Origin of the sequence: Phenylobacterium sp., from assembly GCF_036495085.1 — a bacterium.
GTDB lineage: Bacteria > Pseudomonadota > Alphaproteobacteria > Caulobacterales > Caulobacteraceae > Phenylobacterium.
Window position 1 is genome coordinate 1 of the sequence record NZ_DASXNL010000075.1, and the last position, 41815, is coordinate 41815.

Here is a 41815-nt window from a genome sequence, read left to right on the forward strand (position 1 = left end):
GCGCTCGGCGGCGAATATGGCGGAGCTGCGATCTATGTCGCCGAGCACGCCCCGCCCGGCGCGCGCGGACGCTCGACCGGCTGGATCCAGACTTCCGCGGCCTTCGGGCTCTTCGCCGCCCTGCTGGTGATCCTCGCCACGCGCGTCACCCTAGGCAAGGCGTTCGGCCCGACGGCCTTCGACGCCTGGGGCTGGCGCATCCCGTTCCTGGTCTCCGCGGGTCTGCTCGCGGTCTCAATCTACATGCGTCTGAAGCTCTCCGAGAGCCCGGCCTTCGCGGCCATGAAGGCCGAGGGAAAGGGATCGACCGCCCCCTACGCCGAGGCGTTCGGACAGTGGAAGAACCTGAAGATCGTGCTGATCGCCCTCGTGGCCATCATGTGCGCCCAGGGCGCGGTCTGGTACACCGCCTTCTTCTACGTCCAGACCTTCATGGAGAAATTCCTGAGGGTGGATCCGGCGATCATCAACGGCTTGATGATGGGAGCGACGGCCGTCAGCGCCGTGGGTTACGTCTTCTTCGGCTGGCTCTCCGATAAGGTCGGCCGCAAGCCGGTGATGCTCTTCGGCATGACGCTGATGCTGGTCGCCTACTTCCCCGGTTTCCACATGCTGACCAGGACCCTGAACCCGGCCCTGGCCGAGGCTACGGCCGGCAATCCCGCGACCGTCATCGCCGACCCGGCGGACTGCGCCCTGCAGTTCGACCCCGTGGGCAAGGCCTCGTTCGCCTCCTCCTGCGACATCGCCAAGAGCGTGCTCGCCAACGCCGGCGTTTCCTACATCAACGAGGCCGCCGCGCCTGGCCAGTCGGCCATGGTGCGGGTGGGGATGGCGACTATCGAGTCCCTTGACGCGCGCGACCTGCCAAAGGACGCGGCCAAGGCGGTCAAGGCCAGCGTCGAGGCAAGGATCAAGGAGGGACTGGCGCGGGCCGGCTACCCCACAAAGGCCGACCCCGCGCGAATGAACCTGGCCGGCGCCTTTGGTGTCCTTCTCATCTTCGTGGTCGCCGCCACCGCACTCTTTGGGCCGATCGCGGCCTGCCTGGTGGAGCTTTTCCCGACCCGGATCCGCTACACGGCTATGTCGTTGCCCTATCACATCGGGACAGGCTGGATCGGCGGCTTCGTCCCCTTCACGGCTTTCGCCATCGTCGCTGCGGTCGGCAACATCTACTCGGGACTTTGGTACCCCTTCGCCTTCACGGCGATTTCGGTGGTGACCTGCCTGTTTCTGGTCCCGGAGACCAAGGACCGTCCGCTGAACCGGTAGACCGGGCGATTCCCTTTCACCGCCTGCGAGGCCCTACACAGCGATGGGGAGGACCTCGGTCTCCACCCCAGCCTCGGCGAGCCGCACGAGCTCGGTGCGCCAGGCCGCGCCGGTGACGAGCCGCGCCACCCGGAGGCCGCGAGCCGCAAGCTCGGCCAGGCGCTCCGGCGCCTGCGGACCTGTGCGCTCGGCATCGCGGCGGGCGAGCGCCAGCACCTCGGCGTGAGCCTCCGCGTCGCAGGCCAGCACATCGGCCGAGGCCAGAGCGCGGGCCGCGCGCAGGGTCAGGAGATCAGCCGGTCCACGGGCGTCTATGAACTGCACCATGCCCGCGCCCGGTTCGTCGCGCTCCAGAGCCGCGCGAAGCAGCTGCGATGCCCTCGCCTGGTCACCACGCATGGCCGCCTCGGCCGCCGGGCTGGTCAGCGCCGCCCGAAGGAAGGCGCGCCGGCGATGCGGTTCCGGCAGCGCCTTGCGCACCTCGTCCTGCAGGCTTGCAAACAGCGCCGCAACACGTCCGGCGCCCTCGGGCACCCGCGTCTCGATGTCATGACGCAGCAGGGTCGCCAACATCGGCGAGGCGCCCCCCGTGCCGATCGCGGCGACCACCTCACCGCGGTCGATGACGGCTGGCGTGGTGAAGTCGCAGAGCCCTGGGCGGTCGACCACGTTCACCGGCACGTTCGCTGCCCGGGCCGCGCCCGCGGCGGTCTCGGCGAACGCGTCATCCGGCGAGGCGATGAAGGCGAGGATCGCACCGGCGTAAGACTCAGGCTTCAGCGCCGCCTCGCCCTCAAGTCGCCGGATTGTGGCCGGCGAGCCGGCAAACAGCCGCGCCTTGGCCTCGGCCGCCTCTCCCGAGCCCGCGATCGCGACGGTGGCGCCCGACAGAGGATAGAAGGCGGGAAAGGCGTCCATCGCGCCTCAATAGCCGAGCCGTCCGCGGCACGCCACGGCGTGCATTTACGGCAGAGTCTGAACAGCGTTAGGATAATAGGAGGATTTGCGGAGCCTCTCCATGGCGACCACCCTCAATATCAATGGCAAGGCGCTGCAGGTTACGGCCGCGCCGGACACGCCGCTTCTGTGGGTGCTGCGCGACGAGTTGGGACTGACTGGAACCAAGTATGGCTGCGGCATCGCCCAGTGCGGCGCCTGCACGGTGCTGGCTGACGGGCAACCGATTCGCTCCTGCTCCACGCCGATCTTGGCCGTGGCCGCGTCGAAGATCTCCACTGTCGAGAGCCTCGGCGGCGACCACCCGCTGCAGATCGCCTGGGTGAAGAACGACGTGCCGCAGTGCGGCTACTGCCAATCCGGCCAGCTGATGAGCGCCGCCGCCCTACTCGCCCGGATCCCCAGGCCTTCCGATGCCGACATCGATGGAGCCATGAGCGGAAACATCTGCCGCTGCGGCGCCTACCAGCGCATCCATGCGGCCATCAAGGACGCCTCCAGCCAGGCCGTGTCCAAGCCTGCAACCGCGAAAACCTGAGGGGGAGCGCCATGAACAGGTTCGTCATGGACATGCGCAAGACCGGTAATCCCGTCGCGGTAACCCGTCGCCACGCGCTTGGGATCGGCGCGGCGCTCTCCGGCGGGGCGCTCCTTATCGGCTGTTCGCCCAGCAGTTTGGGCAAGGTGATGGCTTTCGGCGCCAAAAACGACTTCGGCGCCTTCGGCCCGTTCATCAAGGTCGGTCCCGACGGGACAGTCACCGTCGTCTCCAAGCACATCGAGTTTGGCCAGGGGAGCCACGCCGGCCTGGCCGCGATCGCCGCCGAAGAGATGGACGCCGACTGGGACAAGGTGCGCGTCGAGCAGTCGCCGGCCAACGCCTCGGCCTATGCCAACACCGGATTTGGGATGCAGGGCACAGGTGGGTCCTCGGCGATCTCCAATTCCTGGATGCAGCTTCGCAACGCCGGCTCGGCGGCCCGCGCCATGTTTGTGCAGGCCGCCGCGACCACTTGGGGCGTACCGGCGAAGGACATCACCGTGCGCAACGGGGTCGTGAGCCACGTGGCCAGCGGCAAGCAGGCGCATTTTGGCGAGCTTTTGACTGCGGCCGCAAAGGTTCCCCCGCCGCAGAAGCCGGCCCTGAAGGACGCCAAGGCCTTCACCCTGGTTGGGACCGACCGAGTTCGCCGCAAGGACAGCCAGGCCAAGTCCACCGGGACCGCCCGGTTCACTCAGGATGTCCAACTGCCGAACATGCTGACCGCCATGGTGGCCCACGCGCCGAAGTTCGGCGCCACGGTGGCCTCTTTCGACGCCACGGCCGCCAGACAGACGCCGGGCGTCGTCGATGTCGTTCAGATTCCGAGCGGCGTTGCGGTGATCGCCCAGAACACCTGGGCCGCCCGCAAGGGGCGCGATGCTCTGGCGGTGAAGTGGGACGACTCGAAAGCCGAGAAACGTGGCACTGACCAACTCCGCGCCGAGTGGACCGCGCTCGCCGCCGACAAGGCGCCTGCCGACAGCAAACTGAAATGGCTGGCGGTCGAGAGCCGCGGCGATGCGGCCAAGACCGCCTCCGACCCTGCGGTCGTTGAGACCACCTACGACTTTCCGTTCCTGGCCCACGCCACCATGGAGCCGATGAACTGCGTGGCCATCGTCAACGGCCATTCGGTCAAGCTGCTCAGCGGCTCGCAGATCCCGACGCTCGATCAGCTCAACACCGCCAAGATCGTAGGCAATCTGCCCGGCGCGATCGAGATCGAGACCCTGTTCGCCGGCGGCAGTTTTGGCCGCCGCGCCAACTTCCAGTCGGACTACGTCGCCGAGTGCGTCCACATCGCCAAGCACGTGGGAGGGGGCCGGCCGGTGAAGCTGGTCTGGACGCGCGAAGACGACATGCACGCCGGCTACTATCGCCCCCTGGTCCATCACGCCGTTCGGGTGACAGTAGACAAGGACGGCTATCCGGCAGCCTGGCGACACCGCATTGTGGGACCGTCCCTGCAGAAGGGCTCACCGATGGGCGGCGGCGGCCTCGACGCCTCACTGGTGGAGGGCTGCAAGGATTCACCCTACCTGAAGGCGACGCCGGTGGTCGACGTACAGGCGATGCAACCCGACATCGGCATCCCGGTGCTCTGGTGGCGCTCCGTGGGCGCGACGCACAACGCTTTCGTCATGGAGCACACGATCGAACAACTGGCGAAAAAGGCGGGGAAGGACCCCGTCGACTATCGCCGCGCGCTCTACACCAAGGCCGGCGCCGACCAGCACCTGGCGGTGTTGAATCTCGCTGCAGAGAAGGCCGGCTGGGGCACGCCCGCACCGGCCGGCTGGACCCGCGGCGTCGCCGTCCACGAGAGCTTCGGCTCTGTGGTGGCCCAGGTGGCCGAAGTGAAGATGGTCAATGGCGAGCCCCGCGTCGGTCGCGTGGTCACCGCCATCGATTGCGGTACAGCCGTCTCCCCCGACCAGATCGCCGCCCAGATGGAGGGCGGCACCTGCTATGGCCTCTCCGCGGCCCTGTTCGGCAAGATCACCCTCAAGGACGGACAGGTGGAGCAGAACAACTTCGACGGCTACCGCGTGCTCCGCCACAACGAGGCGCCGACGGTCGAGACCTATATCCTTCCCTCTTCGGACCCGCCGAGCGGCGTCGGCGAGCCCGGCACACCGGTGATCGCGCCCGCCGTCGCCAACGCCCTCCTGGCCATGGGCCAGCCCGCCACCACCAGCCTGCCGTTTGTGAAGACCTAGGCGCCGACGGCCTCGGGGCGGCGGGAGCCGCCTGGGCAGAGCGCTTTCGCCGACTCCGAGGAGGGGGCGTGCTTCTTGCGTCTCCTGCGGTCGGGGGGCGAGTCGGGCGAGATCGGCGTCCCATTTTATCGACGGCGCCGCCCCAAGACGCGATCGCTCGCCTCATGAAAACGTGTTCGGGACCGGCTGAGACCTCTGGCCTGGGTTCCGGGTTGACCAAACAGGGGACGTAGATGCCGCTCGGAGGCGAGCATGAAACATCAGCCGATTGAACATGTGGGCGCGGAGGCCGCCCTCACGCTGGTCGAAACTCCGGTCATGTCGCGACGCAAGCGTCTCGAGCGATGGGCCGAGTTGCTGGAGCGGGATCCTCACCGGAGATTGAGGGCCCTTTCGAGGGTCGAGTTCATCCGGGAGCGGGACCGCGCTCAGATTCGTGACGACGACACGCCGATCTCCGTGGCTTTCGCCGACCCCGTCCTCAAGGCCGCCGGACTTGGCGGGGACACGTTCGGCGACGCCCGGCAGTTCTTCGAGATGTCCCAGGAGGAGGCGCACTACCTGCTCTGTGACTGCCACTACCTCGGCACAATGGATGGCGCGACCGTGGCCCGGAGGGTGCGCGCAACAGCGCATCCGAACCTGGCTCACCGACTTTTCGTCGGCTCGCGCAACTGACCTAACTTCGTGACAGGCCGGGCGGGCGGGCGAGTGATGCGGCCGTCCGCCCGAGCTTGACGGTCGAAGAGGCCTTGGTCCCCGCGCAGGCTCGGCGGGGCCTCGCGCCTTGCCTAGCCTGTGCGGGCGAAGCCGTCAGGGCTCCAGGTTTCGCTCCCGACGCTATGATGGACGAAGAACAGGCCATCGGGATCATAGCGGCGCTTGATCTCTTTCAGGCGAGGGTAGTGATCGCCCCAGAACGCCGCCTGCCAGTCGGCCTCGAAGTAGTCGGTCTCGGAGAGGTAGGAGGCGGGCTTCGCAGGAAGCGCCGACAACGGGGCCCACGCTGCGCGGACCACCTTGGCCGCGATCCGGCCGCCACCGTCGTTGGGCTCGTGACCTTTGATTCCCGGGTAGGCTGGCGGTTCTTCACCACCGGTGATCGCCAGGGCGAAGGCGTCGAGGACCGCAGGATTCATGGCTGTTTCACGGGTCCGGGCGAGCGCCTCGGCAGGGGCGCCGGCCAGACCCTTGTTGCAGTGCAAGGATACGCTCCAGCCGTCGCCCGCGTGGATGAGGGCATCCACCAGCGCCGGCTGCCTCGCCGGTTCGAGCAACTGCTGCGACAGCCAGGTCGATTGATAGGTGTGCACGACCTGGCCCACCTGGCCGGCATCGCCTTCCCAGAAGAAATTCTCATTGCGGCCGCCTGGCCGGTTGTCGCTCCGAACAACGCCCGGGACCGCCTTCAGCAGTGCGCCGTTCCAGAACAGCTTGGCGGGAATGGCCAGGACCTGGGGCTTGGAGAGCGTGTAGTCGGCCGCTCGCGCCGACACCCAGTCGAAGAACGGCCGCCACGTCGCCTGCGCGCCGGCCTGGTCCAGCCCCTGGAAGACCATACTGATGGATAACCGGCGCTTCGGGCTGAAGCGGATCTGCTCTCCCCAGTGCGGGTTCATCAGGCTGGTCCGATAAAAGGTCAGCAGTTGCTCGACCAGGGCCCGGTAGGCCGCGTCCGAAGAGGCGGTGATATCGGCGTTCACCGCACCGAAGAAAGGCGGCAGGTCATGGGTGAGCAGGGTCAGGCGCGTGACGACTCCAAAAGTCCCGCCGCCCCCACCCTTGAGCGCCCAGAAGAGGTCGGGATTTGTGCAGGCGTTGGCCACGCGCACGACCCCATCGGCGGTGACGATCTCCGCTTCCAGCAGACCTGCCGCGCCGGTGCCGAACCCCTTGGAAAAGCTTCCGAAGCCGCCGCCCTGGACCAGGCCTGCCACGCCTACGGTGGTGCACCCGCCGCCCTGCACGTAGCGACCGGCCTTCGTTGTCACCGCCTCGTAGGCGTCAAGCCAGATCGCCCCGGCCCCCACGCTGACCGCGGGTTGCGGGGCGACCCGGCCGGCGCAGCCTTGCGGAGTGAAGGCCTGGTGCACTTCGACAGCCCGCATCGGCTTGGTCCAGATGAGCAGCGAGTCCGGTGCGTTGGAGCCACCGAGATAGCTGTGGCCGCCGCCTTTCACGACCAGCCTGAGATTGTGCTTGGACGCAAACTTCACCGCGGCGGCGACGTCGGCGCTGGTCTCCGCGGCGACGGCGTATTCACTAGGCTTGGAGGTCCAGGCGTCCGTCCAGCCAAGGGTCTGGGTCAGAGCGACGCTCTCGCCGATGAAGAATGGGTTGCGCAGGTTCTTGAAGAGTTCCGCGCAGGCGGCCCCATCAGGGTCTTTTGCGCAGACGGCGAACGGCGGCTCGACCTTGGTCAGACGCCCCCCGACGGCTTTGCTCAATGCCGCCCATTGCGCCGTGTCGGGCCAGCCGGGTTCCCCGGGCCGGACGCGTCGGCGCGGCGAGGCGGCGAGAGCGGGTAACCCACGCGCGAGACCCGCCGACAAGGGCAGAACCGCGGCGCCCTTCAAAAGATCGCGTCTCAGCATGGCGAATTCCCCGAAAAGGAAGCGATGCGGGCGTCGATGCGAAGAGCCTGCCTGCCGACTTAACGACCGGAAGACCATGGCCAGCAACCTTGACGAAGGGAGGCCTCGGCGATGGCTGATGCGCAATCGCTCAGGGACGAGCGGTTGTATGCGGGGTGCGGAATTGTCCGCGTCGTGGCCAAAGGCGGGGCTTCGGTGACGACCGGGGCGGAAAGGTGTGACGGCCGCCGGGCCGCGTCGGCTCGACGTCTAAGGCTCGCCGCCGGTGGCGCCCAGTCGATCCGTCATGGTTCGCTAGACGAGGACGACGATCGCGACCCGCCGATTGCGCGCCCGTCCGTCAGGGGTGTCGTTGGGCGCGACCGGATCTTCTTCGCCGTACGAGATGGTCGCCATGCGATTGAGCGCAATGCCGCCCTGGTGGAGATAGCGCCGGACGGCTTCGGCGCGAGCCTCGCCAAGCTTGTGGTTATACTTGGAGTCCCCGCTGGAGTCGGTGAAGCCCTGGATTTCCAGATAGACGTTTTTGTTCTCCGCCTTCAGCTTTTGCACGATCTCGTCGAGACGGCTGCGGGCCTCCGGCGAGAGATCGTTGCCGTTCAACGGGAACTTCACCGAGTCATCTGACAAGACCTCCTCAAAGAGGAACTTACCTTCCGCCAGCTTGTGCGCGGAGTTGGCCCGACCCAGCGCCTCCGCCGCCGTGCCTTGCGCCTCTGTAGCCTGGGCGTGCGCCTCGGAGGCTTGAGCCTGCACCGGCGCGACCTGCTTGTTCACGTAGTCCTCAGTCGCGCACCCGCCCGTCAACAGCACCAATATGACACCCCCGACCCATGGTCCTACTTGCGTCACAGGCGCCTCCTACTGCTCTAGGTTTCCCCGGCGAGACAGGACTGTAGGAGGGTGGAGTTCCGGGCCATATCGGGGAAAGTCCCGATCCAGAGGACTTTATAGCCCTGGGTAGCCCCTCAGACTCCAAGGCCCCGCGGTTGGATGCGACTGGGTGGCGGAAGGCCTAGCCCATGCCGTGACAAAACGGCTAGGTAGGGCTTGGTCTGAGCATTTGGGACGCCGATGGACGACGGGGGCGCGAGCTTGCAGGCGCAGATGAGGGCGATAGGACGTGCGGCCCACGTGGCCGCGGCGACCCTGCGTCTGGCCGACGCCGCCAGCCGCACGCGCGCCATTGTAGCCATGGCCGAGGCGGTGCGCGCTGATGCCGCCGAAATCCTGGCCGCCAACGCCCGGGACGTCGCCGACGCCGAGGCCTCCGGCATGGCGCCGGCCATGATCGACCGCCTGCTGCTGGACGCGGCTCGCGTCGAGGCCATGGCCAAGGGCCTCGAGACCGTCGCCGCCATTCCCGATCCGCTGGGCGGCGAGCTTGATCGCTGGGACCGTCCCAACGGCCTCGACATCGCCCGGGTGCGCACCCCGATTGGTGTGATCGCCATCATCTACGAGAGCCGGCCCAACGTGACCGCCGATGCCGCCGCACTCTGCATTCGCTCCGGCAATGCAGCGATCCTGCGCGGCGGCTCGGAGTGCCTAGCCTCGAACCTTGCAATACATGCCGCGGTGGCCAAGGGCCTCGCCGCCGCCGGGTTGCCGCAGACCGCAGTGCAGATCGTGCGAACCGCCGATCGCGCCGCCGTCGGCCTGATCCTCGGCGGCCTCGAAGGCGCGGTCGACCTTATCATCCCCAGGGGTGGCAAGAGCCTTGTCGCCCGTGTGAAGGCCGAGGCCCGCGCTCCCGTCCTCGGCCATCTGGAGGGGATCAACCACGTCTTCCTCCACGCCAGCGCCGACCTCGAGAAAGCCATCGCCATCACGGTCAACGCCAAGCTGCGCCGCGTTTCGGTCTGCGGGGCGGCAGAGACCCTCTTGGTCGATTCCGCTGACGCGCAGCGCCTGCTGCCGCCGGTCGCCGAGGCCCTCGGCGAGGCCGGCTGCGAGCTCCGCGGCGACGCGCGCGCCCGCTCCCTGGTTCCCGGCATGGCCGAGGCGACGCAGGAGGACTGGGGACGCGAGTACCTGGCTCCGATCATGAGCGTCGCCGTCGTCGACGGCGTCGACGGCGCTGCGGCCCACATCGCCGCCCACGGCTCGGCTCATACCGACGCCATCGTCGCAGAGGACGCGATCGCCGCGGAGCGCTTCGCCGTTCTGGTCGACAGCGCCATCGTCCTGATCAACGCTTCAACGCAGTTCGCCGACGGCGGTGAGTTCGGGTTCGGGGCGGAAATCGGCATCGCCACAGACCGCCTGCACGCCCGCGGCCCGGTCGGCGCGGAACAGCTGACAACTTACAAATATGTGGTCCGCGGGACCGGCCAGACGCGTCCCTGACGGGGGACGCCCAGCCGCGCTCAGGCCCGGATTCCATCTTGGGCCGGGCATGCGCGTGGGCCTCTATGGCGGCTCGTTCAACCCGGCTCACGAGGGGCACGCCCATGTCGCCGAAACGGCGCGGCGTCGGCTCAACCTCGATCGGGTGATCTGGCTTGTCTCGCCGCAGAACCCCCTGAAATCCGGCCACGAGACCGCCGGTCTGACCGCGCGTATGTGCGGTGTTCGCGCGCTGGCCAAGGGCCCCGGCATGGTGGTCGCCGATCTCGAAACCCGGCTGGGCAGCGCCTACACCATCGACACCGTCCGCGCTCTGAAGGCCCGCTATCCCGGCGTGAAGTTCGTCTGGATCATGGGCGCCGACAGTTTGGCGAGTTTTCACCGCTGGCGGGGATGGACCCAGATCATGCGCGAAGTCCCGGTCGCTGTGATCTCCCGGCCATGGATCTCGCTGAAGAGCCGCTTCTCGCCCGCCGCCCTCCGGTTCGCCCGCTTTCGCCGTCCGTCCTCCCAGGCGATCCGGCTCGCCGACATGGCGCCGCCGGCCTGGGTCTTCCTGTTCGGCCGCTTCAATTTCCAAAGCTCGACCGCACTTCGCGAGCGGATGAAGCGCCGCGGCGCCGTGAACGGCTGACCCGCGCCCTTCCGCGTGCTAGGGTTGCTCTCGCGAGGATTCAAAGGAGCAACCCGCTGAACCGTGAAGCTGCGCCCCGTGCGCAGGAAGGCGCCTCGCCTTCCAGTGACGTCCAGGCCCGCGTCAGCGCCCTGGAGGACATGATCCTGGCCCGTCTCGACGACGACAAGGCGCAGGACGTCGTATTCATCGATCTTAAGGGCAAGTCCGCCGTCGCCGACGCTCTGGTGGTCGCCTCCGGGCGTTCGCACCGCCATGTCGGCGCCATGGCCGACCACCTGCTGCGCGCCCTGAAGGACGAGGGCTACGGCCGCGCCCGCGTGGAAGGGCTGCCCCACTGCGACTGGGTGTTGATCGACACCGGGGACGTGATCATCCACCTGTTCCGCCCGGAGGTCCGCGGCTTCTACAACATCGAGAAGATCTGGGCGGTCGACAGTGCGCACCGCACTCAGGCGGTCTGAAGCTCGCCGCTGAGCCGGCGAGCAATCGCGGTCATGGACTCGCGCGACATCGGATGATCCCATCGGGGTCGAAGGGAGATTCGTCATGTCCGAAACCCTGAGCCGCGACACCCTGGACGCCTCGGCGACAGATATCGTCGAAGCCTTGGCCGCCCGTCGCGTCAGCGCCCTGGAACTGGCCGACGAGGCCATCGCCCGGATCGAGGCGCGGGACGGACCCATCAACGCCGTGGTCGTGCGCGACTTCGACCGCGCGCGCGACGCGGCCCGGGCCGCCGACGCCGCCCTGGCCCGTGGCGAGCGTCGCCCTCTCCTGGGGCTGCCGATGACGGTCAAGGAATCCCACAACGTCGCCGGGCTGAAGACCACCTGGGGCTTCGACTTCGCCAAGGACTTTGTCGCAGCCGGCGACTCGGTCGGCGTCAGCCGCCTGAAAGCCGCAGGCGCTGTGATTCTGGGCAAGACAAACATTCCCGTCTCTCTAGCCGACTGGCAGAGCGTCAATCCGATCTACGGCCGCACGAAGAATCCGTTCGACCTGGAGCGCACGCCCGGCGGTTCGTCCGGGGGCAGCGCAGCGGCCCTGGCGGCGGGTATGGTCCCGCTGGAGTTCGGCTCCGATATCGGAGGCTCGATCCGGGTTCCCGCGGCCTTCTGCGGCGTTTTTGGCCACAAGCCCTCGTTCGAACTGATTCCGGTTCGCGGCCACGCTCCTATGGGAGCCGACGGTGTGCCGCCGCCGCTGTCCGTGGTCGGACCGCTCGCCCGGAGCGCCGCCGACCTCTCGCTCGCCCTTGGCGTTCTGGCCGGGCCAAGCTCCGAGCAGGCGCGCGGCTACCGGCTCGCCTTGCCCCCCGCCCGCCATGCCGGACTGGCCGATTTCCGGATAATGGTGCTCACAGCGCACCCCTCCGCGCAGGTCGATAGCGAGGTCCGGTCGGCCATCGAGGCGATCGCGGTCCGGCTCGAAGGCCTGGGCTCTCGCGTCTCGCGTGGGAGCGCCCTCCTCCCCGACCTCGCCAAGGCGCATGGCGCATATATGGATCTCCTGAACACCGCCATGGCGATGCGTGGGCCGGAGCCGCCCAAGACCACCGCGGCCGAGTGGATGGCCATGCTCGACCGCCAGGTGGAGATACGCCGCCAATGGGCGAACCTATTTGAGGATATCGATGTGGTGCTGACGCCGGCCTTCGGAACGGCGGCTTATCCGCACGACAGCCGCGACCCCGGCGAGCGGACCCTGACCCTTGATGGCGCTCAGACACCCTACTTCGCCCAGCTCGCCTGGCCTGGCCTGGCGTCGCTGGGAAACCTGCCTGCGACCGCGGTCCCAATCGGCCAGACCCTGGCGGGCCTGCCGATCGGCATGCAGGTGATCGGGCCCTACCTTGAGGATCACACAACCATCGGATTCGCCCGCCTTCTGGAAAGGGAGTTCGGCGGCTTCAGGCGGCCCCCCGGCCTTTGAGGAAGCGCAACCTTCCCGGTCCGCACCCGTTTCGGCTGCATGCCGAGGATCATCATAAGTTGCCCGACCACCGGGACGGACGTCCCGACCGGCCACCGTACCCAGGACTTCGATCTTTCCACGGTCATTGCGCCGCGATCATTCCGCTGCCCGGCCTGCCAGCAGATTCATAGCTGGCGTGGAGATGAGGCGTGGATCGAAGGCTCGCTGACCGGTGAGCCCGCGCGGATGGCGGAGCTTCGCAGCTAGCGCCGCCGACGTTGATGCGAGCTAAGGCTACGTTCCGGCCGCTCGCGCGTTAGGCTTGGCATGACTGGAGCCCGCCTTCTGATCCCAGCCCTCGCGGTCCTGACGCTCGCGGCCAGTGCGCGGGCGCAGCCCACCTCCAGCGTGGCCGCCGCCTTTGGCAATACCGTGATGTCTATCTATCCGGATGGCCGGTCCCAGAAGATCTGGCTGCAGCCCGACGGCTCGTGGACCGGCCTCAGTCGCCGCGGTAATGCGCTTGCCGGCCGTTGGACGGCGAAGGGCGATAGGGTTTGCCTGCGCCAGAGCAAGCCGCCCACGCTGCCCATCAGCTTCTGCGAGAACTTTCCGCAGGATCCCGAGAAAGGCGTCGACTCCAAGGACATTACCGGAACCCCCATCCACCTGAAGCTGGTCAAGGGCCACGTGACGTCGAGCACCGGCTGACCTGGCGCCCTGCTGGACTTAGCCGCCCGCCATCACAGACGGACTGCCGAGCGTCGGCAGCGGCGACCTCGAATGGTCGCCGGCCTGCCATTGCGCTTCCACGGCCCGGGCGACGTGCTGCATGAGCTGATGCCTCGCCGTCGGTCCCTGGCGCGTCTGACGCACCATCACTGCGACTGCGTAGGTGCGTCCGTCCGGGGCGGTGAGCAGGCCCACGTCATTGATGCCAACGGACGCGCCTCTCCAATCCGGGCCGGTGCCTGTCTTATGGGCAAGGCTCCAGCCGGGCGCGAGGCCTGCCTTGAGCCGAAGCTGGCCCGTCACCGCCTCCCCCATCAGGCCGAGCATGAAGTCGGTCGAGGACGGGCTGAGCAGCTCCCCGCGCTTCAGCGCCGCAAGCGCCGAGACGATTCCATCAGGCGTCGCTCCATCCGGCGGATCTGCGAGATATTCGGCCAGCGCCTGATCGCGGACCTCGTCCGGCAGCTTGGCGCGCGCCTGTTTGAATATCCAGGTAGCTCCATATTCCGGTCGCCACGTGAGCCCGGCGGTCCTCGTCTGCACGTCGCGCTCGGTGCCCCCGACGGCCACGCCGTGAAGCCCCTTCTCGGCGATCACCCGGGTCACGACTTCCGGGCCGCCGACTTCGCGGATCAAGCGGTCGTTCGCGGCGTTGTCGCTTTCGACCAAGGCATGACGCAGGAGCTCGTCGAGCTGAAGAGAGAGGCCGCTCGGTCCGCGAATTCGCCGGGTGAGGGGCTGATAGAAAACGCTCTTGTCCTGCGGCAGCATCACCACGGTCTGGTCGAGCTTGAGGCGGCCCTGATCGACAGCCTGCAGGACTGCGAGCGCCACCCAAAGCTTCGAGACGCTCTGTTGGGGGAACCGTTCGTCGCCGGCCACCGAGGCGGTCCAGCCGTCAGTCACGTCGCTCACCGCAACGCCCACAGGCTCGCGATAGGCCGCCGCCAGCCGGTTGAGGTCGCTCTGGAATTCAGCCGGGGCGGCTGGAACCGGCCTGGTGTGGACCAGCGGCGTGGAAGCGCCCTTGGTGTAGGCGATCTTCGACGAGCCGACGTGGTGCGTAACACCCACCCAGCCCCCGACCAGGGCCAGGACGAGCAGCAAGCCCCCGGCGCCCAGCAGTTTCGCAGGCAGCAGCCGGCGCCGGCGCCGCAGCGGCCGAGCCACAGGTTTCATGGCGCCCCATTTGGCCATCAGGCGTGGCCATGAGCCAAGTCGTCACCCCTACGGCGCACCTCCACGGTCACGTGGCTCAGTCCCTCCAAGCCCTTCAGGCGGTGGTGATAGGCTTCGACGGGTAGGGGGTCGGCGGTGGTGATGACCGCCACCGCGGCGTTGTGCCCTGGCCCGAGGCGCCACAGATGCAGGTCGGCCACCCGCTCGCCTTCGGCCTCAAGCCGCGCGCGAATCTCGGCGGTGAGCTCGGCGGAAGGGTTCATATCAAGCAACGTTGCAGCGGTCCGACGGATCAAACTCACCGCAAATTGCGCCACGAGGAAGGCGCCGACCAGCCCCGCGGCCGGATCGGCCCATGCCCAGCCCAGGGCCCGCCCTGCGCCGAGACCGAAGATCGCCAGCAAGCTCACCGCTGCATCGGCGGTCAGGTGCAGATGGACCGCGGCGATATTGAGATCATGCGCCTTGCCGTGAGGCCGCAGCAACCACACGCAGACCAGGGTCACCGCCAGACCGGCCACCGCCAGAATCAGCGCCGAGCCATATTCGACCGTCTCCGGCGAGATCAGGCGCTGGGCGCTTTCCACCGCGATCGTGATGGCGGTGATCGCCAGCACGATGGCGTTGGCGAAGCCGGCCAGGTCGCCAAGCTTGCCGGTGCCAAACGCAAACCTCGGGCTGCCAGCCTGACGCCTGGCGACGGCATAGGCGCCCGAGGCCACCAACATGGCCGCGACGTGGGCGGCCGCGTGCAGCGCGCTTGCCGTGAGCGCCATCGAATGGAAGACGATGCCGCCCGCCAGCTGCGCCGCAAGCGTCACCGCGCAGATCGCCGCCACTGTCCAGGTGCGCCGCTCGTTGCGCATATGATCAACGCCGAGATAGGCCCGGTCACGCCGATACGCGTCCCGCGTCGGCACGGGCTCCTCCAGGCTCGGGGCGGAAACGGTCTGGGTCAGGGGATGCTCGTCGGACGGCGGGACATGAAAGTGTTATTCTATAACACTGGTCCTCGATCAAGGCGAGGTTGCCGGCTGGCGCGCCTCGCGATGTAGTCGGGCGCAGTTGCGGAGATGCTCGTGCGCCGGACCATCCACCTCATCGTGAACGATCGCCCCACCAGCGTCGAGGCCGAGGAAACCGCGGTCCTGCTGGACGTGCTGCGGAGCGACCTTGGCCTCCATGGCGCGCGCTTCGGTTGCGGCCTGGGCCAATGCGGCGCTTGTGCGGTGCTGGTGGACGGCGCGGTCTCGGCGGCCTGCGCCGTGGAGATCGGTGCTGTCGAGGGCAAGACGGTGCTGACCGCCGAGGGTCTCGGGACAGAAGAAAGCCCGCACCCGTTGCAAACCGCCTTCCTCGAACTGCAAGCCGGCCAGTGCGGATATTGCCTGACCGGCATCCTGATCGGCGCGAAGGCGTTGCTTGACGTAAATCCCGACCCCAGTCGGGCTGAGATCGCTCAGGCGCTGGCGTGGCACCTTTGCCGCTGCGGCGTCCACAACCGCATCCTCGAGGCCGTGGCGCTGGCCGCGCGGCGAATGCGTGAAAGCGCGCGCCAGGAAGGCGTGGCGGCATGATCCCGCCGATGCTTGCCGCCAACCCCCGCCTCGATCGCTGGGTGCGGTTCGAGGCCGACGGGCGCGCCCGCGTCGCCTTCGGCCGCATGGAGTATGGCCAAGGCATCGGCACTTCGCTCGCCCAGATGGCCGCCGACGAACTCGACGTTTCGATGGCGCAACTTCACGTCGTCGCGGCCGCCACCAGCGAGATCCCCGACGAGGGGCTGACCGTCGGTTCGATGTCGACCGAGATGTCAGGACCGGCCATCCGGACGGCCTGCGCCGAGGTCCGCGCGTTGTTCATTGCCGCCGCCGCAGGGAAACTGGGCTGCGCGCCCGACGAACTTGAGGTGCGGGACGGCGCTTTCCTGAAGTCGGGAAAGCCGACAGGGCTCGACTACTGGGCGCTTGCGGACGAGGTCGACCTGGCCCGCGAGGCCACTGGCGAAGCCGCCATGAAGTCGGTCGACCAGATGACGTTGGTTGGACAGAGCGAACCTCGGTTGGACCTGCCGCCGAAGCTCTTCGGCGCGGCCTTCCTCCACGACATCGTTCTGCCCGGCATGCGCCATGCCCGTGTGCTGCGTCAGCCCGGCCCCACGGCCAGGCTTGCCGGATTGGACGAGGCGGCCATCCGCCGCGCGGCCCCCGATGTGGACATCCTGATCGACCACGCTTTCGTAGCCTTAATCTGCGACACCGAGGCCGCCGCGGCTCGGGCGCATGCCGCCGCCGAGGGCGCAGCTCGCTGGGAAGGCGCACGCGAGCTCGACCCAGCGCTCGCCGAGCCCGCATCACTGAAGGACTTGCCACACGAGACGTTCGAGGCGGGAGCGCCCGCGCCGGAGGCGTCCAACCGCCGGCGCGTCACCGCAACCTACGGCAAGCCCTATCTGGCGCATGGCTCAATGGGCCCTTCGGCCGGCATCGCCCGGTTCGAGAACGGCGGCCTGACGATCTGGACCCATAACCAGGGCGTCTATCCGATGCGCGCCCTGGCGGCCCGGATCACCGGGCTCGACGCGGCGGCGATCGAGGTGATCCACGCCCAGGGGCCCGGCTGCTATGGACACAACGGCGCCGACGATCCGCCGATCGATGCCGCGCTGATCGCGATCCGGCGACCCGGCGCGCCGATCCGCGTGCAGTGGCGCCGCGAGGACGAGTTCGGCTGGGCGCCGGTCGGCACGGCGATGGCGATGGAGCTAACCGCCGAACTCGACGCCTCCGGCCGCCTGGTCGACTATACCGCCGAGATCTGGAACACCGCCCATACCGGAGCTCGCGGCACGGCGGTCGTCGAGAGCGCGCTCGACGGCTACGTGTCCCCGCGCGCCGCACCCCAACGACTGATGCCGGACGGCGCGCGTTTTTCCGGCGGCCTGCTCAACGCAATCCCATCCTACGAGATAGACGCGACCCGCACAGTCGAACACGTGATATTTCCACCGCCCGTGCGCACATCCTCCCTCCGCAGCCTGGGCGGCGCCCCCAACACCTTCGCCGGCGAAAGCTTCATCGACGAGCTGGCGCAGGCGTCGGGCCAGGACCCGCTGGCCTACAGGCTGGCGATGACCTCGGAGCCGCGCGGCCGAGCTGTGCTGGAAGAGGTTGCGCAGATGTGCGGCTGGGCGCGACGCGGGACAGGAGGGGACGGCCGCGGCCTTGGTCTCGCCTATGACCGCCACCGCAACCGCGGCGGCTTCGTCGCCTGCGCCGCCGAGGTCGAGGTCGACGCCGAGGTGCGCCTGGTCAGACTATGGTGCGCCGCCGACGCCGGCCTGATCATCAACCCCGATGGCGCTCGGAACCAGATCGAGGGCGGCATGATCATGGCTGCCAGCTGGACTCTCAAGGAGCAGGTCAAGCTCGGCGGCGCGGGCATCACGTCGACGACCTGGGACGACTATCCGATCCTGCGCTTCGACGAAGTCCCACCGGTTGAGATCAGGCTCCTCAACACGCGCGCCCACCGACCCCAGGGTATCGGTGAGATCAGCCAGGGCCCGACCATGGGGGCGATCGCCAACGCCGTTGCCCACGCCCTCGGCGCACGCATCCGCGACCTGCCCCTGACCCGCGACCGTATCGCCGCCGCCCTCTTGGCTGGGTGAGACAAGGCGCTCGCGGCGGTTCCCTCAGCCGCGATCAATCACTAGATGTGCGCGTATGACCGACAAGACTCCCGTCACCGTACTCACCGGCTACCTCGGCGCCGGCAAGACGACCCTGCTCAACCGCATCCTCTCGGAGGACCACGGCAAGCGCTACGCCGTCATCGTCAACGAGTTCGGCGAGGTCGGGATCGACAACGACCTGATCGTCGGCGCCGACGAAGAGGTCTTCGAGATGAACAACGGTTGCGTCTGCTGCACGGTGCGCGGCGACCTGATCCGCGTGGTCTCGGGCCTGATGAAGCGCCAGTCCGCGAGCGGAAAGGGCGGCTTCGACGCGATCATCGTCGAGACGACCGGCCTGGCCGATCCCGGTCCGGTCGCCCAGACGTTCTTCGTGGACGACGACGTACGGGCCAAGACCCAACTCGATAGCGTGACCACTGTGGTAGACGCCAAGCACCTGCCCCTGCGCCTGGCTGACTCCAAGGAAGCCGCCGAGCAGATCGCTTTCGCTGACCAGATCATTCTCAACAAGACTGACCTCGTCACCGAGGCCGAACTCGCCGACGTCGAGCGGATGATCCGCCGGCTTAACCCACTGGCTCCGATTCACCGCGCCCAGCGATCCAACGTCCCTCTGAACGACGTCCTGGGCCGCGGCTCCTTTGATCTGGCGCGCATCGAGGAGATCGAGCCTGATTTCCTCAACCCCCCTCATGGCGAAGCGGGCCACGTCCACGACGAAGATTGCGACCACGACCACGATCACCACCATGGTCACGACCACGGCCATGACATCGAAGCCAGCGGTATCCGCGGCGTCTCGCTGACGGCGACCAAGCCGCTCAACGCAAATCGCGTCACAGCCTGGTTGAACGAGGTCCTGCAAGTCCAGGGCCCCGACATCCTGCGCGCCAAAGGCATTCTGGACGTTGCCGGCGAGGACCGCCGCCTGGTCTTCCAGGCGGTGCACATGATCCTCGAAGGGGACTTCCAAGGTCCCTGGCGGGACGGGGCGGAGCGCTATTCACGCCTGGTTTTCATCGGCCGCAACCTGGACGAGGCGAAGCTGCGCGAAGGCTTCGAGGCGTGCGCGGCCTAGGCTTTCCCGCTAGGCCAGGGGGCGTCGCTTCGCGCCTGCGCCTTGCTCGGGCGTCTTGGACTGCTCCGGGATCGAGATTCCCTCGGCAAGCAGGCGCAGCCGGTATGCCGCCAGAACGTCAGGCCTGACCAGGCCGCAAGGCTCGCTCACCCGGCCGTCGCGCCACTCGAGTACGACTTTCTGGTCTTCCAGTCGGTAGCGGCCCCGATGCGTGTCGGAGCCCACGGATACCTCCACCGGTGCCCACTTCGGCAAGGCGCGGCGCTTTTTGCGAGGTTTCCAAACCATCCTCGCAGGCTACGAGCACACAGTTATCGGACGATTAAGCGCCTTCGCCATTGGGAGAAGCGCGAGTACGACAAGAAAGCCCGCCGGGTCTTCCCGACGGGCTTTTGTCTTGCGAAGCCGCTTGTCCGGCTCAGATCTCTTCGTTGATCAGGGCGACCTGATAGAAGCCGTTGCCCTGCAGGGTATTCATCACCGACATGAAGTCGCCGTAGCGTACTTGCTTGTCAGCGCGGATGTAGACGCGCTGCTGGGTCGGCGGCAGGCTGGGATCGTCAGCGCTGAGCGTGCGCGACAGATCCGCAGGCAGGGTGTCGAGGCTGGTCGGCTTCTCGCCGATGAACACGCCACCGCCCGCTTGGATGTTGATCAGGATCGGTTCCTTCACCTTCGTGCCGGGGGGCGGCGGAATGGCCGGCGGCAGGTCGAGCTTGATCGACACCGTCGCGGCGGGGATCGCCACCATGAAGATGATGAGGAGCACCAGCATCACGTCCACGAAGGGCGTGACGTTGATGTCGCTGTTCTGGCCGAGGTCGAAGCGTCCGCCCCCCTGGCCGCCCAGCTTTGCACCCATGCGTAAATTCCTTCCCTGGGGCGGCTCTGTTCCGCCCGGTCGTTTACGAGTCCGCTGACCATTGGCAAGCCGCCACGGCGTTGTAAAGCCCGAAGCGGCGATCTAGGGGGAGGCATGATCTATGCCTTTGACGCCTACGTAACAGCGGTCTCTTTCGACGCGGCGGGCCGCGCGGTCTTTGCGCTCGGTGACGGGACCGTTCGCTTCGAGGCGGGCGAGCGCGCGCAGGCCCATGAGGGCGCTGTGTTATCGGCGGCGGCGCACCCCTCGGGCGAGGGGGTGGTTACAGGCGGCGACGACGGTCGGCTGGTATGGTCCAGAGCCTCAGGCCCACAGGAGATCGCCAGCCTGCCGGGGAGCTGGATCGATGCGGTGGCGTCGAGCCCGGCCTCAGGCCTGATCGCCTTCGCCGCGGGACGCCACGTCCATGTCCGCGACATCGCAGACGCGACGTTTACCCGCACCTTTGCGCACGAGAAATCGGTGGCCGACCTGGCGTTCGAGCCGAAGGGCCGCAGGCTGGCCGCCGCGACCTATGGCGGTATCTGGCTCTGGTACGCTCGAATTGACGCCCAGAAGCCCGGCAAGTTGGCCTGGGCCGGCAGCCACGTGGCCTGCGCCTGGAGCCCGGACGGCAAGTTCCTGATCAGCGCAATGCAGGAAAACCAGCTGCATGGCTGGCGGGTGGCCGACGAGAAAAACATGCGCATGGGCGGCTACCCGGCCAAACCGAAGAGTCTCGCTTTCCTCAGCAAGGGGAATCTGATGGCCACATCAGGGGCGAACGGGGTGGTCGTGTGGCCCTTCGCCGGCGCCACCGGCCCGATGGGCAAGCAGGCCGCCGAAGTGGGGTATGACGAGGCCGCCATGGTGGTCCGTGTGGCCGGCGCTCCCGCGCTGAGCTGGGTGGCTGCCGGTCTCGACGATGGGCGGGTCTGGGCCTGCGACCTCACGGGCCAGAAGATCGTCCCGCTGCAGGCCGAGAAAGCCGCCCCGGTCACCGCGCTCGCCATCTCCCCCGACGCCAGGCGCGTGGCCTGGGGCTGCGAAGACGGCGCGGCGGGCGTGGCGGACGTCGGCGGCTAGTTCTTTCTCTTGCCTGCCGCTAGGCCAGGGGTCTTAGGCTGGTCCTCCGACAACCTGCGCAGCGGATGGACCCCATGAGCGAGACCCTTGCGAAGCCGGCCGTCAATCAGACGGCCGAGGTGCTCTACGAGGTCGTGGACGCGATCGCGACCATCACGCTCAATCGCCCGGAGCGGATGAACACCATTTCGGGGCCGATGCTGGCCGGACTGACGGAGCTTCTGCTGAAGGCCAACGCCGACCCCGCTGTCCGCGTGGTGATCCTGACCGGCGCGGGTCGGGCCTTCTGCGCCGGTCTCGACCTGGTGGACGCAACTCAGGGCTCCGGCATTGGCTCCGATAAGCAGGCGCAGGCGGTCTCCGTGAACCTTGACCTGCGCAACACCCCGCCGACGGTTCTCTTCGCCATGGACAAACCGACCATCTGCGCGCTGAACGGGGCGGCCGCCGGCTACGGCATGGACACCGCGCTGGGCTGCGACATCCGGATCATGGGCGAGAGCGCCAAGCTCGCCGCCGCCTTCGTCAAGCGCGGCGTGGTGCCGGAGAGCGGCGGCACCTGGATCCTGCCGCGGCTGCTGGGCTGGTCGAAGGCCGCGGAAATCATCTTTACGGGCCGCACTCTATCGGCCGCTGACAGCCTGGCTCTCGGCCTGGCCAACGAGGTCGTCCCCGATAGCGAGCTGATGTCGCGAACCTATGCCATCGCCGCAGAGATCGCCGGAAACGCCCCTCTGGCCGTGCAGTCGGCCAAGCGGCTGATGCGCATGGGGATGGAGGAAACGTTCAACGACCATGTCCACCACGTCTTCCTGCAGTTTCTGCAGCTGGCTCGCACCCAGGACTTCCGCGAAGGGATGACCTCCTTCCTCGAAAAGCGGCCGGCGGACTTCACGGGCCGGTAGGAGCCTGCGGCTGATCCCGATAGGGCGGCGGGTTAGCGAGCGCCCTCGTGCGCCGCCGCGCACAAGGTGGTCCATGAGCGACCGCCAGTCGGCTGTGCGGCATAGCCGAAGTCGCAGCGCAAGTGCTGCGCCAGGCGGCGTTCGAGCAGCGCAGCCTCGCTTTGGCCAAGTTGCACCGCAAGCCGCGCCTGTCGCTCGGGCGCGGCGTCCTCGCCGTAGCCGGGATCGAGGTGCGCCGCGATCGCCGAACGCGAACGCACCGCCATCGCCGCGGCGACGGCGCCCTCCCGAAGGTCGACACCCCAGTGCGCCCAGATCCGCCGCACCCACGTCTCAGGGTCGTGCTCGACGTCCTCGTAGCGGACCACCATCACCCGGTCGGGGAAGATGCGCTGCAGCAGGCCCCACCGGTTGAAGAAGCGAATGAACCACCACAGGTCCACGCCTTGCCGCCGGGGCTTGCGCGCAACGTATTCGTGCAAAGCCCCCAGGCCCTTTGCCTCGCGCCACTTGAAAAAGTAGGAGAGCAGTGAATCCGGTATGTTCCTTACAAGGAGCACGACCGGGGCCAGGCGAACGATACCCAGCGCACCGAGCACCGCGACCAGGCGCGAGGGCATGTGGTGCGAGCTGCCGATCTTCGGCGCTTGCGGGAACATCCGCGGGTGACGGGCGTGGCCGATGAAGACGTCGCTTTGCGGGCCGCTCGAGCGGGCCGGCCGCGGAAGAGCCAGGTGGTGGGCGATAGCCGAGCTCAGCATGAACCGGAGCCAGTGGGTTCCGGAATTGTGGCCGCTGATCAGAAAGCCGTCGACCTTGTCGCCATAGTGCAGCAGGTGGAAACGCGAGAGGTCATCGCGCAGGTCGGCGGCGAACAGCGAAAGTCCAACTCCAGCCGCTTCGTCTGGCATGTCCACGCCCCCTCGAACCGAGGACGTCACCAGAACAGATTTTTATAGGTTTATTATAACGTGCCCATCTGGATTCCTCTCCAGGTTGCAACAGATGCGGCAAGCGTCAGCAACAAATCGCATGAGGAGCGAATTGCCCTAATCGAAACCCCGAAGCTCGCCCCAGAGGTTGAAAGCGTCACGGCGCGCCTTGAGTGTGTTTATCGGATGGTCCGGGTCGCGATACCCCAGCGCCATTCCGGAGAACACCATGTGGTCGTCCGGAAGCCCCAGGAATCGCGCCACCGTCTTCGGATAGCGGGCCCAATACTCCTGCGGGCAGGTGTCGAGCCCGCGCTCCACCGCAAGAAGCATGACGTTTTCCATATACATCCCGAGGTCCGCCCACTGCGGCGGCCCAAGTTTGCGGTCGATACAGAAGAACAGCCCGACGGGCGCCCCGAAGAACTCAGCGTTCTTGGCAAGCTGCCGCAGCCGCGCGGGCTTGTCCTCGCGCGGAATGCCGATCGTCGCATAAAGGTCCTCCCCGTTCTGGAATCGCCGCGTGCGGAACGGCTCCCACAGGTTCGGGGGATAGACATCGTACTCGGGCTCCTCGCCGAACGGATTAGCGGCCGCCAGGACCTTGAACTCCGCCAGCTGCGCGCCGGCGAGCGCATAGACCCGCCAGGGCTGCAGATTCCCGCCGGACGGCGCCTGGGCCGCGCGCAGCAGGATGTCGGCCACCGTCTCGCCGGGCACCGGCCTGGACAGAAAGGCGCGGACTGAGACACGCCGGGCCACGGCTTCGCTGACATTCATCTATTCGCGGCTCCAACTTGACGCATTCCGGCGGCGCACTGCAGTTCTCCACCACGCCCCAACGTCAAGGCAAGAACCGCCGCGTGGCCCGACGCCCTCAATCCTCCCGCGCCATCCAGCCACGCCGAGGCTTCCTCGGCGGCCTGTTCCGCGGGGCGGTGATCCTTGCCTTGGTGTTTGGCCTGATCGGGCCCATCGCCGTAGTCGTGGTCTACCGCTTCGCGCCGCCGCCGATGACCTACCTGATGGTCGAGCGGATGTTCCAGGGCCACGGCTTCGACCGCCGCTGGGTCCCGCTGTCGCGGATCTCTCCAACGTTGGTGCGCAGCGTCATCGGAGCCGAGGACGCCCGCTTTTGCGAACACCACGGCTTCGATTGGAACGCCATCCAGAAGGCCATGGATCACAATGAGGCCGGCAAGAGGCTGCGCGGCGGCTCGACCATCAGCCAGCAGACCGCCAAGAACATCTTCCTCTGGCCGCATCGTGACTGGGTCAGGAAGGGGCTGGAGACCTGGTTCACCGTGCTTATCGAGGTGATCTGGGGCAAGGAACGGATCATGGAAGTCTATCTGAACTCCATCGAATGGGGCCCGGGCATCTACGGCGCGGAGGCCGCGGCCCAGCACAATTTCAACACCAGCGCCGCTCAGCTAAACGCCGCCCAGGCCGCGCGTCTGGCCGCGATCATCCCCAAGCCGCTCGCCTGGAAGGCCGCCAGGCCCGGCGCCTACGTCCAGCGCCGCGGCGGCCACATCGCCGTCGCCGCAGGAACCATTCGCCGCGATGGCCTGGCCGACTGCGTCCTTTAGCTTCGACGACGCCTGGCGCCGGTGTTGCAATCGCTTTGCGCGGGGGCGTCGCCTGTCTCCCAACGGGACGGCGTCGGGGACAATCTCGCGGGCTTCCGGGCCGGCGAGCGGTCGTCGCCTAACCGGCGACCAGGACGCGATCTTCCGCGTCAACTTAAGGCGCCGGGAAGTGACCCGGCGCCTGGATCAAGGAGCTCTCAAGCTCCTGAGTCTGAGTATGCGTTGCGTAGCGCCGCCAGGTCCCCGCCTGGCGGCGCATCCGTTTTGTCTGCCGGTGGGGGCTCGGCGCATGACACGAATAGGTCGCCTGCCGGGGCCGAAATATACGCCGGCGGTTGAATCGGCCGTCGCCTGAGAACGGCGCGCGACCGGCGGCGCTGGTCCCACGGCGCCGCTGGTTTCACCCGTTCTAGGGGCGTTGCGGGCCCCCGGTTCTCCTCGGGACCGGGGGCTCGTTCCCGAGCCCGACGCAGTCGAGCACGACGGCTGGCTGGTCGGTGACAGCCTGTCGACGGCGAACCGGCCCTATTGGTTCGCCGGGCGTCGCCCCAATTCCCTGACCACGCCCACGCACAGCAACGCCTGGCCACCAAAGTAAAGACCCCATACCGCGAACCCGACCAGCGCCGTGGCCACGCCGGCCAAGGGCCCGCTTCGCGCGAAGATCAACAGGTCCGAGGCCACGAACATCAGCGCGCCCAGGGCCACCCAGGCGCGCGGAAAGCCGCTGAGCCAGGCGCTGGCCGCCATGCACGAAAGGCCAAGCGCGTAGAGCGCCACGCCTGGCGCGCCGGCCCGGTCTGCGGGCAACAGGAAGGCCGTGACCACCGTCGCAACCACCAGGGCCGCCGCCAACATCCAGTCCTGCCACCTCAGCCCCCGGCGCCTGTTGCGCTGATAGAGCACGATCGCCGCCAGGTGCCCGACCAGGAACGCGGCCCCACCCACCACGAATCCCGCCGGACCCAGCAGCACGTCGCCCAACGCCCCAGCGGCCAACGCAGCGCAGATCAGCCAGCCGTCGAGGCTACGCGCCCGCAAACCTGCATAAACCGCAAGCAACCCCACGCCGGCCCCCTTCCAGGCTAGCGATGCCCAGTTAGGCAAGGTCAGGTGGTCCTCGGCCAGATAGGTGACGCCTGCGACTACGGCGGCCGCCAACGCCACCCGTGCCGCCGCCTTACGCCCCACCATGCCGCCCCCTTAGATTCGCAAGCGCCGCAGACTAGGGCGCTGGCGCGCCTTCCGCCATGCGGCGGGTGGCAAACTTCGATTGACGAAAGAAGCCCTTCCCCGCAAACCCCGCCGCACTAGCAAAACTTGCCCCAACGGAGGCTTCCATGCGCGTCGGCGTGCCCCGCGAAATCAAACCGGACGAATACCGTGTCGGCCTCACCCCCACCGCAGTGCGCGAATACGTCGGCCGCGGCCACGAGGTTTTGGTCGAGACGACCGCCGGGTCCGGCGCTGGATATCCCGATGACGCGTACAAGCGCGCCGGCGCCGAGATCGCGCCGGATGCGGCGGCCGTGTTCGCCGGCGCCGAGCTGATCGTCAAGGTGAAGGAACCGCAGCCCGTCGAGTGGGCGCGGCTGAACGACAGGCACATCCTCTTCACCTACCTTCATCTGGCGCCCGACCCGGAGCAGGCTGACGGCTTGCTGGCCAGCGGCTGTGCGGCCATCGCATACGAAACGGTGACGGATGGAAACGGCGGCCTGCCGCTCTTGGCGCCGATGTCCGAAGTCGCCGGGCGCATCGCCGTCTTCTCAGCCGGCGAGACGCTGTTGAAGCACAACGGAGGCATGGGGCTGCTGCTCTCCGGTGTGCCGGGCGTGCCGCCGGCGCGGATCGTCGTGCTGGGGGGAGGCGTCGTCGGCATGAACGCCGCGCGCATGGCCGCAGGCTTGGGCGCCGAGGTGGTGATCGTCGAGCGCTCGATCCCGCGCATGCGCGAGCTCGACAACATGTTCCAGGGCCGGATCCTCACCCGTTATTCGACCGCCGACGCCGTGGACGAAGAGGTTCTGAAAGCCGACGTCGTGGTGGGCGCGGTGCTGACGGCGGGGGCCTCGGCGCCGAAGCTCGTGCGCCGCGACCACCTCAAGAAGATGAAGCCGGGCTCGGTCTTGGTCGACGTGTCGATCGACCAAGGCGGCTGCTTCGAGACCTCCAGGCCGACGACCCACGCCGACCCGACCTACACCGTCGACGGCGTCGTCCACTACTGCGTCGCCAACATGCCGGGCGCGGCGCCGCGCACCTCCTCGGAGGCCCTGGTCCACGCGACCCTCTCTTTCGGCCTGGCGTTGGCCGACCACGGACTCGACGCGCTTAAGAAGAACAGGCACCTCGCCCGGGGCCTCAACGTCCTCAAGGGCCAGCTTACCCATCCGGCCGTCGCCGAAGCGCTCGGCAAGCCCTTCGCCGATCCTTACGGGGCTTGGAAATAAGCCGCCCAAATCCGCGCAACAGAGGAGGCGAGGCTGAATAAGGCCGGGCCCAGGACGGGCTTCAACGGCCATGGTCGGCGACAACCAACCAGCGTCACGCGCTTCCTCTCCCGCCGCCGGAAATAACGCCGTAACATTGGCGGCCACCGTTGCGCGGCGACCATTGGGAGGACTCCAACATGTGTGACGATGAAATCCATCAGTTCGAAGGGACGGTTCGGGTTGCGGAGACCTCGCTGTCGCGGCGCGGTTTCGCCCTGTCCGCAGCGGCGGCCGCGAGCCTCTCGGCGAGCCTGGCGCACGCCCAGGCGACGGTCGTGGAGAAGGACGTCGACATAAAGACCGGCGATGGGACAGCCGACGCCGCCCTCTTCTATCCCCAGGGCAAGGGCAAATGGCCGGCGGTGTTGATCTGGACCGATATCGGGGGCTTGCGTCCCGTCTTCCGCGACATGGGCCGCAGGCTCGCCGCCCAGGGTTATGTCGTGCTCGTTCCGAACCCCTTCTACCGCAAGGGCCGCGCGCCGAGCGTCACCGAAGGCCTCGATTTCTCAAAGCCCGACGACCGGCCGAAGTTCATGGCGCTGGCAGGCTCGGTTTCGGCGCCTGGGGCCGTGGAGAAGGACGCTCCGATCTTCATCGCCTTCCTCGACGCCCAGCCGCAGACCGACAAGAAAAAGGGCGCCGGGGTCCAGGGCTACTGCATGGGCGGTCCGCTGACCTATCGCACCGCCGCCGCTCAGCCCGGCCGCATCCGCGGCGCCGGCACCTTCCATGGCGGCGGCTTGGTCACCAAGACCGACGACAGCCCACATCTGCTGATCCCGAAGATGAAGGCCGAGGTCTATTCCGCGGTCGCAGCCAACGACGACCAGCGCTCGCCGACCGATAAAGATGTGCTCAAGAAGGCCTTCGCGGACGCCGGCAAGACGGCGAGCGTTGAGGTCTACGCCGGTTGTAACCACGGCTGGTGCGTTAAAGGCAGCGCCGTCTACGATGAGGCCGGCGCGGAACGAGCCTGGGCGAAGCTTACGGACCTCTACAAGCGCAATCTCGTCTAGTCGGCGGCGAGCTTCCAGCGCGCCAGCGCCTCGTAGTGTGGCCGTGCCTGGTCGGCGAGCCTCTTGAGGTCGTCGGTCAGGGGCGCCGCGGGGGCGCGCGCGGGCGCCTCAAATCGCGTCGAGCGCTCCACCGCCGCGTACCAGGCCGGAGCCCAGACGCCGTCGCTCTCACGCCGCCCCGCCGGCCACGCCAGCATCTCGGCCGAAAACGGTACGCCCACCGCGGAGCAAAGGGCCGCAAGCATCCGGGTTGGATCGGCCAGCACGTCAGCGCCCTCGACCACCGGTGGCGCCTTGCCCAGTCGGTGTGCCTCCCGATCGAAAAGCTCGCGCTGCCGCACCACCCCGAGATCCGCCAGCGTCACTTCGGCACGCGCCTTTACGTAGGAGGCCAACACCTGGTCCGGGTCGCGGATCAGGAACGCGTTGCGGCACCTGTCCATCCAGTCGAGCTCGAAGCTGGGCAGCATGTGATGGGTCATGTGCTTCTGGTAGAAGATCGGCGCCGGCGTCTCGCCGACCAGGCGCTCTGCCACCACTCGCCAATCCTGAGGCTGCGAGGCCAGCACGTCCTCCCGCATTGGGTGTACGAGGCCCGTCTCGGCGAGGTAGGCGGCGTAAAACGGCTCATCGACGACCGCGCAATCGGCCCGGTTCTCGAAGGCCCGCATGATCGCCGTCGAGATGTTCCGTGGCCCCGACCACATCGCGACCCGCACCGTCACGCCGCTTGCGCGTCTTTCAGGGCTTCGTAGAGGCCCCGAAGCCGCGCCGTAACCGGCCCCGGCGGAGCCGTCGGCAGGACGTGCCCATCCACCTGCCTTACCGGTGTAAGCCCGCCGAAGGTGCCGGTGACGAAGGCCTCATCGGCCGCTTGCAGGTCGGCCGGCGCGAAATGGCCCTGCTCGACCGGGATACCGTTGGCCTTGCAGAGCGATATGACACTGCCCCGCGTCACCCCGTTGAAGCAGAAGGCTCCGGTCGATGTCCGCAGCCGCTCACCCTTCACCCAGAACAGGTTGGTCGAGTTGCAGCTGGAGACATGCCCGCCGGGGTCCAGCATCACCGCCTCGTCGGCTCCGGCGCGGATCGCTTCCAGGAGCGCGGTGATGAGGTTGAGCCGCGAGTGGCTGTTCAGCCTCATGTCGAACATCTCCGCCGGTGTGCAGCGGATCGACGAGGTGAAAAGTGAAAGCCCCCGCGCCGCGATCTCCGGCGAGGGCTCCTTGTACTCGGCCGTGATGACGATGGTGGGCTTGCCTAGCCAGTTGCGCGGGTCCTGGTTGGCGGCCGCCTTCTCCCCGCGGGTCACCATCAGCCGCAGGTGCGCGCCATGCTCCATCCCATTGGCCGTGAGCGTGCGGCGGATCTCGGATGTCAGCGCCTCTCGGCTCAGCCCGATGTCGAGCTCTATGGCGGCAAGCCCGGTGTAGAGCCGCTCCAGATGCGCTTCCAGAAAGAGCAGCGCGCCCTTGTGCAGCCGCAGCCCCTCCCAGACCCCATCGCCCAGCACGAACCCCGCATCGAAGACCGAGACCTTGGCCTCGCTGCGCGGCACGAGGGCGCCGTTGACGTAGATCTTGAGGTCCGCATTACGCGGATCGGCGGCGAAATCCTGACTTCCGGCCATGGCGTCATTTCTAGGGGCCGACTTAGACTGAAGCCAGAGCGGAGGAGATCAACATGGGCGCTGGCATCGGCGGATCGACGGCGGAAGCCGAGCTTGCGAGGCTGGCGCCGTGGCCAAACCCGGCGCCTGCGATTGCGGCGGCCGAGCGCGCCACGCGTTCGCGCCGCGCCAAGGTGCTGATGGCCGAGATCGGAGCCGACGCCATGATCATCGGGGCCGGGCCGTCGCTGCGCTACCTTGCCGGCGTCGGCTGGAACCCGACCGAGCGGCTGGTGGCGATGCTCCTGCCTCGGGAAGGCGGACCCACGATGGTTTGCCCCCGGTTCGAACTTGGCTCGCTAAAGGCCTCCTTGGGCGTTGAGGCCGATATCGAGCTCTGGGAAGAGCATGAGAGCCCCTATGGGCTGGCGGCAGACGTGCTGACGAGGATGGGCGCCAGGACGTTGGCCATCGACCCGGCCCTGCCGTTCTTCGCCTTCGACGGCCTACGCCTGGCGGCCCCAGCGATCGCGATGTTGAACGGCGCGCCGGTCGTGGATGGCTGCCGGATGATCAAGTCCACGGCCGAGCTCGCCTTGATGAGCCAGGCCAAGGCCATGACCCTCGAAGTTCACCGCCGGGCGGCCCGGATCCTCGCGCCCGGGATCACCACCACCGCAGTGCGCCGCTTCATCGACCAGGCGCACCGGGCCCTGGGCGCGGACGACGGCTCAACGTTCTGCGCTGTGCAGTTCGGTGTCGCCAGCGCCTACCCGCACGGCCTTCCGGGCGAGCAGCGGCTGGAACGTGGAGACATCGTGCTTATCGACACCGGCTGCCGCGTGCAGGGCTACCACTCAGACATTACCCGCACCTATGTCTTCGGCGAGCCCAGCGCCGCGCAGCGGCGCGTCTGGGAGGTCGAGAAGGGCGCCCAGGCCGCTGCCTTTGCCGCCGTAAGGCCGGGCGTTGCGTGCGAGGAGATCGACGCGGTCGCACGGGGCTTCCTGGAGGCCGCCGGCTTTGGACCCGGCTATGAACTGCCCGGCCTGCCCCATCGGACCGGCCACGGCATCGGCCTGGCGATCCACGAGGCGCCTTATCTGGTGCGGGGAGACCGGACCCCTCTCCAGCCCGGCATGTGTTTTTCCAACGAGCCGATGATCGTTGTGCCCGACACGTTCGGTATCCGCCTCGAGGACCACTTCTACGTCACGCCAGAGGGCGCGGCATGGTTCACCGAGCCGCAGCTCAGCCTCGAGGAGCCCTTCGCCGCGGCGAACTGAGGCTTCTCCCTGCGGCGGGTCTGGGAGCAGGTCAAACCCCGGAGCGTCAGCCTCGGCATCAACTCATCCTGTCGTCGATGACGACGCCACCGCCCGAACGCCGTCCTGGCCGCCCACCCTTGCGGCGGGTCTGCGGGGAGCCGGGTTAGGCGGCTGCCCAGGCGTGGGGATCGAGCGCCGCCGGATCGTCAATCGCCATCTCGTCCCAGTCGAGGTCCGGCGGCGGGCTCATGGCGGCGGCGACGACGGCCGACATCTCGGCGGCGGAGGCCACACCCACCAACACGGCGGACGCCTCGGGGCGGGAAAGCGCGAACCCCAGAGCCGCCTGAAGCGGGTCGGAGCGGCCCTCGGCGATCAGGCGACGCGCCCGACTTATGCGGCCGGCGGCGGCCTTCAGGTGATTGGGCGCCCGGTCAGGCGGGAGGAACAGCAGGCCGTTCAGGAAGATCGAGCGCAGATGCACCTCTATGCCCTTGCCGGCCAGCTCGGCGAGCGTGCCATCGATCAGCATACGCTGGTCGAGCAGCGAGGCGGGGGCCTGCACGAGGTCCGGCTTGAAGCGGCGCGCCAGGCCAACCGGGTCGTCCGAGGCATAGACCGAAACACCGATCTTCCTGCAGAGCCCCTCGTCCTTCAGCTTGCGCAGGCGTTCCCAGAGGGCCGCGCCGTGAGGACTGAAGAGGTCTGTGGCGGAGGGGGCCAGGATGGCGTCGACCTGGGCGACGCCCAGACGTGCGAGTTGCGCCCGGACTTCGGTCTCGACCAGGTCAGGGCCTCGGTCGGGCCGCACCGTGGTGACGGTCAGGCGGAAAGGCAGCGGCTTGGGCAGCACTTGGCCAAGCGTGATCTCCGCGGCGCTCGGATGGCGGCCGACTTCCAGGAAGTTCAGGCCCGACCGGGCTGCGATCGCCAGGATTTCGCGCGCCTCAGCGTCGCGTGGGCGGCCGCGGGCGCCGGCCTGCTGATCGAGGCCAAACTGCCCGGACCCGAGGCCCAGCTTTTTAATCGGTGACGTCATGTCTGCGAAGGCGACTTGGAGCAGTTCCTATGAGGCGCCATCTTTGGCCTATGATGCCTAAGAAGCCGTATCCAGGACCTTTCCAGGGGGTTAAAAAGCTTGACCACGCGTGACCCACTTCCCGAGTGGCCGTTATTCGGAATGACTGACGACGTGCGGCCAACCTTGCGCCGGGTTCGCGACGCCGGTCAGGCTTGCACGCTCGCAACCCTGATCTCCGTAGAGGGCGGAGGGCCGAGGCCCGAAGGCACCCAGATGGTCTTCGCCCCCGGGGTGACCGCCGGGTATTTTTCCGGCGGCTGCGTTGAGTCCGATGTCGCCGACCACGCCTTTGCCTGCCTGGATGATGGTGAGCCCCGCACACTCATCTATGGTGAAGGTAGTCCTTGGCCGGACATCCGGCTCCTGTGTGGCGCACGGATCGAGATCTTCCTGGAACGGATCGGCGCTGATGATTCGGCGCTGGCCGAGCTGCTCGCCGCCCATGCCGAACGTCGCCCGGTGGTTTGGGTCAGCGACGGCCATGCCCGAGAATGCGCCGCGAGTGTCGAGCCGTGGCCAGAAGCCCAGGTTGTGCGGCGGCACCAACCGACGCCTCGCCTCATCGTGGTCGGCAGCGACCCCACGGCCCTGGCCATCGCCCAGCTGGGCGCGCAATCCGAGTTCGAGACCACCCTCGTGCGCCCGAAGGGGCCTGCCTCGGGTCCGCCGATACCGGGGATCGCTTACCGGCGCGGAGAGCCCGGCCAGGCTTTCGCAGCGATCGGCGTGGACCCCTGGACCTCCATCGCCATAGCCACCCACGATCTGGAGACCGACCAGGCCGCCCTGCGGGCCGCCCTGCCCTCGGCGGCCGAGTATGTGGGCTTGCTGGGCGCTCGCCGGCGGATCGCCGACCGCTTGGCGCCGCTTCGGGCGGAAGGGACTTCGGAGGGCGTCTTTTCCAAGCTCCATGCGCCGATTGGCCTCGATATCGGCGGCAAGGCGCCTTGGGAAGTCGCTGTCTCGGTGATCGGCGAGATCACGGCCCAGCGCTATGCACGCGAAAGCCGCAGCACCTCGACGAGCGTCCCGGTTTCCGCGGCCGCCGCTCCGGCGCGTCGGCGAAGCAGCGCATCGGAGGCCGCAAAGACGCTGACCAGGGAAGAATCCTGATCGCGGTAGGGGCGCACGGTGACGCCGCCCCCGGAATAGGTCAGCTTCGCCCGCATCCAATGTTCGCGCGACCCGTTGGCCGGGAGAGCCTGCTCAAGGCGCGCCGCAACTGTCGCCGGCTCGGCTGCTGAGCCTTGGTAGGCGTTCAGGATCGGGCGCAGGAAAATCTCGGCGCAGACGAAGGCCGAGGCCGGATTGCCCGGCAAGCCCAGCATCCTGCGCCCGTCTCCCAGCACCCCGAAGAACGTGGGTTTGCCCGGTCGTACGTTCACGCTCTCGACCCGCAGGGAAAGGCCCAGGGCCTCGCCTGCCGCCCGCACGAGATCATGGTCGCCCACCGAGGCGCCGCCAACCGTCACGACCAGATCGGCCTCGACGGACCGTAAGGCCTCGATCACGGCGTCCAGCTCGTCGGCGACCGGCTTGGCGCGGATGACGATCCCGCCCCAGTCCTCGACCATCGCCGCCAGGGCAGGGGCCCCGGAATCGTAGATCTGGAAGCGCCCCGGCTCGGCCGGCGCCTCGACAATCTCCTCTCCGGTGGAAAGCAAGGCGACCCGTGGCCTAGCGCCCACGGAAACCTCCGCACGGCCTGCCGAGGCCGCCAGCGACAGCCGCCAGGGGTCGATACGCGCGCCTCGTTCAAGCAGAAGCGCGCCGGCCTTGAAGTCTCCGCCCGCCGGGCGAATGAAATGGCCCGCATCCACCTGCGGGACACGAACGACGTCTCCGGACCGCTCGGCCTCTTCCTGAATGACCACCGCGTCGAAGCCGTCCGGAAGCGCCGCCCCGGTGAAGATGCGAACCGCCTCGCCAGGGCCTACGTGTCCCTCATATCCATGGCCGGCGGCGCTCTCCCCAACGATATTCAGCTCACCCGGCGAGTCGACGGCGCGCACGGCCCAGCCATCCATTGCCGAGGCATTGAACGGGGGCTGGTCGCGCACGGCGGCCACATCCTCGGCCAAGACCCGACCAATCGCCTGGGCGAGGCGTACGCGCTCGGCCGGCAGGATGGCGATCTCCGCCAACATCCGACCCCGGGCGTCGTCGACCGCCAACAGCTTCATGCTATCGAACTCCGCTCATCCCGCGAGAGCGGGGACCTGGATTTTCTTCGTCGCGACGGACCACTCGTCCTTGACTGCTTCGAGCCGGTCTAGGGGGAGGTCCAGTCCCCGCTGGCTCCGCCCGTCTTTGAGACCAACCTGACAGCTTCGATGACCATGCCCTTCTCCGCCGCTTTGAGCATATCGTAGAGCGTGAGGCAGGCCACCGAGACGGCGGTCAGCGCCTCCATCTCGACGCCGGTAGGCCCGGTCGTCTTTACACGGGCCGTCACCGTCAGCCCTCTCTCGGCGCCCTCGACCCGCACGTCGACCTTCGACAGGGCCAAGGGGTGGCACAAAGGGATCAGGTCGGAGGTCCGCTTGGCGGCCATCACGCCGGCGATCTCGGCCACCGCGCGGACATCGCCCTTCTTGCCCTCGCCCGACAGCGCCAGCTCCAGGGTCGCAGGACCCATCCGCACGAAGCCCTTGGCCACCGCTTCACGAACGGTCGCTCTCTTGTCCGACACGTCAACCATGCGCGCGCGGCCGGTCTCGTCGAGGTGAGAGAGCTTGCTCACGTTTCCACCAGCCTCATTCTTCAAGCAGTCTGGGCATCAGCTCGACCATGTTGCAGGGGCCGTGGCGGCTGTCGAGCTGGGCGGAAATCACCTTGTCCCAGCCGTCCCGCACCGCCCCGTTGGAGCCCGGAAGACAGAACACGAAGACACCGCGGACGATCCCGGCGGTAGCCCGCGACTGCAGCGTGGACAGCCCTACGGACTGGTAGCTCACCAGGTGGAAGATCACCGAAAATCCGTCGATCTTCTTGTCAAACATCGGCTCGACGGCCTCCGGGGTCACGTCGCGACCGGTGATGCCGGTCCCCCCCGTGGTGATGATCGCTTCGACGAAACCCGAGGCGACCCAGCCCCCGATCTTCTCGCGTATCTCCGGAATCGAGTCCCTGACGATGGCCTTGTCGGCCAGTTCGTGACCCGCCGCTTTCACCCGCTCGGCAAGGACATGGCCGGAGGTGTCACTCTCCTCGTCGCGGGTGTCGGAGATGGTGAGGATCGCGATCCGCACAGGCTTGATGGCCTGGCTCTCGTCGACCCGGCCGCCAGGGCTTAGCGCGTTCACTTGGTGGTCTCCTTTTCCCAGCGGGCAAGATCGGCATGGTCCTGGGCGTGGGGCTCCACCCAGCGGGCGCCGTCCGGGCCGTGCTCTTTCTTCCAAAAGGGCGCCTTGGACTTCAAGTAGTCCATCAGGAAGTCGCAGGCCTCGAAGGCGGCGCGGCGGTGGCGCGCAGCGGTCGCGACGAACACCACCGCCTCTCCGGGCGCGATCCTGCCCGCTCGGTGCAGGATCAGGACGTCGTTAAGGCCGAAGCGCGCGCGGGCCCGGCCGGCGACCTTGCCGATCTCGGCTTCCGTGAAGCCGGGATAGGCCTCGAGTTCGAGGATCGTGGTCGATCCGGCTTCTGCTCGTGCGAGCCCGGTGAAGGTCGCCACGGCGCCGACCTCGGAGCGTTCGCGGCAGAACTCGCTGAGAAGCGCGCCCGGATCGAAGGCCTCGTAGGTGAGTCGGATCATCCGCCGCTCATGGGTGGCAGGAACGCGACTTCGGTGCGGGGGTTCAGGAACCCTTCGCCGCGCACAATGACCTGATCTAGGGCGACTTGCACGCCCGGGCCCGACAGCGCCTGGCCGAGCGCGGCGTCCTCAGACGCCAGCCGCGCCTTGAGCGCCGAGAGAGAAGGACTGTCGATCTCACGCTCGCGCCAGCCAGCGACGTCGCTCAGGCGGCCGAACATCAGGACACGCGCCACGGCCTAGCCTCCGGTGGTCGACATGTGGCGGGCGACGGCCGGAGGCAAGGTGCGCTCGATGTGGAAATCGTGGCCCTTGGGCTTGGTGTCGACGGCCATGCGGATCGCGTCGACAAGATCGCTGGCGGAGCCGCCGCCTCGCAGGACGGCGCGCAGGTCGGCGGCGTCTTCACGGCCAAGGCAGGTGTGCAGGGTGCCCGTGCAGGTCAGCCGCACCCGATTGCAGGCCTCGCAGAAATTGTGGCTGAGCGGAGTGATGAAGCCCAGCTGGCCGCCGGTTTCGGCCACTTCGACGTACCGCGCCGGGCCGCCGGTGGTCAGCGGCAGCTCGCGGAGGGTCCAGAAACTCTCCAGTTCAGCCCGCAGCGCGCTCAGCGACAGGTACTGATCGGTCCGATCGGCGTCGATTTCGCCCATAGGCATGGTCTCGATCAGGGTCACGGCCAGTCCGCGCCCGTGCGCCCAGCGGATCAGCTCGGGCAGCTCGGCGGCGTTGTCGTCCTTCAGCGCGACCGCGTTGATCTTGACCTTAAGGCCTGCGGCCTGGGCCGCATCGATCCCGGCGAGCACCCTGGCGATCTCGCCGCCGCGGGTCAGCCTGCGGAACAGCTCCGGCTTGAGCGTATCCAACGAGACGTTGATCCGCCGCACGCCGGCCTCAGCCAGCGGCCGGGCGAACTGTTCGAGCTGCGTCCCATTGGTCGTCAGCGTCAGCTCCTGCAGAGCGCCGGACCGCAAGTGTCGCGACAGGCCCTCGATGAAGCCCATGACGTTCTTGCGGACCAGCGGCTCCCCACCCGTGATCCGGAGCTTTTTGACGCCCAGTCCAACGAAGGCCGACGCGATTCGATCGAGCTCCTCCAGCGTCAGCACCTCGGCCTTGGGCAGGAAGGTCATGTGCTCGCTCATGCAGTACACGCAGCGAAGGTCACAGCGGTCGGTGACCGAGACGCGCAGATAGGTCACCGTGCGACCGAATCCGTCGGTCAGCACGTTGGAACCTTGCGAGTGTGCGGCGTCATAGGGCGTCATGCGTCCGCAAACATAGAGAGGATGGCGCCTTGGCGACAGGGGGTGGCGGTGAGTCCAGGGTTCGGCCGGCATTCGAAGCCGTTGTCCTGGCGGCCGGATCGGGCTCGCGGTTTGGCGGAGGCAAGCTGCTCGCGGCCTGGGACGCGGGAATCCTGCTGGAAGGCGCGCTCGCCGCGGCCTTCGCCGCGCCGGTGCGTAGCGTGACCGTGGTCATCGGCGCCGACGCCAAGGCTGTCGCCGCCGCGGCCCGCAACTTTGACCCCCGGGCGGTCATCGTCCACGCCGCCGACTACTCCGAAGGCATGGCCGCATCCTTGCGCGCCGGGATCGCCAGCCTGCCCGCGGACACCGACGGGGCGTTTGTCTTTCTGGGCGACATGCCGCGCGTGCCGACCGCGGTCCTGCAACGGATGGCCGAAGCCGTCGCACAGGGCGCCCAGGCCGCCGCGCCGATTTTCCGGGGCCACAGGGGAAACCCCGTCCTGATCGCCCGCAATCTCTTCCCTGAGCTGCTGGCCCTGACCGGCGACGCCGGCGCACGCGGGGTGCTGCAGGGCCTGGGCGAGCGGCTGGCCCTGGTGGAAAGCCCCGACGACGGAGTGCTCTTCGATGTGGACGAGCCGCAGGATCTGGCGAGACTCACCTCGCCCTCCTCCGCTCGGCCAAAGGCCGATCCGCAGGACTGATCGCGGCGGATCAGGCCGGGGCGTGCGCCGCCAAGGCCAAGTCGTCGGCGTGGACCAGCGGGCCGGAGGTGTAGCCCAGCGCGCCCTCGATCGCGTCACTCTTCAGGCCGCAGATCCGCTGCGCATCCTCCGCCTCATAGCGGACGAGGCCGCGGGCGATCTCGACGCCCGCCTCGTCGCGGATGACGACGGCGTCGCCCTTATCGAAGTGGCCCTCGGTGCGCCGGACGCCGGCCGCCAACAGGCTCTTGCCCCGGCGCACGGCGTCGGCTGCGCCCGCATCCACCAACAGGGCGCCGGTGGGCGCGAGCGAGCCCGCGATCCAGGCCTTGTACGCGGCAGCCGGTGTTGTGGAGGGTTCGATGATCGTCGCACGTTGTCCTTCTTCGACCGCCAGCAAGGGCGCTGGGCGCCGCCCAAGGGTGACGACCGTCGCGCAGCCCGCGGCGCTGGCGATCCGCGCCGCGGCAAGCTTGGTGGCCATCCCCCCGGTGCCTACCCCGTCGACGGCGTTGGCGCCCCCGGCCATGGCCTCGATCTCGGGCGTCAGGCGCGACACCCGCGCCAGATGCTCGGCTGCAGGATTGCGGCGCGGGTCTGCCGTATAGAGCCCGTCGACATCGGAGAGCAGCACCAGCAGGTCCGCGCCGATCATCTGGGCCACGCGAGCGGCCAGACGGTCGTTGTCGCCATATCGGATCTCTTCGGTGACCACCGTGTCGTTCTCGTTGACCACCGGCACCACGCCCAGGGCAAGCAGGGTTTCGACGGTGGCCCGCGCGTTCAGCCAGCGCCGGCGGACTTCGGTATCGTCCCTGGTCAGCAGGACTTGCGCGGCGGCCAGACCATGGGGCTCCAGCGCCTCCTCCCAAGCCCGCATCAGACCCGACTGACCCGCGGCGGCGGCGGCCTGTTTCTCAGGGAGCGTGAGCGTTCGTTTCGGCAGCGCCAGACGCCGCCTGCCCAGCGCAACGGCGCCGGAGGACACCACCAGAACATGCTGGCCGCGGGCCCTGAGCCGCGCGACATCGGCCGCGAAGGCCGCGAGCCAATGGCGATCGGCGCCATCCTCGCCGACCAGCAGGGCCGAGCCGACTTTGACGACGATCCGTTTCGCGGCCGCCAGACCGCTCACGGCGTCCAGTCCCCGGGGGTTTCGCCGCTCGCGGCGGCGGCGTCCGCCGCCTCCTCGCCCTTGCGCGAACGGACCATGGCGTAGGCTTCGCGCAGGAGTTCGATGACTCCTTCACCGGAAACACCTGACACCTGCCTCACTTGAGCGCCGGAGGCCCGGGCCAGCGCCTTCGCCTTGGCCTTGCGCGTTTCCTTGTCCAGGGCGTCGACCTTGGACAGCGCCAAGATCTCGACCTTGTCGCCCAGCTCTTCGCCATAGTTTTCGAGCTCGTGGCGCACGGTGCGCCACGCGTTGACGACGTCTTCCTGCGTTCCGTCGACCAGATGGATGAGGGTCGCGGTTCGCTCCACATGGCCCAGGAAGCGAACGCCCAGGCCTGCGCCCTCGCTGGCGCCTTCAATCAGGCCGGGAATGTCGGCAAGGATGAACCGCTCGCCGACCGACAGGTCGACCATGCCGAGGTTGGGCGCGAGCGTGGTGAAGGGGTAGTCGGCGATCTTCGGCTTGGCGGCGCTTGCGGCGGCCAGGAAGGTCGACTTGCCCGCGTTCGGCAGGCCCACGAGCCCCACGTCGGCGATCAGCTTCAGCCTGAGCCAGATCCAGCGTTCCTCTCCGTCCTGGCCAGGATTTGCGTGGCGCGGCGCCTGGTTCACCGGGCCCTTGAAGTAGGTGTTGCCGAACCCGCCGTTGCCGCCCTTCAGCAGGCGCACGCGCGTCCCGGCCTTGTCGAGGTCGAGAAGCAGGGTCTCCTTGTCCTCGTCGAACACCTGGGTGCCCACCGGGACTCGCAGCACCGCGTCGGAACCATTGGAGCCATGGCGATTGCGACCCATCCCGTGGACGCCGGTCTCCGCCTTGAAGTGCTGGTGGTAGCGGAAGTCGATCAGGGTGTTCAGCCCATCAACCGCCTCGATCCAGACGTCACCGCCCTTGCCGCCGTCCCCGCCATCCGGGCCGCCGTACTCGATATATTTCTCCCGCCGGAAGGAGACGGCCCCGCCGCCACCGTTTCCGGAGCGGATGTAGATCTTGCACTCGTCCAAAAATTTCATGGCCGGCGGCCTTTAACATGAAAATCCCGCGTCATCCCGACTTGCGCGAAGCCGAAAGCCGGGCCCCATAGGCGCAGAGTGCGCCCACGGGGCCCGGACAAGCTGTTTGCGCGTCTTTGCGGGATGACGATGGGTTGGGCTACGCCAACCACACCATCATCCGTGTCGGCACGTCGTCCCGACCGCGCGCGACCGAGGGTCGGTGCTCGATCTCGCCGGTGTAAAGAAAGCCCGACTTGCAGAGCACCTGGCCAGATGCCGGATTATCGGCGAAGTGGCCGGCCACCACGACGTGCCTGCGCCAGTCGCGCTTCACCCACTTGAGCGCCGCGCGCGCCGCCTCGGTGGCGTAGCCGCGGTTCCAGAAGGGCCGACCAACCCAGTAGCCGAGTTCCGGGCGATTGCCGGCCTTCAGGCCGATCGCGCCCACGACTCCGAAGACGTGGTGCTCAATCACCCAGGTGGCTTCCCGGTCCCACTGCGTATGTTGACCCCGGGAGATGAAGTTCTCAGCGTCGGGGAGGCCATACGGATGCGGGATGTTCCCGGTCATCCCGGCTACGTTGAGGTCGCCGGCAAGCGCGGCGATCGGGACGGCGTCGCTCGCCACCGGTCCACGCAGGACAAGCCGCTCCGTCGAGACGACAGGGGTCACTTCAATCGCGCACATCATTCACCTCCCGGCCCTCTAGCGGGGCCCAAAACGAAAGCGGGGAGCCCGGCTGACCGGACTCCCCGCTTAGGTTCGTCTGTCCGGTCCGCCTTGGTATCCAAGGGCGAACCGGAGAATGGCGGTTCGCTACTTGGTCTTGGTGTTCTCAGCCATCACCACGTTCACGTAGGTTCGGTCGTCACGCTTGGTCGTGAACTGCACGGCGCCGGTGGCGGTGGCGAAGAGGGTGTGATCGCGGCCAAGGCCCACGTTGTCGCCCGGCCAGAATTTGGTGCCGCGTTGACGCACGAGGATGTTCCCGGCGAGCACAGCTTCACCGCCGAACTTCTTCACGCCGAGGCGCTGACCGGCGGAATCACGCCCGTTGCGCGAGGAACCGCCGGATTTCTTGTGAGCCATTGTGCTCTCCTAACCTAAGAGCCGGCCTTACTTGGCCGACTTGTCCTTCTTCGGAGCCGCGGCGGCCTTCTTGGGCGCAGCAGCCTTCTTGTCGTCAGCGGCCTTCGCCGGAGCGGCCTTGGCTTCGGCCGGAGCCGCAGTCTCGGTCACGTCGGCAGCCTTCGCCTTGGGGGCAGCCTTCGTCTTGGCGGCAGGCTTCGCAGCTGCAGCCTTGGGAGTCTGAACCTTGGCGGCCGCGGCGGCCTCGAGCTGGGCGGCGGGGCTGACGAACACCAGGCCACGGGCTCGCGCGTCGAGCTCGCCTTTGGTGGTCAGGTCCACCTTGCCGTCCCACTTGGTCTCCTTGCCGTCGGCGCCGGCGATCGCCGTCACCCGCAGCACGGTCTCGGTCTGGCGGTGGCCGCGCGTGCGGCGGTAGCCCTGGCGACGGATCTTCTTGAAGATCTTAACCTTTTCGCCCCTTCGGGTCTCGATCAGGGTCGCGGACACGCTCGCGCCGGCCACTGTTGGAGCGCCGACCACAACGGCTTCGCCCTCGCCGACCATCAGCACTTCGCCGAAAGCCACGTTGGCGCCCGGCTCACCGGCCAGCTTCTCGACGACCATCAGGTCGCCGGGAGAAACCCGGTACTGCTTGCCGCCGGTCTTGATCACCGCGTACATCGTTCGCGCCTTCAAAAATCACTGTGTATGTGCAAAACGGAATGCGCCCGCGAGTTGGCCCGCGGGCGAAGAGCGGCGGACTTATACGCATGGGAGCCGGGGTGTCAACGCGAGACGGGCGTAAACCCGCCAGCGCGGCGTGCGGCCGCCACTAT

43 protein-coding genes and 1 pseudogene are annotated in these 41815 nt (G+C 67.9%); 20 read left to right on the top strand and 24 right to left on the bottom strand.

What is annotated here, in order from left to right; translation table 11 throughout:
- Positions 1 to 1275, top strand: a 1275-nt coding sequence (locus tag VGI62_RS09105; RefSeq protein WP_331504161.1) for an MFS transporter, incomplete at its 5' end; no start/stop codon positions are given.
- 33 nt (positions 1276 to 1308) lie between these two features.
- Here VGI62_RS09105 and VGI62_RS09110 read toward each other — a convergent pair.
- On the bottom strand, positions 1309 to 2193 hold the full coding sequence (locus tag VGI62_RS09110) for an NAD(P)-dependent oxidoreductase (protein ID WP_331504162.1): 885 nt from the start codon (positions 2191 to 2193) through the stop codon (positions 1309 to 1311).
- 100 nt (positions 2194 to 2293) lie between these two features.
- Here VGI62_RS09110 and VGI62_RS09115 point away from each other — a divergent pair, with 100 nt between their 5' ends.
- The 3 genes from VGI62_RS09115 (at position 2294) to VGI62_RS09125 (ending at position 5673) form a co-directional block, all read left to right on the top strand.
- Positions 2294 to 2770: a (2Fe-2S)-binding protein gene (locus VGI62_RS09115; protein WP_331504163.1), complete on the top strand. Its 477-nt coding sequence runs from the start codon at positions 2294 to 2296 to the stop codon at positions 2768 to 2770.
- A gap of 11 nt (positions 2771 to 2781) precedes the next feature.
- Positions 2782 to 4995 (top strand): xanthine dehydrogenase family protein molybdopterin-binding subunit, encoded by a 2214-nt coding sequence (locus VGI62_RS09120; protein ID WP_331504164.1) that lies wholly within the window; start codon positions 2782 to 2784, stop codon positions 4993 to 4995.
- Between the two features lie 252 nt (positions 4996 to 5247).
- A complete protein-coding gene (locus VGI62_RS09125) occupies positions 5248 to 5673 on the top strand; it encodes a hypothetical protein (protein ID WP_331504165.1) in 426 nt (141 codons plus the stop codon).
- Positions 5674 to 5786: 113 nt separating this feature from the next.
- Here VGI62_RS09125 and VGI62_RS09130 read toward each other — a convergent pair whose 3' ends face one another.
- Positions 5787 to 7442, bottom strand: a complete 1656-nt coding sequence (locus VGI62_RS09130; RefSeq protein ID WP_331504166.1) for an FAD-binding protein — start codon at positions 7440 to 7442, stop codon at positions 5787 to 5789.
- Between the two features lie 441 nt (positions 7443 to 7883).
- Positions 7884 to 8441 (bottom strand): OmpA family protein, encoded by a 558-nt coding sequence (locus tag VGI62_RS09135; protein WP_331504167.1) that lies wholly within the window; start codon positions 8439 to 8441, stop codon positions 7884 to 7886.
- 222 nt (positions 8442 to 8663) lie between these two features.
- Here VGI62_RS09135 and VGI62_RS09140 point away from each other — a divergent pair, with 222 nt between their 5' ends.
- The 5 genes from VGI62_RS09140 (at position 8664) to VGI62_RS09160 (ending at position 13200) form a co-directional block, all read left to right on the top strand.
- On the top strand, positions 8664 to 9938 hold the full coding sequence (locus tag VGI62_RS09140) for a glutamate-5-semialdehyde dehydrogenase (protein WP_331504168.1): 1275 nt from the start codon (positions 8664 to 8666) through the stop codon (positions 9936 to 9938).
- Entirely contained in the window at positions 9904 to 10572 is a 669-nt protein-coding gene (locus tag VGI62_RS09145) for a nicotinate-nucleotide adenylyltransferase (protein WP_331504169.1), read from the top strand. Before VGI62_RS09140 ends, VGI62_RS09145 begins: the two co-directional genes overlap by 35 nt.
- 38 nt (positions 10573 to 10610) lie before the next feature.
- Positions 10611 to 11036, top strand: coding sequence for a ribosome silencing factor (gene rsfS, locus VGI62_RS09150; protein ID WP_414695662.1), 426 nt, complete (start codon positions 10611 to 10613; stop codon positions 11034 to 11036).
- Positions 11037 to 11121: 85 nt separating this feature from the next.
- On the top strand, positions 11122 to 12507 hold the full coding sequence (locus VGI62_RS09155) for an amidase family protein (RefSeq protein WP_331504171.1): 1386 nt from the start codon (positions 11122 to 11124) through the stop codon (positions 12505 to 12507).
- A gap of 309 nt (positions 12508 to 12816) precedes the next feature.
- A complete protein-coding gene (locus tag VGI62_RS09160) occupies positions 12817 to 13200 on the top strand; it encodes a hypothetical protein (RefSeq protein WP_331504172.1) in 384 nt (127 codons plus the stop codon).
- Between the two features lie 18 nt (positions 13201 to 13218).
- Here VGI62_RS09160 and bla read toward each other — a convergent pair whose 3' ends face one another.
- Both bla and VGI62_RS09170 read right to left on the bottom strand, forming a co-directional pair.
- Positions 13219 to 14400, bottom strand: coding sequence for a class A beta-lactamase (gene bla, locus VGI62_RS09165; protein ID WP_331504173.1), 1182 nt, complete (start codon positions 14398 to 14400; stop codon positions 13219 to 13221).
- 17 nt (positions 14401 to 14417) lie between these two features.
- Positions 14418 to 15320: a cation diffusion facilitator family transporter gene (locus tag VGI62_RS09170; protein WP_331504174.1), complete on the bottom strand. Its 903-nt coding sequence runs from the start codon at positions 15318 to 15320 to the stop codon at positions 14418 to 14420.
- A gap of 159 nt (positions 15321 to 15479) precedes the next feature.
- Here VGI62_RS09170 and VGI62_RS09175 point away from each other — a divergent pair, with 159 nt between their 5' ends.
- The 3 genes from VGI62_RS09175 to VGI62_RS09185 are packed head-to-tail and all read left to right on the top strand — an operon-like array spanning position 15480 to position 19178.
- A complete protein-coding gene (locus VGI62_RS09175; RefSeq protein ID WP_331504175.1) occupies positions 15480 to 15977 on the top strand; it encodes a (2Fe-2S)-binding protein in 498 nt (165 codons plus the stop codon).
- Complete coding sequence (locus tag VGI62_RS09180; protein ID WP_331504176.1) at positions 15974 to 18073, top strand: xanthine dehydrogenase family protein molybdopterin-binding subunit; 2100 nt, start codon at positions 15974 to 15976, stop codon at positions 18071 to 18073. The genes VGI62_RS09175 and VGI62_RS09180 overlap by 4 nt, the downstream gene beginning before the upstream one ends.
- 55 nt (positions 18074 to 18128) lie before the next feature.
- Positions 18129 to 19178 carry a GTP-binding protein gene (locus VGI62_RS09185; protein ID WP_331504177.1) on the top strand — a complete coding sequence of 350 codons (1050 nt, stop codon included), beginning with the start codon at positions 18129 to 18131 and terminating at the stop codon, positions 19176 to 19178.
- Between the two features lie 9 nt (positions 19179 to 19187).
- Here VGI62_RS09185 and VGI62_RS09190 read toward each other — a convergent pair whose 3' ends face one another.
- Together VGI62_RS09190 and VGI62_RS09195 are read right to left on the bottom strand one after the other, a co-directional pair.
- A complete protein-coding gene (locus VGI62_RS09190; protein ID WP_331504178.1) occupies positions 19188 to 19403 on the bottom strand; it encodes a hypothetical protein in 216 nt (71 codons plus the stop codon).
- 193 nt (positions 19404 to 19596) lie between these two features.
- Positions 19597 to 20040, bottom strand: a complete 444-nt coding sequence (locus VGI62_RS09195) for a biopolymer transporter ExbD (RefSeq protein WP_331504179.1) — start codon at positions 20038 to 20040, stop codon at positions 19597 to 19599.
- A gap of 114 nt (positions 20041 to 20154) precedes the next feature.
- Between VGI62_RS09195 and VGI62_RS09200 the strand changes: the two genes are divergently transcribed.
- Together VGI62_RS09200 and VGI62_RS09205 are read left to right on the top strand one after the other, a co-directional pair.
- On the top strand, positions 20155 to 21126 hold the full coding sequence (locus VGI62_RS09200) for a WD40 repeat domain-containing protein (protein WP_331504180.1): 972 nt from the start codon (positions 20155 to 20157) through the stop codon (positions 21124 to 21126).
- 74 nt (positions 21127 to 21200) lie between these two features.
- Positions 21201 to 22031: an enoyl-CoA hydratase/isomerase family protein gene (locus tag VGI62_RS09205; protein ID WP_331504181.1), complete on the top strand. Its 831-nt coding sequence runs from the start codon at positions 21201 to 21203 to the stop codon at positions 22029 to 22031.
- Positions 22032 to 22063: 32 nt separating this feature from the next.
- Here the strand turns inward: VGI62_RS09205 and VGI62_RS09210 are convergent, their stop codons facing one another.
- A complete protein-coding gene (locus VGI62_RS09210) occupies positions 22064 to 22942 on the bottom strand; it encodes a sulfotransferase (RefSeq protein WP_331504182.1) in 879 nt (292 codons plus the stop codon).
- Between the two features lie 138 nt (positions 22943 to 23080).
- Positions 23081 to 23743 carry a nitroreductase gene (locus VGI62_RS09215; protein ID WP_331504183.1) on the bottom strand — a complete coding sequence of 221 codons (663 nt, stop codon included), beginning with the start codon at positions 23741 to 23743 and terminating at the stop codon, positions 23081 to 23083.
- 113 nt (positions 23744 to 23856) lie between these two features.
- Between VGI62_RS09215 and mtgA the strand changes: the two genes are divergently transcribed.
- The gene (mtgA, locus tag VGI62_RS09220) at positions 23857 to 24555 is read left to right on the top strand and encodes a monofunctional biosynthetic peptidoglycan transglycosylase (protein ID WP_414695663.1); all 699 of its coding nucleotides are present in this window, start codon (positions 23857 to 23859) and stop codon (positions 24553 to 24555) included.
- Positions 24556 to 25080: 525 nt separating this feature from the next.
- On the opposite strand, the gene VGI62_RS09225 is transcribed toward mtgA, so the two are convergent.
- Complete coding sequence (locus VGI62_RS09225) at positions 25081 to 25749, bottom strand: lysoplasmalogenase family protein (RefSeq protein ID WP_331504184.1); 669 nt, start codon at positions 25747 to 25749, stop codon at positions 25081 to 25083.
- Between the two features lie 146 nt (positions 25750 to 25895).
- Here VGI62_RS09225 and ald point away from each other — a divergent pair, with 146 nt between their 5' ends.
- Both ald and VGI62_RS09235 read left to right on the top strand, forming a co-directional pair.
- Positions 25896 to 27008, top strand: a complete 1113-nt coding sequence (ald, locus tag VGI62_RS09230; RefSeq protein ID WP_331504185.1) for an alanine dehydrogenase — start codon at positions 25896 to 25898, stop codon at positions 27006 to 27008.
- 179 nt (positions 27009 to 27187) lie between these two features.
- A complete protein-coding gene (locus VGI62_RS09235; RefSeq protein ID WP_331504186.1) occupies positions 27188 to 28069 on the top strand; it encodes a dienelactone hydrolase family protein in 882 nt (293 codons plus the stop codon).
- Here VGI62_RS09235 and VGI62_RS09240 read toward each other — a convergent pair.
- Both VGI62_RS09240 and VGI62_RS09245 read right to left on the bottom strand, forming a co-directional pair.
- Positions 28066 to 28794, bottom strand: a complete 729-nt coding sequence (locus VGI62_RS09240) for a hypothetical protein (RefSeq protein WP_331504187.1) — start codon at positions 28792 to 28794, stop codon at positions 28066 to 28068. The genes VGI62_RS09235 and VGI62_RS09240 overlap by 4 nt on opposite strands.
- Positions 28791 to 29699, bottom strand: a complete 909-nt coding sequence (locus VGI62_RS09245; protein WP_331504188.1) for an aminotransferase class IV — start codon at positions 29697 to 29699, stop codon at positions 28791 to 28793. Before VGI62_RS09245 ends, VGI62_RS09240 begins: the two co-directional genes overlap by 4 nt.
- 53 nt (positions 29700 to 29752) lie before the next feature.
- On the opposite strand from VGI62_RS09245, the gene VGI62_RS09250 reads away from it, so the two are divergent.
- Entirely contained in the window at positions 29753 to 30964 is a 1212-nt protein-coding gene (locus tag VGI62_RS09250) for a Xaa-Pro peptidase family protein (protein ID WP_331504189.1), read from the top strand.
- Positions 30965 to 31109: 145 nt separating this feature from the next.
- Here VGI62_RS09250 and VGI62_RS09255 read toward each other — a convergent pair whose 3' ends face one another.
- Positions 31110 to 31985: a bifunctional regulator KidO gene (locus VGI62_RS09255; protein WP_331504190.1), complete on the bottom strand. Its 876-nt coding sequence runs from the start codon at positions 31983 to 31985 to the stop codon at positions 31110 to 31112.
- A 141-nt stretch (positions 31986 to 32126) separates the two neighbouring features.
- Between VGI62_RS09255 and VGI62_RS09260 the strand changes: the two are divergent.
- Positions 32127 to 32996 (top strand): annotated as a pseudogene (locus VGI62_RS09260) (XdhC family protein); the annotation flags it as partial.
- Between the two features lie 23 nt (positions 32997 to 33019).
- On the opposite strand, the gene glp reads toward VGI62_RS09260, so the two are convergent.
- The 6 genes from glp to moaA all read right to left on the bottom strand — a co-directional run bounded on the left by glp (position 33020) and on the right by moaA (position 37052).
- Positions 33020 to 34210, bottom strand: coding sequence for a gephyrin-like molybdotransferase Glp (gene glp, locus VGI62_RS09265; protein WP_331504191.1), 1191 nt, complete (start codon positions 34208 to 34210; stop codon positions 33020 to 33022).
- Between the two features lie 89 nt (positions 34211 to 34299).
- Positions 34300 to 34770, bottom strand: a complete 471-nt coding sequence (gene moaC / locus VGI62_RS09270) for a cyclic pyranopterin monophosphate synthase MoaC (RefSeq protein WP_331504192.1) — start codon at positions 34768 to 34770, stop codon at positions 34300 to 34302.
- A 13-nt stretch (positions 34771 to 34783) separates the two neighbouring features.
- A complete protein-coding gene (gene moaB, locus VGI62_RS09275; RefSeq protein ID WP_331504193.1) occupies positions 34784 to 35332 on the bottom strand; it encodes a molybdenum cofactor biosynthesis protein B in 549 nt (182 codons plus the stop codon).
- A complete protein-coding gene (locus VGI62_RS09280; protein ID WP_331504194.1) occupies positions 35329 to 35784 on the bottom strand; it encodes a molybdenum cofactor biosynthesis protein MoaE in 456 nt (151 codons plus the stop codon). Before VGI62_RS09280 ends, moaB begins: the two co-directional genes overlap by 4 nt.
- Positions 35781 to 36020 carry a MoaD/ThiS family protein gene (locus tag VGI62_RS09285; RefSeq protein WP_331504195.1) on the bottom strand — a complete coding sequence of 80 codons (240 nt, stop codon included), beginning with the start codon at positions 36018 to 36020 and terminating at the stop codon, positions 35781 to 35783. Before VGI62_RS09285 ends, VGI62_RS09280 begins: the two co-directional genes overlap by 4 nt.
- 3 nt (positions 36021 to 36023) lie before the next feature.
- Positions 36024 to 37052, bottom strand: a complete 1029-nt coding sequence (gene moaA / locus VGI62_RS09290) for a GTP 3',8-cyclase MoaA (protein WP_331504196.1) — start codon at positions 37050 to 37052, stop codon at positions 36024 to 36026.
- 29 nt (positions 37053 to 37081) lie between these two features.
- Between moaA and VGI62_RS09295 the strand changes: the two genes are divergently transcribed.
- Entirely contained in the window at positions 37082 to 37738 is a 657-nt protein-coding gene (locus VGI62_RS09295; protein ID WP_331504197.1) for a nucleotidyltransferase family protein, read from the top strand.
- 10 nt (positions 37739 to 37748) lie between these two features.
- Here VGI62_RS09295 and proB read toward each other — a convergent pair whose 3' ends face one another.
- The 5 genes from proB to rplU all read right to left on the bottom strand — a co-directional run bounded on the left by proB (position 37749) and on the right by rplU (position 41660).
- Positions 37749 to 38882: a glutamate 5-kinase gene (gene proB / locus VGI62_RS09300; RefSeq protein ID WP_331504202.1), complete on the bottom strand. Its 1134-nt coding sequence runs from the start codon at positions 38880 to 38882 to the stop codon at positions 37749 to 37751.
- Positions 38870 to 39925: a GTPase ObgE gene (obgE, locus tag VGI62_RS09305; RefSeq protein WP_331504198.1), complete on the bottom strand. Its 1056-nt coding sequence runs from the start codon at positions 39923 to 39925 to the stop codon at positions 38870 to 38872. Before obgE ends, proB begins: the two co-directional genes overlap by 13 nt.
- A gap of 139 nt (positions 39926 to 40064) precedes the next feature.
- Complete coding sequence (locus tag VGI62_RS09310) at positions 40065 to 40595, bottom strand: GNAT family N-acetyltransferase (protein ID WP_331504199.1); 531 nt, start codon at positions 40593 to 40595, stop codon at positions 40065 to 40067.
- A gap of 129 nt (positions 40596 to 40724) precedes the next feature.
- Positions 40725 to 40997: a 50S ribosomal protein L27 gene (rpmA, locus tag VGI62_RS09315; protein WP_331504200.1), complete on the bottom strand. Its 273-nt coding sequence runs from the start codon at positions 40995 to 40997 to the stop codon at positions 40725 to 40727.
- A gap of 27 nt (positions 40998 to 41024) precedes the next feature.
- Positions 41025 to 41660 (bottom strand): 50S ribosomal protein L21, encoded by a 636-nt coding sequence (gene rplU / locus VGI62_RS22420; RefSeq protein WP_414695661.1) that lies wholly within the window; start codon positions 41658 to 41660, stop codon positions 41025 to 41027.
- Between the last annotated feature and the right edge of the window lie 155 nt (positions 41661 to 41815).

What these genes read in the sequence shown, in the direction of transcription:
- VGI62_RS09110 (WP_331504162.1), bottom strand. Translation starts at nt 2,193, where the DNA reads ATGGACGCCTTTCCCGCCTTCTATCCTCTGTCGGGCGCCACCGTCGCG.
- VGI62_RS09115 (WP_331504163.1), top strand. Translation starts at nt 2,294, where the DNA reads ATGGCGACCACCCTCAATATCAATGGCAAGGCGCTGCAGGTTACGGCC.
- VGI62_RS09120 (WP_331504164.1), top strand. Translation starts at nt 2,782, where the DNA reads ATGAACAGGTTCGTCATGGACATGCGCAAGACCGGTAATCCCGTCGCG.
- VGI62_RS09125 (WP_331504165.1), top strand. Translation starts at nt 5,248, where the DNA reads ATGAAACATCAGCCGATTGAACATGTGGGCGCGGAGGCCGCCCTCACG.
- VGI62_RS09140 (WP_331504168.1), top strand. Translation starts at nt 8,664, where the DNA reads ATGGACGACGGGGGCGCGAGCTTGCAGGCGCAGATGAGGGCGATAGGA.
- VGI62_RS09145 (WP_331504169.1), top strand. Translation starts at nt 9,904, where the DNA reads ATGTGGTCCGCGGGACCGGCCAGACGCGTCCCTGACGGGGGACGCCCA.
- VGI62_RS09155 (WP_331504171.1), top strand. Translation starts at nt 11,122, where the DNA reads ATGTCCGAAACCCTGAGCCGCGACACCCTGGACGCCTCGGCGACAGAT.
- VGI62_RS09160 (WP_331504172.1), top strand. Translation starts at nt 12,817, where the DNA reads ATGACTGGAGCCCGCCTTCTGATCCCAGCCCTCGCGGTCCTGACGCTC.
- bla (WP_331504173.1), bottom strand. Translation starts at nt 14,400, where the DNA reads ATGAAACCTGTGGCTCGGCCGCTGCGGCGCCGGCGCCGGCTGCTGCCT.
- VGI62_RS09180 (WP_331504176.1), top strand. Translation starts at nt 15,974, where the DNA reads ATGATCCCGCCGATGCTTGCCGCCAACCCCCGCCTCGATCGCTGGGTG.
- VGI62_RS09185 (WP_331504177.1), top strand. Translation starts at nt 18,129, where the DNA reads ATGACCGACAAGACTCCCGTCACCGTACTCACCGGCTACCTCGGCGCC.
- VGI62_RS09195 (WP_331504179.1), bottom strand. Translation starts at nt 20,040, where the DNA reads ATGGGTGCAAAGCTGGGCGGCCAGGGGGGCGGACGCTTCGACCTCGGC.
- VGI62_RS09200 (WP_331504180.1), top strand. Translation starts at nt 20,155, where the DNA reads ATGATCTATGCCTTTGACGCCTACGTAACAGCGGTCTCTTTCGACGCG.
- VGI62_RS09205 (WP_331504181.1), top strand. Translation starts at nt 21,201, where the DNA reads ATGAGCGAGACCCTTGCGAAGCCGGCCGTCAATCAGACGGCCGAGGTG.
- VGI62_RS09210 (WP_331504182.1), bottom strand. Translation starts at nt 22,942, where the DNA reads ATGCCAGACGAAGCGGCTGGAGTTGGACTTTCGCTGTTCGCCGCCGAC.
- VGI62_RS09215 (WP_331504183.1), bottom strand. Translation starts at nt 23,743, where the DNA reads ATGAATGTCAGCGAAGCCGTGGCCCGGCGTGTCTCAGTCCGCGCCTTT.
- VGI62_RS09225 (WP_331504184.1), bottom strand. Translation starts at nt 25,749, where the DNA reads ATGGTGGGGCGTAAGGCGGCGGCACGGGTGGCGTTGGCGGCCGCCGTA.
- ald (WP_331504185.1), top strand. Translation starts at nt 25,896, where the DNA reads ATGCGCGTCGGCGTGCCCCGCGAAATCAAACCGGACGAATACCGTGTC.
- VGI62_RS09235 (WP_331504186.1), top strand. Translation starts at nt 27,188, where the DNA reads ATGTGTGACGATGAAATCCATCAGTTCGAAGGGACGGTTCGGGTTGCG.
- VGI62_RS09245 (WP_331504188.1), bottom strand. Translation starts at nt 29,699, where the DNA reads ATGGCCGGAAGTCAGGATTTCGCCGCCGATCCGCGTAATGCGGACCTC.
- VGI62_RS09250 (WP_331504189.1), top strand. Translation starts at nt 29,753, where the DNA reads ATGGGCGCTGGCATCGGCGGATCGACGGCGGAAGCCGAGCTTGCGAGG.
- VGI62_RS09255 (WP_331504190.1), bottom strand. Translation starts at nt 31,985, where the DNA reads ATGACGTCACCGATTAAAAAGCTGGGCCTCGGGTCCGGGCAGTTTGGC.
- glp (WP_331504191.1), bottom strand. Translation starts at nt 34,210, where the DNA reads ATGAAGCTGTTGGCGGTCGACGACGCCCGGGGTCGGATGTTGGCGGAG.
- VGI62_RS09280 (WP_331504194.1), bottom strand. Translation starts at nt 35,784, where the DNA reads ATGATCCGACTCACCTACGAGGCCTTCGATCCGGGCGCGCTTCTCAGC.
- moaA (WP_331504196.1), bottom strand. Translation starts at nt 37,052, where the DNA reads ATGACGCCCTATGACGCCGCACACTCGCAAGGTTCCAACGTGCTGACC.
- obgE (WP_331504198.1), bottom strand. Translation starts at nt 39,925, where the DNA reads ATGAAATTTTTGGACGAGTGCAAGATCTACATCCGCTCCGGAAACGGT.
- VGI62_RS09310 (WP_331504199.1), bottom strand. Translation starts at nt 40,595, where the DNA reads ATGTGCGCGATTGAAGTGACCCCTGTCGTCTCGACGGAGCGGCTTGTC.
- rpmA (WP_331504200.1), bottom strand. Translation starts at nt 40,997, where the DNA reads ATGGCTCACAAGAAATCCGGCGGTTCCTCGCGCAACGGGCGTGATTCC.
- rplU (WP_414695661.1), bottom strand. Translation starts at nt 41,660, where the DNA reads ATGTACGCGGTGATCAAGACCGGCGGCAAGCAGTACCGGGTTTCTCCC.